The 57,305-nt window shown below is 62.2% G+C and carries 56 protein-coding genes (1 of these 56 running past the window's edge); 18 read left to right on the top strand and 38 right to left on the bottom strand.

Annotation, left to right across the window (positions count from 1 at the left end; translation table 11 throughout):
* From U5798_RS34215 to U5798_RS34180, 8 genes are all read left to right on the top strand, one after another.
* Positions 1–160: the 3' portion of a DUF4286 family protein gene (locus U5798_RS34215; protein ID WP_322084604.1), read on the top strand. It extends 575 nt beyond the left edge of the window; 160 of the gene's 735 nt are visible here — the last part of the coding sequence; the start codon falls outside the window, past its left edge; its stop codon occupies positions 158–160.
* Between the two features lie 71 nt (positions 161–231).
* Positions 232–1,491, top strand: coding sequence for an MFS transporter (locus tag U5798_RS34210; protein WP_415859529.1), 1,260 nt, complete (start codon positions 232–234; stop codon positions 1,489–1,491).
* Between the two features lie 66 nt (positions 1,492–1,557).
* A complete protein-coding gene (pxpB, locus tag U5798_RS34205; RefSeq protein WP_322084603.1) occupies positions 1,558–2,265 on the top strand; it encodes a 5-oxoprolinase subunit PxpB in 708 nt (235 codons plus the stop codon).
* Positions 2,262–3,242, top strand: a complete 981-nt coding sequence (locus U5798_RS34200; protein WP_322084602.1) for a biotin-dependent carboxyltransferase family protein — start codon at positions 2,262–2,264, stop codon at positions 3,240–3,242. Before pxpB ends, U5798_RS34200 begins: the two co-directional genes overlap by 4 nt.
* Before the next feature lie 42 nt (positions 3,243–3,284).
* Positions 3,285–4,058 (top strand): 5-oxoprolinase subunit PxpA, encoded by a 774-nt coding sequence (locus U5798_RS34195; RefSeq protein WP_322084601.1) that lies wholly within the window; start codon positions 3,285–3,287, stop codon positions 4,056–4,058.
* Between the two features lie 7 nt (positions 4,059–4,065).
* Positions 4,066–4,518 (top strand): acetyl-CoA carboxylase biotin carboxyl carrier protein, encoded by a 453-nt coding sequence (locus U5798_RS34190; protein WP_322084600.1) that lies wholly within the window; start codon positions 4,066–4,068, stop codon positions 4,516–4,518.
* A gap of 7 nt (positions 4,519–4,525) precedes the next feature.
* On the top strand, positions 4,526–5,887 hold the full coding sequence (gene accC / locus U5798_RS34185) for an acetyl-CoA carboxylase biotin carboxylase subunit (RefSeq protein WP_322084599.1): 1,362 nt from the start codon (positions 4,526–4,528) through the stop codon (positions 5,885–5,887).
* The gene (locus tag U5798_RS34180) at positions 5,887–6,318 is read left to right on the top strand and encodes a hypothetical protein (protein WP_322084598.1); all 432 of its coding nucleotides are present in this window, start codon (positions 5,887–5,889) and stop codon (positions 6,316–6,318) included. Before accC ends, U5798_RS34180 begins: the two co-directional genes overlap by 1 nt.
* Before the next feature lie 715 nt (positions 6,319–7,033).
* Here the strand turns inward: U5798_RS34180 and U5798_RS34175 are convergent.
* From U5798_RS34175 to U5798_RS34100, 16 genes are all read right to left on the bottom strand, one after another.
* Complete coding sequence (locus tag U5798_RS34175) at positions 7,034–7,975, bottom strand: electron transfer flavoprotein subunit alpha/FixB family protein (RefSeq protein ID WP_322084597.1); 942 nt, start codon at positions 7,973–7,975, stop codon at positions 7,034–7,036.
* Between the two features lie 14 nt (positions 7,976–7,989).
* Positions 7,990–8,739, bottom strand: a complete 750-nt coding sequence (locus tag U5798_RS34170; RefSeq protein WP_322084596.1) for an electron transfer flavoprotein subunit beta/FixA family protein — start codon at positions 8,737–8,739, stop codon at positions 7,990–7,992.
* A 175-nt stretch (positions 8,740–8,914) separates the two neighbouring features.
* Positions 8,915–9,865, bottom strand: coding sequence for a GlxA family transcriptional regulator (locus tag U5798_RS34165; protein ID WP_322084595.1), 951 nt, complete (start codon positions 9,863–9,865; stop codon positions 8,915–8,917).
* Positions 9,866–9,940: 75 nt separating this feature from the next.
* Positions 9,941–10,885, bottom strand: a complete 945-nt coding sequence (gene choX / locus U5798_RS34160) for a choline ABC transporter substrate-binding protein (protein WP_322084594.1) — start codon at positions 10,883–10,885, stop codon at positions 9,941–9,943.
* A gap of 92 nt (positions 10,886–10,977) precedes the next feature.
* Positions 10,978–12,051: a CaiB/BaiF CoA-transferase family protein gene (locus tag U5798_RS34155; RefSeq protein WP_322084593.1), complete on the bottom strand. Its 1,074-nt coding sequence runs from the start codon at positions 12,049–12,051 to the stop codon at positions 10,978–10,980.
* Positions 12,048–13,166, bottom strand: a complete 1,119-nt coding sequence (locus U5798_RS34150) for a mandelate racemase/muconate lactonizing enzyme family protein (protein WP_322084592.1) — start codon at positions 13,164–13,166, stop codon at positions 12,048–12,050. The genes U5798_RS34155 and U5798_RS34150 overlap by 4 nt, the downstream gene beginning before the upstream one ends.
* Positions 13,167–13,168: 2 nt before the next feature.
* Positions 13,169–13,690, bottom strand: coding sequence for an acyl-CoA thioesterase (locus tag U5798_RS34145; protein ID WP_322084591.1), 522 nt, complete (start codon positions 13,688–13,690; stop codon positions 13,169–13,171).
* 1 nt (position 13,691) lies between these two features.
* Positions 13,692–14,477, bottom strand: coding sequence for an enoyl-CoA hydratase-related protein (locus tag U5798_RS34140; protein WP_322084590.1), 786 nt, complete (start codon positions 14,475–14,477; stop codon positions 13,692–13,694).
* Positions 14,478–14,565: 88 nt separating this feature from the next.
* A complete protein-coding gene (locus U5798_RS34135) occupies positions 14,566–15,693 on the bottom strand; it encodes an alcohol dehydrogenase family protein (RefSeq protein ID WP_322084589.1) in 1,128 nt (375 codons plus the stop codon).
* Between the two features lie 3 nt (positions 15,694–15,696).
* Complete coding sequence (locus tag U5798_RS34130) at positions 15,697–16,860, bottom strand: acyl-CoA dehydrogenase (protein WP_322084588.1); 1,164 nt, start codon at positions 16,858–16,860, stop codon at positions 15,697–15,699.
* Positions 16,860–17,702 (bottom strand): enoyl-CoA hydratase/isomerase family protein, encoded by an 843-nt coding sequence (locus U5798_RS34125; protein WP_322084587.1) that lies wholly within the window; start codon positions 17,700–17,702, stop codon positions 16,860–16,862. Before U5798_RS34125 ends, U5798_RS34130 begins: the two co-directional genes overlap by 1 nt.
* A complete protein-coding gene (locus tag U5798_RS34120; protein WP_322084586.1) occupies positions 17,680–19,824 on the bottom strand; it encodes an acetate--CoA ligase family protein in 2,145 nt (714 codons plus the stop codon). Before U5798_RS34120 ends, U5798_RS34125 begins: the two co-directional genes overlap by 23 nt.
* A gap of 471 nt (positions 19,825–20,295) precedes the next feature.
* A complete protein-coding gene (locus U5798_RS34115; protein WP_322084585.1) occupies positions 20,296–21,120 on the bottom strand; it encodes a CoA ester lyase in 825 nt (274 codons plus the stop codon).
* A gap of 23 nt (positions 21,121–21,143) precedes the next feature.
* Positions 21,144–22,475: an MFS transporter gene (locus tag U5798_RS34110; protein ID WP_322084584.1), complete on the bottom strand. Its 1,332-nt coding sequence runs from the start codon at positions 22,473–22,475 to the stop codon at positions 21,144–21,146.
* Between the two features lie 54 nt (positions 22,476–22,529).
* Positions 22,530–23,369 (bottom strand): FAS1-like dehydratase domain-containing protein, encoded by an 840-nt coding sequence (locus tag U5798_RS34105; protein WP_322084583.1) that lies wholly within the window; start codon positions 23,367–23,369, stop codon positions 22,530–22,532.
* Positions 23,366–24,538: a CaiB/BaiF CoA-transferase family protein gene (locus U5798_RS34100; protein WP_322084582.1), complete on the bottom strand. Its 1,173-nt coding sequence runs from the start codon at positions 24,536–24,538 to the stop codon at positions 23,366–23,368. The genes U5798_RS34105 and U5798_RS34100 overlap by 4 nt, the downstream gene beginning before the upstream one ends.
* Positions 24,539–24,723: 185 nt before the next feature.
* On the opposite strand from U5798_RS34100, the gene U5798_RS34095 reads away from it, so the two are divergent.
* Entirely contained in the window at positions 24,724–25,821 is a 1,098-nt protein-coding gene (locus U5798_RS34095; RefSeq protein WP_322084581.1) for a LysR family transcriptional regulator, read from the top strand.
* On the opposite strand, the gene ansP is transcribed toward U5798_RS34095, so the two are convergent.
* The 6 genes from ansP to U5798_RS34065 all read right to left on the bottom strand — a co-directional run bounded on the left by ansP (position 25,705) and on the right by U5798_RS34065 (position 31,405).
* Positions 25,705–27,204, bottom strand: coding sequence for an L-asparagine permease (gene ansP, locus U5798_RS34090; RefSeq protein WP_322084580.1), 1,500 nt, complete (start codon positions 27,202–27,204; stop codon positions 25,705–25,707). The two genes, U5798_RS34095 and ansP, sit on opposite strands and share 117 nt — an antisense overlap.
* 70 nt (positions 27,205–27,274) lie before the next feature.
* Entirely contained in the window at positions 27,275–28,081 is an 807-nt protein-coding gene (locus tag U5798_RS34085) for an alpha/beta hydrolase (protein ID WP_322084579.1), read from the bottom strand.
* 94 nt (positions 28,082–28,175) lie between these two features.
* Entirely contained in the window at positions 28,176–29,393 is a 1,218-nt protein-coding gene (locus U5798_RS34080) for a pyridoxal phosphate-dependent aminotransferase (protein WP_322084578.1), read from the bottom strand.
* Positions 29,390–30,034, bottom strand: coding sequence for a dimethylmenaquinone methyltransferase (locus U5798_RS34075; RefSeq protein ID WP_322084577.1), 645 nt, complete (start codon positions 30,032–30,034; stop codon positions 29,390–29,392). Before U5798_RS34075 ends, U5798_RS34080 begins: the two co-directional genes overlap by 4 nt.
* 3 nt (positions 30,035–30,037) lie before the next feature.
* Entirely contained in the window at positions 30,038–30,718 is a 681-nt protein-coding gene (locus U5798_RS34070; protein WP_322084576.1) for an RraA family protein, read from the bottom strand.
* 27 nt (positions 30,719–30,745) lie between these two features.
* Positions 30,746–31,405 carry an RraA family protein gene (locus U5798_RS34065; RefSeq protein WP_322084575.1) on the bottom strand — a complete coding sequence of 220 codons (660 nt, stop codon included), beginning with the start codon at positions 31,403–31,405 and terminating at the stop codon, positions 30,746–30,748.
* Positions 31,406–31,520: 115 nt separating this feature from the next.
* On the opposite strand from U5798_RS34065, the gene U5798_RS34060 reads away from it, so the two are divergent.
* Positions 31,521–32,435 carry a LysR substrate-binding domain-containing protein gene (locus tag U5798_RS34060; RefSeq protein ID WP_322084574.1) on the top strand — a complete coding sequence of 305 codons (915 nt, stop codon included), beginning with the start codon at positions 31,521–31,523 and terminating at the stop codon, positions 32,433–32,435.
* 9 nt (positions 32,436–32,444) lie between these two features.
* Here U5798_RS34060 and U5798_RS34055 read toward each other — a convergent pair whose 3' ends face one another.
* The 9 genes from U5798_RS34055 to U5798_RS34015 form a co-directional block, all read right to left on the bottom strand.
* Positions 32,445–34,406 (bottom strand): relaxase/mobilization nuclease and DUF3363 domain-containing protein, encoded by a 1,962-nt coding sequence (locus U5798_RS34055; RefSeq protein WP_322084573.1) that lies wholly within the window; start codon positions 34,404–34,406, stop codon positions 32,445–32,447.
* Positions 34,407–34,842: 436 nt separating this feature from the next.
* Complete coding sequence (locus U5798_RS34050) at positions 34,843–35,430, bottom strand: S26 family signal peptidase (RefSeq protein ID WP_322084572.1); 588 nt, start codon at positions 35,428–35,430, stop codon at positions 34,843–34,845.
* Positions 35,427–35,954 (bottom strand): DUF2840 domain-containing protein, encoded by a 528-nt coding sequence (locus U5798_RS34045; RefSeq protein ID WP_322084571.1) that lies wholly within the window; start codon positions 35,952–35,954, stop codon positions 35,427–35,429. Before U5798_RS34045 ends, U5798_RS34050 begins: the two co-directional genes overlap by 4 nt.
* The gene (locus U5798_RS34040) at positions 35,951–36,202 is read right to left on the bottom strand and encodes a chromosome partitioning protein ParB (RefSeq protein ID WP_322084570.1); all 252 of its coding nucleotides are present in this window, start codon (positions 36,200–36,202) and stop codon (positions 35,951–35,953) included. The genes U5798_RS34045 and U5798_RS34040 overlap by 4 nt, the downstream gene beginning before the upstream one ends.
* Positions 36,199–36,837: a ParA family partition ATPase gene (gene parA, locus U5798_RS34035; protein WP_322084569.1), complete on the bottom strand. Its 639-nt coding sequence runs from the start codon at positions 36,835–36,837 to the stop codon at positions 36,199–36,201. Before parA ends, U5798_RS34040 begins: the two co-directional genes overlap by 4 nt.
* Before the next feature lie 253 nt (positions 36,838–37,090).
* A complete protein-coding gene (locus tag U5798_RS34030; protein ID WP_322084568.1) occupies positions 37,091–37,927 on the bottom strand; it encodes a replication initiator protein A in 837 nt (278 codons plus the stop codon).
* A gap of 26 nt (positions 37,928–37,953) precedes the next feature.
* On the bottom strand, positions 37,954–38,235 hold the full coding sequence (locus U5798_RS34025) for a helix-turn-helix domain-containing protein (protein ID WP_322084567.1): 282 nt from the start codon (positions 38,233–38,235) through the stop codon (positions 37,954–37,956).
* 125 nt (positions 38,236–38,360) lie between these two features.
* Entirely contained in the window at positions 38,361–39,116 is a 756-nt protein-coding gene (locus U5798_RS34020; RefSeq protein ID WP_322084566.1) for a DUF2285 domain-containing protein, read from the bottom strand.
* A 325-nt stretch (positions 39,117–39,441) separates the two neighbouring features.
* Positions 39,442–39,792, bottom strand: a complete 351-nt coding sequence (locus tag U5798_RS34015; RefSeq protein ID WP_322084565.1) for a DUF2958 domain-containing protein — start codon at positions 39,790–39,792, stop codon at positions 39,442–39,444.
* Between the two features lie 318 nt (positions 39,793–40,110).
* On the opposite strand from U5798_RS34015, the gene U5798_RS34010 reads away from it, so the two are divergent.
* Entirely contained in the window at positions 40,111–40,404 is a 294-nt protein-coding gene (locus U5798_RS34010) for a helix-turn-helix transcriptional regulator (RefSeq protein ID WP_322084564.1), read from the top strand.
* Between the two features lie 70 nt (positions 40,405–40,474).
* Here U5798_RS34010 and U5798_RS34005 read toward each other — a convergent pair whose 3' ends face one another.
* From U5798_RS34005 to U5798_RS33995, 3 genes are all read right to left on the bottom strand, one after another.
* Positions 40,475–40,792 (bottom strand): DUF736 domain-containing protein, encoded by a 318-nt coding sequence (locus U5798_RS34005; RefSeq protein ID WP_322084563.1) that lies wholly within the window; start codon positions 40,790–40,792, stop codon positions 40,475–40,477.
* A 757-nt stretch (positions 40,793–41,549) separates the two neighbouring features.
* Positions 41,550–43,601 (bottom strand): ParB/RepB/Spo0J family partition protein, encoded by a 2,052-nt coding sequence (locus U5798_RS34000; RefSeq protein ID WP_322084562.1) that lies wholly within the window; start codon positions 43,599–43,601, stop codon positions 41,550–41,552.
* Positions 43,602–43,679: 78 nt separating this feature from the next.
* Positions 43,680–44,504 carry a DUF932 domain-containing protein gene (locus U5798_RS33995; RefSeq protein ID WP_322084561.1) on the bottom strand — a complete coding sequence of 275 codons (825 nt, stop codon included), beginning with the start codon at positions 44,502–44,504 and terminating at the stop codon, positions 43,680–43,682.
* Between the two features lie 665 nt (positions 44,505–45,169).
* Between U5798_RS33995 and U5798_RS33990 the strand changes: the two genes are divergently transcribed.
* The 5 genes from U5798_RS33990 (at position 45,170) to U5798_RS33970 (ending at position 51,324) form a co-directional block, all read left to right on the top strand.
* Entirely contained in the window at positions 45,170–46,432 is a 1,263-nt protein-coding gene (locus U5798_RS33990) for a hypothetical protein (RefSeq protein WP_322084560.1), read from the top strand.
* A 32-nt stretch (positions 46,433–46,464) separates the two neighbouring features.
* Positions 46,465–47,487 carry a hypothetical protein gene (locus tag U5798_RS33985; RefSeq protein ID WP_322084559.1) on the top strand — a complete coding sequence of 341 codons (1,023 nt, stop codon included), beginning with the start codon at positions 46,465–46,467 and terminating at the stop codon, positions 47,485–47,487.
* A gap of 182 nt (positions 47,488–47,669) precedes the next feature.
* The gene (locus U5798_RS33980; RefSeq protein ID WP_322084558.1) at positions 47,670–48,899 is read left to right on the top strand and encodes an ABC-three component system protein; all 1,230 of its coding nucleotides are present in this window, start codon (positions 47,670–47,672) and stop codon (positions 48,897–48,899) included.
* Positions 48,896–49,378: a three component ABC system middle component gene (locus U5798_RS33975; RefSeq protein WP_322084557.1), complete on the top strand. Its 483-nt coding sequence runs from the start codon at positions 48,896–48,898 to the stop codon at positions 49,376–49,378. Before U5798_RS33980 ends, U5798_RS33975 begins: the two co-directional genes overlap by 4 nt.
* Entirely contained in the window at positions 49,375–51,324 is a 1,950-nt protein-coding gene (locus U5798_RS33970) for a DUF3732 domain-containing protein (RefSeq protein ID WP_322084556.1), read from the top strand. Before U5798_RS33975 ends, U5798_RS33970 begins: the two co-directional genes overlap by 4 nt.
* 137 nt (positions 51,325–51,461) lie before the next feature.
* Here the strand turns inward: U5798_RS33970 and U5798_RS33965 are convergent, their stop codons facing one another.
* From U5798_RS33965 to U5798_RS33950, 4 genes are all read right to left on the bottom strand, one after another.
* On the bottom strand, positions 51,462–52,025 hold the full coding sequence (locus U5798_RS33965) for a hypothetical protein (protein ID WP_322084555.1): 564 nt from the start codon (positions 52,023–52,025) through the stop codon (positions 51,462–51,464).
* 16 nt (positions 52,026–52,041) lie between these two features.
* Positions 52,042–52,269 carry a TIGR02391 family protein gene (locus U5798_RS33960; RefSeq protein WP_322084606.1) on the bottom strand — a complete coding sequence of 76 codons (228 nt, stop codon included), beginning with the start codon at positions 52,267–52,269 and terminating at the stop codon, positions 52,042–52,044.
* Between the two features lie 117 nt (positions 52,270–52,386).
* Complete coding sequence (locus U5798_RS33955; RefSeq protein ID WP_322084554.1) at positions 52,387–53,160, bottom strand: LytTR family DNA-binding domain-containing protein; 774 nt, start codon at positions 53,158–53,160, stop codon at positions 52,387–52,389.
* Positions 53,157–55,028, bottom strand: coding sequence for a histidine kinase (locus U5798_RS33950; protein WP_322084553.1), 1,872 nt, complete (start codon positions 55,026–55,028; stop codon positions 53,157–53,159). The genes U5798_RS33955 and U5798_RS33950 overlap by 4 nt, the downstream gene beginning before the upstream one ends.
* Positions 55,029–55,336: 308 nt before the next feature.
* Here U5798_RS33950 and U5798_RS33945 point away from each other — a divergent pair, with 308 nt between their 5' ends.
* Positions 55,337–56,848 carry a carotenoid oxygenase family protein gene (locus tag U5798_RS33945; RefSeq protein WP_322084552.1) on the top strand — a complete coding sequence of 504 codons (1,512 nt, stop codon included), beginning with the start codon at positions 55,337–55,339 and terminating at the stop codon, positions 56,846–56,848.
* Positions 56,849–57,001: 153 nt separating this feature from the next.
* On the top strand, positions 57,002–57,305 hold a 304-nt coding region (locus U5798_RS33940), incomplete at its 3' end, for a hypothetical protein (protein ID WP_322084551.1).

Genomic DNA, 57,305 nt, shown 5'->3' with positions numbered 1-57,305 from the left:
GTCGACCCGAAAAATGCAGCCCATCTTCTTGATCGAAAGCAGTCATGCGGCAGCAAGCGACGAGGCCCTTCAGCGATCGGCCACCGAGCTGGCGGGTTCGCACAAGGCCGCAGCACGGTACACGCTCACATGGAGTCTTGATGCCCGGGAGTGCGCATGATGGAAAACACGACCACCCTCTCCCCGGACGCCGACAGTTCGTCCGGCAATATGTCGCAAAAATCGCCTCGCATGGGTCGGCTCGCAGCGGCAAGTTCGATCGGAACCACGCTCGAGTGGTTCGATTTCACGATCTACAACTTGATGGCCGCGATGGTGTTCAACACGATTTTCTTCCCATCGTTCGATCCGATGATGGGGACCATTCTTGCATTCTCGACGTATGCAGTCGGCTACCTGTCTCGGCCATTCGGCGGAGTCATCTTCGGCCACCTCGGCGACAAGTTCGGACGCCGGTTCGTCCTTGTCGCGACGCTCGTACTTATGGGCATCGCGACCGGGTTGATGGGAATGCTCCCGACGTATCAGGCGTGGGGCATCTGGAGCCCGGTATTGCTGGTCGCATTGCGGTTCGTGCAGGGCGCGGCCATCGGCGGCGAATGGGCTGGCGCCGTCTTGCTGTCGATGGAGCATGGCGACCAGCACCGACGCGGCCTGAATGCGTCGTTCGCACAGGTCGGTCCCGCATGTGGCACGCTGCTCGGCGCGGGCTTTCTCGCGGTGTGCGCAGTGGCATTCCCCGCCGATGCGTTCCAGACGTGGGGTTGGCGGATTCCGTTCCTGTCGAGCGCCGTGCTGGTTGCGTTCGGTCTTTGGCTTCGGCGCGGCGTCGACGAGACGCCGATGTTCAAACAGCTCGAGCGCCACCATCACAAGGCCCAACTGCCCATCCGGGAAGTCGTCGTCGGCCACTGGCGGCGCCTGCTGATCGCCGGGAGCGTCCGCATCGGCTCGGACATCGTATACGGGCTGCTGATCGTCTTCACGCTCACCTACGTCACGACGGTGCTGCACCTACCGCGTTCACTCGCACTGACGGCGACGATGCTCGGCTCCGTGCTGCACGCGGTGTCCGTGCCGTTATTCGGTGGATTGTCCGACCGCCTGGGTCGACGCGTCGTGTATGGCGTCGGGGCCGCCCTGTCCATATTCTGGGGCATCGCCTATTTCCACCTGATGGACAGCCGCGAACCAGTCGCGATCTGCGCGGCCGTCGTGATCGGCATGTTCTTCCAGGCCATGATGTACGGTCCGCAGGCGTCCTTCGTCACCGAACAGTTTCCAACACGCGTGCGCTATGCCGGCGCATCGCTCGCCGCAACGCTTGGAGGCATCATCGGCGGCGCATTCGGCCCGCTCGTGTTCGCTGCACTCTACCGCGCTTATCAATCGACCGGCGCAATCTCGCTGTACGTCGGCGGCGGCCTCGTCGTCACGCTCGTCGCGTTGTTCGCGGCAAAGGAAACCGCGCGCAAGCCGCTGCAGGAATGACGCAACGACGCGATACATCGCGCGTCCATGTGCACGAACTCGCTGGAAATCGATGAGATGATCCGAATGAATTCTTCCACGGAACGGCTGGCAGCAAGCTGTCAGCCTCAACTTGCGCCCCGCGTCCATGCGGCCGGGGCTTGCGCGATCCTGTTCGATCCGTCCAACGGCGTGTTCGACCCGGCTCTGCAGCGCCGCCTGATCGCGCTCGCGCGGCGCCTTCGCCAGCAAGCCGGTCGGGATCGCACACGTGAACTGGTGCCCGGCGTCAACAACCTGCTGTTCGTGTTCGACCCGCTGACACTGGCGCCCGGCCACGCGACGGAATTGCTGCTCAGGCTGTGGGAAACCACGGAACCGATCGCGGGAACGGCCCGCGACATCGAGATCCCGGTCGTGTATGGCGGAGCCGCCGGCGAAGACCTGCGCGAACTGGCGGCCGCCGCGTCGTTGGACGTCCGGGCGTACGTCCAACGTCATGCCGATGCGGTCTACACCGTTGCCTGTATCGGCTCGATGCCCGGCTTTGCCTACCTGACCGGGTTGCCGCCGGAACTGACCGCGCCGAGACGCAAGGTGCCACGAATGAAAGTCCTTGCCGGCACGGTAATCGTCGGCGGCACTCAGGCGGGAATCATGCCATGCACCGCGCCGTCCGGATGGCATCTGCTCGGAACAACGGACATCGAGATGTTCAACGTGAACCGTGAACCCGCCTGCCTAATCTCGCCCGGCGATCGCGTCCGGTTCAGCGTCAGGAGGATCGAATCATGATCGAAATTTTGTCTAGTGGCGCCGCGAACCTGATCCAAGATCTCGGCCGACGCGGCTATCTCGACAATGGCATCAGTCGTGGTGGTGCGATGGACGGCATGGCGCTGGCGCTCGCGAACGCGATGGTAGGAAATGAAGCGGATCAGTCCGGAATTGAGATCAGCATGTTCCCGTTCCGGATCCGCTTTCAGGAAGACACCGAGTTCGCGACGACCGGGGCCGACTGCACGGTCCTCGTCGACGATCACGCAACCGCCCCCTGGTGGCGGAGATCCGTCAAGGCGGGGCAAACCGTCGTGGTCGAACATCCGCGGCGCGGCGCACGTGCGTATCTGGCGATCGGCGGCGGCATCGACGTCGAGTCCGTACTCGGTTCCCGCTCCACAGACCTCAAAGGCGGCTTCGGCGGGCTACAGGGTCGCGGTCTGAAACGGGGCGACGTGCTGACGGCGCGGCCGCACGAACGGCGTGCCAACGTCTCGCCGGCCGGCATCGGCATCGTGCCGAAACAGTTGCCATCGTTCATGCGGGCGTTGTCCGCCGGCCTTGTGACAGTCCGCGCGTTGCCGGCCGCTGAGTATCAGTGCTTCACCAAATCGGCTCGTACCGCTTTCGAGCAAATGGATTATGAAGTGACCGCCGAGGCAAATCGGGTCGGGTATCGACTCAACGGACCGACGCTCGCGCTCACGTCGCCCGTAGAACTGCTGTCGCACGGCATCGTACCGGGCACCGTACAGGTTCCGCCGTCGGGCCTGCCCATCGTGCAGATGGCAGAGGCCAACACCTGCGGCGGCTATCCCAAGATCGCGACCGTCATCGAGGCTGACCTGTGGAAGCTCGCGCAGACGCCGGTGGGATGCCGCATCCGCTTTGCGCTGACCGATCTCGATACGGCCGTTGCGGCGTTGCGGGAGCAGGCCGACGAATATGAGCGGATACGCGGGAATCTCGCGCTGATGGCTCATCGCGGCTGAAGACACTCACGAAAAATTTCCATTCCGACGAGGAACTTGCGTATGAACACGACACAGCATCTTGAAGTCGATCTCAACTCCGACATGGGCGAAGGCTTCGGCCGCTACCGGATGGGCGACGACGAAGCCATCCTCGACATCGTGACGTCGGCCAACATCGCGTGCGGACTGCATGCGGGTGACCCCGAAATCATGGCGCGCACGTTCGCGATGGCGAAAGATCGCGGCGTCGCGGTCGGTGCCCACCCCGGCTTCCCCGACGTCTGGGGGTTCGGCCGCAGGCTCATGCCGTTCACCGCCGGGGAAATCGAGCGCTTGATCGCGTATCAGATCGGCGCTGCCGACGCCCTCGCCCGCTATGCGGGCCATCGCATCACCTATGTGAAGGCGCATGGCGCACTCGGAAATCTCACACAGACGGACGAAGAAGTCGCGACGGCCATCGCCCGCGCAATCAAGGCCGTGAATCCTGAGCTGATCTGCATGACGTTTTCCGGCGCCGTGATGGAGCGGGTGTGTCGAGACATGGGGCTGCGCGTGCGCAGCGAGGTGTTCGCCGATCGCGCCTACAACGAGGAAGGCCACTTACTGCCGCGGAATACGCCCGGTGCGGTCCTGCATGATGCCGGCCAGGCGGCCGCGCGGATGCTGCGGATGATTCAGGCCGGCGCGATCGAAACGATATCGGGGCGCATGCTGGAGGTGCCGATCGATACAATCTGCGTGCATAGCGACACACCCGGCGCGATTGACATGGCCGCTCGCGTTCGCGGTACGCTCGAACAGGCCGGTATTGCCGTCAAGGCATTCAGTTGAGACCCGCATGGACCACGACTTCATAAGCGGCCTCGTAGCCCTGCTAGAACGCTCGTCCGTCATGGTACTCGACTATACGAACGGTGACCAAAAAATCCGACTCGTGCGTAACCATCGCGAAGCCGGATCGGCCGCGAACACTCCCACAGAGGCCGCGGCTCTCCGTCCCGAGCATGCCGCTGCAGACGCAAAAGACACGAACCACACGAGCGATCCGCAACGGCATACGATCGACGCGGGCATGGTCGGAACCTTCTACCGCGCGCCGGGCCCGAATCAACCGCCGTTCGCGTCGCCGGGCGATCGAGTCCAAGCAGGCATGACGTTGGGACTCGTCGAAGCAATGAAGCTGCTGAACCCGATCGAAGCCGACTGCGACGGACGGCTTGCCGAAATTCTCGTCCCGGACGGCGCGTCCGTTTCCCGCGACACGTCGCTCTTCGTCATTGAATCCACATAGAGGCCCGATGTTCAATACCGTATTGATTGCCAATCGCGGAGAAATCGCGTTACGCGTATTGCGGGCGTGCCGCACCCTCGGTCTGAAGACCGTCGCTGTCTACGCCGAAGCCGACGCGGATCTCCGTCACGTGCAATTGGCCGACGATGCCTTGTGCATCGGGCCGTCACCTTCATCCCGAAGCTATCTGCGGGCGAGCGAAATCCTGATCGCGGCGCGCCTGACGAACGCCGACGCGATCCATCCCGGTTATGGCTTTCTGTCCGAAAATGCCGACTTTTCCGCAGCTGTCGAACAGACCGGACTTACGTTCATCGGTCCAAGTGCCGCTGCGATCCGAATGATGGGCGACAAAGTCAGCGCGAAGCGCGCGATGCAGGCTGCCGGCGTACCGTGCGTCCCCGGCTCCGACGGCGCATTGCCGATGGACGACACACTCATCGTCGACATCGCGCACACCGTCGGCTATCCGCTGATCGTCAAGGCATCCGGCGGTGGAGGCGGTAGAGGCATGCGAGTCGTCCGCGAACCGGCCGATCTGCTATCGGCCGTCTCGACGACTCGCGAGGAAGCCGCAGCGGCGTTCGGCAATCCGGTCGTCTATCTCGAGCGGTTTCTCGAACGTCCGCGCCATATCGAGATTCAGGTGATGGCCGATATCCACGGCCACGCGGTTTGGCTCGGCGAACGCGATTGTTCGATGCAACGGCGCCACCAGAAAGTGATCGAGGAATCGCCCGCACCGGGCATCGCCCGCGACGACATTGCGCGCATCGGCGCCCTTTGTGCCGAAGCCTGTGTTCGCATCGGCTATCACGGCGCGGGTACGTTCGAGTTTCTCTACGAAGACGATGCGTTCTACTTCATCGAGATGAATACGCGGGTGCAAGTTGAGCATCCGGTCACCGAGATGGTGACGGGAGTCGACATCGTGACCGAGCAGATCCACATCGCGATGGGCGAGCCGCTGTCTTTCTCACAAGCGGACATCGAAACTCGCGGCCATGCGATCGAATGTCGACTGACGGCCGAGCATCCGTGGAAGTTCGCACCGTCTCCCGGCCGAGTCGACTCATGGATCGCGCCAGGCGGCCCCGGCATCCGCGTGGAGTCGCATCTATACCCTGGCTACACGATCCCGCCGCACTACGATTCGCTGATCGCGAAGCTGCTTGCCCACGGCCGTACACGAGATGAAGCCATCGCGCGGATGCGAGTCGCGCTCGACGAGATCGTAATCGGGGGCGTCGACACGTCGGTGCCGCTCCATCGTCTGTTGATGAATGAGCAATCGTTCGTCGAGGGCGGCTTCGATATCCATCATCTTGAGCGCCTCATCGCAAGTGGCGCATTGCATGGAGCGAAATAATGAAGACTCTCCAAGATCTCGAAGGACTGGTCGCAACACTTGAACACACCGCCATCGTGGAATGCGTATACACGGCCGGCGATCAAACTATCCGGTTGGAGTTCGATCGCCCGGCGCGTACCGATAGGATAAAAAATCCCGAGCCTCCCGGCGCCGGCCCATCAGCCGACCTCTCACGCTCGCGCTGTTTCCTTCGCGCGCCATGCAGTGGACACTTCGCTCGCACACATCCATTGCTTGATCGGAATATGGCAGTTGAAGATACCGAGGTCGCTGAGGGACAACATGTGGCCTATATCGAGGTCGACTCCGTGTTCTTTCCGGTCGTCGCACCATTTCGCTGCGAGCTCGGAAAGATGTCGGTCGTCGACGGTGAGAGAATTGGCTACGGAACGGCGTTGGTCGAGATCACACACTGCTCTGTCGCATAAACGGAAGAAAACACGTCGGGGTTTCAAGACCAAGCAGTGCGGCTTTTCGTCTCGCGCGACGCCCCAAGCGCGCGCCGACCTGCGAACTCGATTCCCTCAGAATCCTGTTGAATTGTCGCAACCGCCAGCGCGCCATCGTAGATAAGCCCTCGATTCGCAGCCAGTACGCGACGCCGAGTTCGCTTGATGGTTAAATCCACTTCGCTACACCCGGCGACAACGTCACCACACATTCGCGCCGACACGATGCTCGAAGCGCACGCCTATCGCCAATCGGAACAGACGGCCAGCCAGTGCTGGTCAGATTCTGGAATCTCGATAACACACTTTCTGTGCTGGCTGATGACTGCGTTGCTGCCGGCTTAAATCACCTACAGCAAGACTCGGTATGCCTAGCACCAAGGTCGTCACGCGACTCACGCCTTTCTATTGCACGCATTTCCCTGCACCTTACGAATTGCTCTGCGTTTTCCCTTGCCATCCGAATGGCACTGTCGAATCCCCGATGGGTCGCGACGTGTCGGTTGTCGACGCTGACGAGCCATTTCTCTCCAGCAAGGCACCAGCGAATGCGATGTTCCTCAAGCAAGCCCGAGAACCATCGCCACATCGCCGCGTCTTCAACGTTGGCGGCTTGGGCCGCCTCCGCCCTTACCCTCTGTAAGTTGTCGAGAAAGCTCATGCCCCCCCCAAAGTCGACGTTAGCGTACCGAACTCAGCCCGCAAGCAAGGCAGAATCCAGTTGCGGCACAAGCGCGAACAGATCGCCAACGAGGCCATAGTCGGCCACGCTGAAGATCGGTGCTTCCGGATCCTTGTTGATCGTGACGATCACCTTCGAATCCTTCATGCCGGCCAGGTGCTGGATCGCGCCCGAGATGCCGACCGCGATGTACAGCTGCGGTGCGACGATCTTGCCGGTCTGGCCGACCTGATAGTCGTTCGGCACGTAGCCGGCATCCACTGCTGCGCGCGAGGCGCCCAGTGCTGCGCCCAGCTTGTCCGCCAGCGGCTCGAGAACCTTCGTGTAGTTCTCGCCGCTGCCCAGGCCGCGGCCGCCCGACACGATGATCTTCGCGCTGGTGAGTTCCGGACGGTCCAGCTTCGTCACTTCACGGCTCACGAACTGCGACTTGCCTGCATCCGCCGCCGCTTCGATCTTCTCGACCGCTGCGCTACCGCCTTCCGCCGCGACCGGATCGAAGCCCGTCGCACGCACCGTGATGACCTTGATCGGATCGCTCGACTGCACCGTCGCGATTGCATTGCCCGCGTAGATCGGGCGCTCGAACGTGTCGGCCGAATCGACCGCCGTGATGTCCGAGATCTGCGCGACGTCCAGCTTCGCGGCGATGCGCGGCGCGATGTTCTTGCCGTAGGCCGTCGCCGGCGCGAGGATGTGCGAGTAGTCCTTCGCGATGTTCAGCGCGGTCGCTTCGACGTTTTCCGCGAGGCCGTCCGCCAGTTGCAGTGCATCGGCCAGCAGCACCTTGCTGACACCCGCGATCTTCGCCGCCGCATCCGCCGCTGCTTGCGCGTTGTGGCCCGCCACCAGCACGTGAATGTCGCCGCCGATCTTTACCGCCGCCGCCACCGTGTTCAGCGTCGCGGCCTTGATCGACGCGTTGTCGTGTTCCGCAAATACCAGAATCGTCATTTCTTTCCGCTCCCTCACAGCACCTTGGCTTCGGTCTTCAGCTTCTCGACCAGCGTCTTCACGTCCGGCACCATCACGCCCGCTGCGCGCTTCGGCGGCTCGGCCACCTTCAGCGTCTTCAGACGCGGCGCGACGTCCACGCCCAGGTCTTCCGGCTTCACCGTTTCCAGCGGCCTCTTCTTCGCCTTCATGATGTTCGGCAGCGTCACGTAGCGCGGCTCGTTCAGGCGCAGATCCGTGGTCACGACCGCGGGCAGTTGAAGTGACAGCATTTCCGCGCCGCCATCGACTTCACGCGCGACCGTCGCTTTACCGTCAGCGATCACAACCTTCGACGCGAACGTCGCCTGCGGCAGGTTCGCCAATGCAGCCAGCATCTGGCCCGTCTGGTTCGAATCGTCGTCGATCGCCTGCTTGCCGAGGATCACAAGTTGCGGCTGTTCCTTGTCGACCAGCGCCCTCAGGATCTTCGCGACGGCCAGCGGCTCGACGCTGTCGTTCGATTCGACGAGGATCGCGCGATCCGCGCCGATCGCCAGCGCCGTGCGCAGCGTTTCCTGCGCTTGCGCAACGCCCACCGATACCGCGATCACTTCCGTTGCAACGCCCGCTTCCTTCAGGCGCACCGCTTCTTCCACCGCGATTTCGTCGAACGGGTTCATCGACATCTTCACGTTCGCGATGTCGACGCCCGTGTTGTCGGACTTCACGCGAACCTTCACGTTGTAGTCAGAAACACGCTTAACTGCCACAATTACCTTCATTCAAACTTTCCTCAGTAATACTAATATAAATATGGAAAATACGGCCTCACGTCACGCAAGTTCCCCACCGGCGACAGCATCACTATTCTAATTTCTGATCGCTACGAATCCCGAGTCCGTTCCGACCAACGCCCGAACCTCTCGTCACAAAACTCCGCTTCAGAGCCCCGACCTGTCACCGAACCGAGATATGGGGAAACGCTCGGTCATTGCTGGGCGTGACGTTAAATCGCTTCTTGTACGCGCGCGTCAGGCTCTCGCTGGCCGGGAAACCGCACATCAGAGCGATATTTCCTACGCTTTCGTGCGAGTTCCGCAGCAGATTCCTTGCCAGGTCAAGACGCAGCTCAAGGTAATATGCTTGCGGCGATTTCCCGAGATAACGAATGAACAATCTGCGCAGCCTCCACTCTTGCCATTCGAGCCGACTCGCTATGTCCCGAATGCTCAGCGGGGTCTCTACATTCATCTGCATCAACTCGACCGCTTTGCCGAGCGTGTGGTTGACTCGCGGAAGCGACCAATCGGCGCCGAACCCGCCATCAGCTCGCTCAGTTTCGAGTGGTCGATAATTCAGTACTTCAGCCACACGACGCGCCAGTCGCTCGCTCTCAAAGTGTGCGATTAACGCAAGCGTCATATCAATCGTCACTACCCCGCCGGCGCTCGAGCAGCGGTTGCCGCCAAGGTCAAAAAGCCGGTCCATAAAGAAGTCTTCTTTCCGCCGCTCAACGAAGCCGGCGAGGGCTTCGTGGTGGACTACGGCAGGATGCTTTCTCAGCAAGCCCGCCTCAGACAGAATCAGTGCACCGGTGTCGACACAGCCCATCATGCACCCCGAGAGGGCGTGCCGCCTGAGCCAGCCGAGGACATCCGGCGAGATCATACGCTCGGGTGCGTAGGATGCGACAACGATGATTGCATCGGCTGGTTCGTTGTCTAATCCACCGTTGATTGCAATTGAAATGCCCGAGGATGAGCGCGGCGGCTCGCCGTCAATGCTCACGATCCTCCATCGGAACGCCGGCTCCAAGCATTCGCGATTGGCTACGCGCAGCGGCTCAGTTATCAGCGACAGAGACATCAGAGGAAACCCATCTCCGATAAGCAGCGTGATAGATTTCATGGTGGAGCTTTTCATCAAAATGGGCTGGAGCCTTCACTCGACCTTGCGGTGCGTCGCGCCCCTAATAAGCGAGCATCATCGGATGCCGTAATACAGCCTGGCTGCAGATGTTGCATCCTTTCCGTCAAACGTCGTTACCCCTTGCAGCCACGAGTCGAGATATTTGGGGTTCTTCTGAATCCAACCTTTCGCGAGCTCGACAGGATCCTTTTTGTCGGCGATACCAACCATCAACTCGCTTTCCATATCTGGAGCGAACTTCAGATTGCTCACCAGCCGCGCTGCGTTGGGGCATCGAACACTGTAGTCCTTGGACGTGAGCGTGTAAACCTTGGCCGCCCCGTAGTCCGGACCGAATACCTCATCGCCGCCGGAGAGATAGGTCATCTTGAAATTTAGGTTCATCGGGTGAGGCGCCCAACCGAGAAACACGATCGGCTTTTTCTTGGCGATAGCGCGCGTCACCTCCACGAGCATCCCAGCTTCGCTCGACTCCACCAGCGTGAAATCGCCGAGGCCGTAGAGGTTCTTCTTGATCATGTTTTTGATGGATTGATTCCCTGATGCGGAAGATTCAATCCCGTAGATTTTCCCGTCCAATTGTTCCTTGAAGCGGGAGATATCCTGGAAGCTGCGAAGCCCCTGTTCCGCCGCGTAGGTCGGTACGGCCAGTGTGTATTTGGCCCCGGTCAGATTGGGCGTAGGCACCTGATAGAGCTTACCTTGCGCGAGCAGAGGGTTCACCGAAGCATCCAGCGTGGGAGACCAGTCGCCGAGAAACACGTCCAGGTGGTCACTCTGCATGGAAGAAAAAGCAATCGGAGACGAGACAAGCGATTTGACAGGGGCGTACCCGACAGCTTGCAACACCGACATGGCGATGCCAGTCGTCGCAGCGTTGTCTGCCCAACTGGTCTCGCCAAGGCGTACTGCCTTGCATTCCGCCGCGTCCTGCGCAGCAAAGCAACTGGCTGTCATGCCAGTCAGGATAAAAACGACGACAGCTAGAATCTTCCGCATGTGACTCTCCATTTTTTTGACACGGACCGACAGAAAGAAACCATTTTTCGTTGTTTCATTTGGTCTAAAGCTTCGCTCCGCGCATGACCAGATCAGAAATCTGCGCGTGAACCGAAGACCTCTGCCAATCGCGCGACTGCAGTCGACCTCATTTCGTCCAGCGACAGAACCGGCACAACACAAGCATCACTGCCATCGAAGATTCGATCCCACTCCTCACGACTCCTGGATGCGAATCTCATTCGAAGCCCTTCACGAGCTTCATCCCAACCATCCTTGCGTTCCATCTTGGCCGACAGCTCGGGCCAATCCAGCCTCGCGGCCAGTTCCGCAATGAACTTCGGCTCCAGCGCCCCTACGGCCATCCAGCTTCCATCAGCGGTCTGGTATGTGTCGTAGGTGGGCATGCCGCCGTTCAATGTGGCACGCCAACTGGATTCGGGGCTGCCCGCCAACAGGGTCGCCGCAGAAATATCGGACATCAGGTACCGGATACCATCGGTCATAGAGAGGTTGATGTGCTTCCCGCTTCCCGTCCGCTCCCTCTCGAACAGCGCAGCCAGGATGGCCGACACGGCCATCGCGCCACCGGCCGAGTAATCGCCGATGAGGTTCTGCGGAACGATGGGCTTCCCTGAAGCGTCGCGGATAAGCGAAAGCGCTCCCGAGAGTGCGAGATAGTTGATGTCGTGGCCCGCTTTCGTGGCATGGCCAACGGCACGACCGTACCCAGTGATTTCACAGAGAATGAGGCGGGGATTGACTGTGCGTAGCGCATCCCATCCGAGCCCCAGACTTTCCAGCTTTCCTGGCCTCATCTCGCTAATAAACACGTCGGCGCCGGCGACCATCTCGACGAGGGCAGCCCTGCCCTCGTCGGATTTGAGGTTGAGCGCGCGTCGAGCCTTTCCTCGAGCAAGGGCGTCATTTGGACCGCCACGCCCTGCCAACATGGGGTCATCAGCGGCACCTGCATAAACGGGGGCGCCATGCACCGGGTTTTCGATGCTGACCACGCTCGCGCCCATGTCTGCGAGCATCATTGAGGCGAACGGTCCCGGTGCGTTGACCGAGATATCGATAACCTGCACATTGGAAAGCGCCCCTGTCAACGAGCAGTCGTCGACAGTACCAGCCGGCACTACGTCCTGGGCAGCCTGGTTCACGAGGCCTCCAACACGGCCGTCGCATCGCCGAGGAGCGCTTCGTTGATCTCCACCCCTAGGCCAGGTGCACCGTTTTCCGGCAGACGGATTTCGCCGCCGACAACCACGAGCGGATTCTTCACGAGGGGGAGGTCGTCGCTGACGTAGTCATAGAGACCGAAGACCAGGTTGCGCGGCAAGGTATGCGCCATGTGGGCGACGCATGCCAGCAGGATGCCCGTGCCGTAATAGTCCTCGATTCGAACCGGGACGCCGAAGACCTTCGCGAGCCCCATAGCTTGACGAGTCGCCTCGATGCCGCCGATACAGGACGTCTTCAACGAAGCGACGTCCAAGACATTGTCCTGCACAGCCTCGACAAATCGGCGCGGGCTATCGATGACTTCGTCCAGCATGATGGGAACCCCGGTGCGCTGCACGACCGCGCGGCATTCCTCGTACGTCTCGCACGGGTTCTCAATCATCGGCGACAGGTCGCGTACGGCGGAAATGACTCGTACCGCATCGTCGACCAGCCACGCGCGGTTCGGGTCGTACCAAAGCCGCTCGTGCGGCTTGCCCATACCTTGAACGGTACGGATGGTAGCGATGTCTTCGTGCGGCTCGCCTGCACCTACCTTAATTTGAAAGCGGGAGTAGCCCTTGGCCCGCTCAGCTTCGAACGCAGCGAGGCTCTGCTCTCGGGTGCCGATGCGGATGACGGAGAGCACCGGCACGCTCTCCGCGACCTTTCCGCCCCAAAGGTCGACGAGCGGCAGGCCGTGGGCCTTGGCTGCCAAATCCCAGAGGGCCATTTCCAACGCTGTCTTCGAATTTCCGTGGCCTCGAAGCGCCCCCGAAATGTCCGCCAGGATACGGGCGGTGTGACGTGGGTCCCGGCCCAGGACAACCGGGGCGACATAGCAAATCCCCTCTCGGCCGCCGGCAGACAGCTCCGGCAGATAGTAAGGGGGGGCTGACGCCACCTCTCCCCAGCCGACCAGGCCGTTGTCGGTCTCCAGCTTGACGACGAGCACGTCGAGAGCGGGATTGATAGATTGGCTGGTGACGTATCGCGTCAACTCCATACCGACATCGATTGGGACCGAATACAGGGTGATTCGTTGGATGCGCATCTTCACTTCCTCTTCAAAGTGATGCCGACGCCAGCTTCCTTCGGGATTTCGAGGTGCGCCTGGGCCGCGTGGATTTGGCTGAGACGTTCCGCGACGACAGGGCGCCACCGCTCGGCTCTTCGCTCCGCGAGATTGAAGGCGAGGCACTTTACCTCGTTCGTGGCAGCGAGGACATTACCGTCCGACTTCCAGATACGATGGAAGAGGATGTAGCGCTTCTCGTCCACGTCGAGCAGTTGCGTGGTGACGTGGATGGGTGTATCCAGTGCAATCTCGTCCAGATAGTTGACGCTGTTCTGGACGATCACATATTCGTGTCCATCCCGAGCTTCAATCGTGCCGGCGGGCCCGTTCAGCCAGTTCCAGAACGCCCAGTTTGCATGGTCGCCGATGGTCAGATAGTGCGCCGTGTTGACGTGCCCGAACGCGTCAATCCACTGTTCACGAACCTGTGTGCGGAACAGCGTCAATTCCTCTTTAACGACTCCGCTCCACGGAATGGGAGCATCATAAATTTCTGCCATTTCAACGTCCTCTCCAAACAGGCGCTCGCTTTTCCGACAGCGCGCGGATACCCTCGGCTGCGTCCTCGCTTGCGTACACTCGACGATAGATAGGAAGCTCGCTCTCACGCATGAGCCGGTACGCATCGCACTCGCTCGCGCCCTGCGTGGCCCGGTCGATTTCCTTGATTGCCTGCAAGGAAAGCGGCGCACACGCGGCCACCCGCGATGCGAATTCGAGCGCTGTTGTGCGCAGTGACGCCGCCGGAACGACCTGATTTACCAATCCCCACCGCTCGAGCTCGCTTGCGGCGACGTGGCGACCGGTCATCATCATCTCCATCGCGATAGCGCGGGGAAGGCGCCTGGGAAGGCGAATTACGCCTCCAGCATCGGCAATGAGCCCGATGGCAGCCTCGGTCAGGGCGAACGTTGCATGATCGGCTGCGACAATCATGTCGGCCGCTAGTGCCAGCTCGAAGCCGCCCCCGAGCGCCATGCCGTTGACCACGGCGATGACGGGCTTCTTGAGCGACCAGTATTCCGTCAGCCCAGCAAACCCGCCAATGCCCTGGTCAGCATCCGGCGCCTCGCCATCCGCAGCAGCTTTCAGGTCCCAGCCGGCGGAAAAGAACTTCTCGCCCGCGCCGGTGATGATGCCGACCGACAAGCTATCGTCGTCATTGAGGAGCTCGAACGCCTTAGCCAGCAGCTTCGACGTGGCTGCGTTGATGGCGTTTGCTTTCGGGCGCTCGAGGGTAATTTCCAGGATGCGGCCGATTCTCTCGGTTCGTACAGCGTCACTCATCGCGCACACTCCAATCCCGCGCCGGCATTCCCCCTGGGAAGCGTGCCGACGAGAGTTGCTCTGACTTCGAAAGACATCTCGACGAAGCTCACACTTCCTCCGTTACCGGCGGCGGAAGAAGCACAAGGCTGCCCACGTGCTTCTTCTCGAAGAACTCGGTCTGGGCTGCGTGAATTTCAGTCAGCGGCCAGGTCTTTGCGCTAAACGGGGTGACCCGACCCGTCACGACGAACTCGATGAGTTTCGGGAACGTCTCGCGCAGATACACCGTCGACCCGAACAGGGAAAGGTTCTTGAGGTAGAGCGTGCGCAGGTCGAGGTCCACCTTCGGGCCGCCGATCGCACCCGCCGTGACATACCGGCCCCCGCGACGCAGCAGCTTCAGTAGCTTCGGAAACTCGCTACCGCCGACAACGTCTGCAACCAGGCTCAGCTTTCGGCCGCCGCTTGCCTTCAGCACCTGCTCGACGAGGTTGCCGCCGTCGCGGTCGATCACGTGGTCCGGCTTCAGCTCAGCGACGGCCTGCATCTTCGACTTGCTGGACACGGCGATGACTTCGGCGCCGAGCGCCTTCAGAATCTGAATCAGGAATGTACCGACGCCGCCGGATGCGCCGGTAACGAGTGCGATGTCGCCTTTCTTCGCGCCTGCCATCACCAGCATGTTCATGGCCGTGCCGCCCGAACACGGAAGCGTTGCCAGCGCAGCATCCGAAACCGCGAGGTCCTTGGGGATGCTCACCGCGTTTTGCGACGGCACCACCGTGTACTGAGCGAAGCCGCCGTCGTACTCCGAGCCGAGGAAGCCCGCGCTTTCGAGCCCCTCGACATCGTCGGGATTGCGGATATACGGGTCGCAGACGACGCGCTCGCCAACACGCGACGAATCGACGCCGGCGCCGACGGCAACGATGCGACCCACGGCATCAGCACCTTGAATGCGCGGGAACGTGAGGCCGCCCTCCCAGTCGCCCATGCCTTTCTCGACGATGCCGAAACCTTCCTTGCCACCCTCCTTCGTGGTGCCGGAAACGACCGAATGGTTGTACCAGCCGGTTCGCGTATTGATGTCGGTGTTGTTCATGCCCGATGCTGTCACCTGAACCAGCACCTGACCCGGGCCCGGCTGCGGTACCGGAATGTCATCTCGGACAATCAGTTTCTCGAGCCCGCCGTGGCCAACCAGATGCACGGCGGTCATAACGTTTGCAGCCATGGTTTACGCTCCTCGTTGCCGCATGAGTTGGCGGCTGATGATGTGTCGTTGAATTTCGGACGTGCCTTCCCAAAGGCGCTCAACGCGAGCGTCCCGGTAGATACGCTCCAGGGGAAGGTCGGCCATGACGCCCATACCACCGCAGGTTTGGATTGCCTGGTCAGCGACGCGACCGAGCATCTCCGAGCACCAGAGCTTCGCCATCGCGCAATCTTCTGCCTGGCTCGAGTAGTTCTGGTCGACTCGCCAGGCGGTGTTCATCAGGAGCAGGTCACCCAGACGAATATCGACCGCCATATCTGCGAGCGGGAAGCTGACGCCTTGGAACTTGCCGATAGCCTGGCCGAATTGCTTACGCTGCGCGGCGTAGTCGACGGCAATCTCGAAAGCTCGCTCTGCGCGTGCCTGGCAAACTGCAGCGACCGTCAGGCGCCCCGGTCCAAGCCAGTCGTTCACAACCTTGAAGCCCTCGCCTTCGCCGCCGACCATCTGCCAGTCGCCAACGCGCACGTTGTCGAAATGCAGGATGTCGTTGTAGTAGCCGCGATGTCCCATGTGCTCGTAGCCTTGCGTCACTTCCAGGCCCGGCGTGTCGAGGTCGACCAGGAAGCATGAAATCCGCTTGCGAATGCCAGACGCGGTCTGCTCTTCGCCAGTGGCAGCGAAGAGAATGACGAAGTCGGCGATCCGGGCGTTGGAAATGAAGTGCTTGGTGCCAGTGATGAGCCAGTCCGAGCCGTCCTTCACTGCACGGGTTTTCATGCCCTTGAGGTCGGAGCCGGCGTCGGGTTCAGTCATCGCAATGCACTCGCGCTTTTCTCCCCGCATGATGGGTTCGAGGAAATGACCAATCTGGTCTCCGACGCATGCCGCCAAGATGTTGTTGGGACGACGCACGCATTCGGCGAGGGCTAGCGACGCGCGCGACAGCCCTTTCTCGACCAACGTGAACGACACGCAATCGAGCCCAGCGCCTCCCACGCTCTCGGGCATGTTGCAGGCGTGGAGACCAATTTCGATGGCCTTGCGCCGAATCTCGAGCTCCAGTTCGCGGGGCAGCTCATTGGTCTTTTCCAAGAGCTGCTCGTTGGGGATGAGTTCTTTCTCGCAGAAAGCTTGAACCGTTTCGGAGAGCATCCGTTGCTCTTGCGTAAGCTGGAAGTCCATCAGTCGAGCCCCTTATAGCGTGCGTTGGCGTGGGCCAGAGCGGCGCGAAGCCCCTTCTCGGCGGTCATCTGGCTGAATTCCGCGTATTCCGGTACCGGCTGAGCGCCCATGATGGCGACTTGTTCCAGGTAGTAGTCCGTTGCGGTCTTCAGCCCCTGCATTTCGTAGACGCGGTTGAGATACATCTTGTGCATCCGTTGCATCTGGCGAGGCAGGCGTGCAATCAGCGTCGCCTTCTTGCGGGTTGCCTCGGCGAGCTGGTCCGGCTCGACGACCTCGGTCACCAAACCAAGCTCTTTTGCCTCTTGCGCCGAGAGCTCGCGCCCCGTCAGCAGGAGGTCCTTCGCGGTCTTCATGTTCACGAGCCACGGCAGGAACATACAGTGACCGGAGACGCCGTAGCGGACTTCGTTGTAGCCCATACGCGTGTCCGAACTGACAATCGAGATATCGCAGAAGAGGGACAGCTCGAAGCCCTTGCCAATCGCGTAGGTGTGAATCGAAGCGATGACCGGCTTGCTAACGACCCACGGCGTCGTGAAATCCTCGAACTGCCGGATGTAGTGCATCCGGTATTCGTAGATAGAACTACGGTCGTCAGCTGCGTCTTCGTCCAGGTCGTGTCCAGCGCAGAAGCCACGACCATTTCCTCGGATAACAATCACGTTCACCGATTCGTCGTTGTCCGCTCGCTGCAGTCCGGCCCGGAGCTCGGCGATAAGCTTCAGGTTCATCGCATTGAGCTTCTCGGGCCGATTCAGGGTCAACCAGCACACGTGCTCCGAGTCGACCTCATAGATGAGGTGCTCATACGCGGCATCATTGAATGGGGTATTCGACATTTTCTTCTCGCTTGTTAACAGGCAGTACGTTCTCGTTCTGCTTCGGCGGGCCGCCCATCTTGAGAACAGCGTCGACGGCGAATGCCCCTTTCTTCCCGACCAGAATGGGGTTTATCTCGACGTCTTCGACTTTGTTGACGATCGCGAAGCGCGCCAAGGCCTCGATAGCATCCAGCAGTGCTTCGATATCTCCGGCGGGCCGACCACGCCATCCCTTAATGAGCTCGGCCGCCTTGAGGCGATTGATGCCTCGCGATATCTCTTCCCTGCTGAACGGGGCGGCCAGCAGGATGCTGTCATTCCACAACTCGGCCTCGACGCCGCCGCCGGCGACCATCAAGAGCGGTCCGACAGACGGGTCATAGGTGACGGAAGCCATCATCTCTGCGACTACATCACTTGCCATAGCTTCGACAATCACTTTGTTCAGCGGAATGTCGGGGACGGACTTCTGCATGGCGTCTCGCATGACCTCGACCGCTGCGCGAACAGCCTCTGCCGACGAGAGTCCAATTTTTACGGCGCCCACTTCGGTCTTGTGGAGCAGTCGAGCGTCAAGAGCCTTCAACGCGACGGGAAAACCGACCTCTGCAGCAGCCTCGGCGGCTTTCTCTGGGGTCGTCGTTCGCAATGCCGGAACGGCGATGCCTGCATCCGCCAACAGTGCCTTTGCAGATGCCTCGTCGTAGCGGACCCCTACGTCGGGTGTCCAATCGCCACATGAAGTAAGGCGCTCGAGGCCTGCTTCGAGAAGTTGGTCACGGCGCTCACGCCACCAGGTGGCGTGACTGAGGGCGCGGACGCCCTCATCGAGCCCCTGCATTGCAGCCAGGCCCAAGCTTTGAGTATGGTTTCGCTCGTCGGCCGGAAAGCAGTCAACCATGGGTGCCAACTGCATCGCGGCCACACCGCGCCCACGGCATGCTTCACCCAATGCTTCCACCTGCGCGGAATACTCGCTGATGTCCCACATCCGGTCTCGGGGGTAGTTCTGCACCATCAGCGCGACGTCATAACCTTCGTCGAGCAAGGCTGAATAGATTGCGGTCTGGCGGTCCTTGTCGTTCCAAGCGCCCATCGTCACGTCCTGGGGATTGCAGGGCGTCGCCATGATAGGAAGCAGCTCCCGAAGGCGTTCAACCCGTTCGCCGGTCGGCTGCGGCAGGTCGAACCCCGCCGCGCTCAGATGGTCCGCGAGCATGACACCCATCACGCCAGAGACGGAGGCGACGAGCACTCGACGCCCCTTTGGCAACTGCCCGGAATGAACCAACTTGAGCGTCTCGAAGAAGTCCGATTCCGTCGAAACGGAAATGATGCCGAGCCGGTCGAACAATGCCTCCCACGCGGCGCCCGCGCCGGCCATGGAGGCGGTATGTGAGGCCGCGGCGTGTGCACCGGCCGCGGTCTTCCCAAACTTGATGGCGACAATCGGCTTGCCGAGCTTGAGAGATTTCGCCGCAGCGCGACGCAGAATCGAGACATCCGGCAAGCTTTCAAACGAGAGTCCGACCGCGGTGACACGAGGGTCATCAAGTAGGTAGTCAACGCACGACTCCATGCCGATGACCGCTTGATTGCCTCCACCGACCAGATGCGTAATTGCCAGACCTCGATCGGAGAACACCGCGTCGCACAGCAGCCCTCCGCCTTGACTCACGATGGCAACACCGGTCTCGACACTATGAACACCGAAATGATCCATCATCGCCGCCATCGGGCGAACGAAGTTGACCAGGCCTACCGAGTTCGGCCCGATCATGACCATGTCACCTGCGGCCTCAATCAACCGCTTTTGCAGATCGCCGCCGCTTTCGCCCGTTTCCGCAAAGCCCGCAGCGTTGCAGACGATCGCTCTGCAACCCCTCAATCGAAGCGCTTCGACCACCTCGATCGCGGCCTCGCGTCGGATAGCAACGAACGCCAGGTCGGGAGCTTCGGGCAAATCGTCGACGGTAGCAAAACAGGGGAAACCACCAAGCGATTCGTACTTCGGATTGACCACCCAAGTAGCCCCAACGAACTCCAACTCGGCGTGATACTTCAGCGCTGAATTCAGATTGCTCCCACCGATAAATACGACGGATTGAGGGTTAAAAAGAGGTTCGAGCTTGTGCGTCATGATGTAATTGACACCGGTTCGGATTGGGACGAAATCGATTGATGTGAACCGAGTTTAATTTTCTGATTCCGCCCGCGCCTGACTCAAACAAACACTTTTATGGCTCGAACGCACTACTTTTTTATGTTTTTGTGTCAAGTAGTCGGAACCCTAGGATCGCCACAGGTGCATCGCATGAGACGTGACGCAACTCGAAGCGGAGTCACGGCACCCGGCAGCGATCGACACCGAGACAATGCAGTGCTCTGGGAGCGTCTCCGGCACTTCGAGACGAGATCGGCAACGATGATCGTCACGCAACTGGTCTGCGTCAATGCGCGAACTGCATGCCCGTCCGCTGGGAACGCGTTTCGTGCCTTCCTCAGTCGAGCATGCACGTATTGTTCCAATTTGTTGCAACCAAGTGCGCGCGTCTGGTTCAGAGAAGCTACTGAACGATGAAAGTACGCGTATCGCTCGATTCAAGGTCCACTACTGCCGGTACGACCCAAACGCCAACAGCTTCTGCGCGCGCAGCACGACAGGACGGTCGACCATCTTCCCGTCGATGGTGACGACCCCGTCGTTTGCTCGCGACATGGCATCCATGACCCGCGCGGCCCAGTCGAGTTCGCTTGATTCGGGACGGTAACAGGCGTGTACGGCCGCGATCTGTTTCGGATGAATGCAAAGCTTCGCGCCGAAGCCGTGCTGCCTAGCGTTTCGCGTATCAGCGCTCAGCCGGTCGGTATCGTGGATATCCGCCGTCACCCCGTCGACCGGCGATTCGATTTCAGCCACGCGCGACACTAAAGCCAGTTGCGTGCGGTACGGATTCAATGCTGCGCCGAGGTCATCGGTACCCATGTCGGCGATGAAATCCAGCGTACCGAACATCAATCGCTCCACGCACGGCGCCTTCGCGATTTCCATCGCCGACCACATGCCGCGCGCGGTTTCAATTAATGGGAAGATCGGGATCCGGCGTCGCGCCCTTCTGACGACCTCGACGATGTCGCCTGGCCCCTCGGCCTTCGGCACAACGATCCCGGCGATACCGTCAAGCGCGCCGATCGTCGCGTCCTGCTCGAACCATGGCGTTCCTCGCGCGTTGATGCGGACGAGGACCGGGCGGCTGCGGGACGCCCACGCGGCGACGTTCTCGCGCGCGACATCCTTCGCAGCGGGCTCGACGGCGTCCTCGAGATCGACGATGACCGCATCGGCGCCGCTCGACCGCGCGTTCAAAAATCGCTCCGGCCGGTTGCCAGGGACGAACAAATATGATTTAGGAGTACAGATTACAGACACTGACATTTCCGATTCCCGTGTACGGTAACTTACTTCGATAACGGCACGCCGACGCTGCCTTCTGCGTTGCTCCGCCCGAGATGAAGCGCAGCCACGGCGCTCACGAGCGACATGAATGCCAGATAACCAGCGACCGCGTAGACCGTGTGGAACGTCTCGTAGAGCCAGAGCGAGATCATCGGCGCGGGGCCGCCCGCGATGATCGAAGCGCCCTGATAGCCGAGCGACGCGCCGCTATAGCGGATATGCGCAGGGAACGACTCCGCGATGAACGATGCCTGCGATCCGTACATCGACGCGTGGATCACCATGATGACGATCGTGCCCGCAACCACCGCCACGGGAAGCCGCGTATTGAGCAATGCAAAGTACGGGAACGCAAAGAGCATCATGCCGATCGCGCCGGCCGTATAGGTTCTGGCGCGGCCGATGCGATCGGCGACGTACCCGAAGAACGGCAGCGCGAAGCACGCGACGACCGCTGCGATCAGCACCGCATTGAGAATGAATTCCTTCCCGAGCGCCAGGTTCTTCGAACCGTACAACACCGCGAACGTCGTCAGCATGTAGAAGGCGGTCTGCTCGCTGGGTCGAATCAGCGCCGACAACAGGATCGCGCGCCACTCCGTGCGGATCGCCTCCCCGAGCGGCCCCTTCGATTGATCCGCGTGCTTGTTCGCCTCGATGAAATCCGGCGTTTCCGGCACACCGAACCGGATCAGCAGGCCGACGATCAGCAGCACGCCGCTCGCGAGGAACGGCACCCGCCAGCCATAGTCGAGCAGCGCATCGCCAGACCAGTGACTGCAGGCGCTCCACACGATCACCGAGACCACCAGGCCGAGCGGCACGCCGATATTGGGCAGCGACGCCATGAAGCCGCGCCGCTTGCCGGTATGCGATTCCATCGACAGCAGCACCGCGCCGCCCCACTCACCGCCAACGCCGATGCCCTGCAGAAAGCGCAGCACCACGAGCAGCCAGCCCGCGAGCGGACCGAGCGTCGCCGAGGTCGGCAGCAGGCCCACCGCGAGTGTCGCGATGCCCATCAGGCTCAGCGTCGCGACGAGCGTGGACTTTCGCCCGACCCGATCGCCCATGTGCCCGAACAACGCGCCACCCAGCGGACGCGAAACGAAGCCGACGAAGATCGTCGCGAACGATGTCATCAGGCCGTCCGCGCTGCCGTGCGCGAAGAACAGCTTCGGGAACACAAGCGCCGCGGCGGTGCCGTAGATAAAGAAGTCGTACCATTCGATCGTCGTGCCGATAACGCTCGCGAGCGCTGCCCTACGCTCGACGCGGCGAGCTGCTGCAACGTCGCCGGACGGCGCGGTATACGGGATGGCATTCTGTTGCATCGTCTGTCTCCTGATATTTTTCTCGATTCGAATCGCGTCACGCGTCGACGCGATTCAGAACGTGGCGTCGGCGCGCATCGACATGCTGCCGTGCGGTAACGCGACCCACAGCACGAGCCGATCGCCATCGTGCGCGGCGTTGAGGGTCAGCGCGTTGCCGACCATCGCGGGCTTGAGGCCGCGATAGCTGAATGTTTTGACCGGCCTGCCGCTCACCTCCTGCGCGAACGCAGCGAGCAAGGTCGCATTCAGCGGGCCGTGAATCACGAGGTTCGGATATCCCTCGACTTCGCGGCAATAGTCGGCGTCGTAATGAATCCGGTGTCCATTGAACGTCAGCGCCGAATAGCGGAACAGCATCGTGGCGTCCGGCTCGATCCGGCGGCTGTGCTGCGCGGCCGGGATCCCGACGTTGGCCGCCGCGGAACCGGTGGCCGTGGCGCCCTTGTAGACGATGTCATGATGTTCGGTGAGCACCCGGTTGCCCGCGTGCAGCAGCTCGTGCCGCACCTTCACGAACACAAGCTCGCCGCTGCGCCCTTGCTTGTGGTCGACCGACACCACCGTGGAGTGCTTCTCGACGCGGGCATCGAGCGGCACGGGCGCATGGAATTCTAGTTGCCCGCCCGCCCACATGCGGTTGGGCAACGTCACCGGCGGCAGGAAGCCGCCGCGCGCCGGATGGCCGTCGCGCCCCAGCGCGGCCGGCGGCTCGCCGCTCAGGAAATACAGCCAGTGCCACAGCGGGGGCAATGCCGCGCCTTCGACGAGACCGGACTGCGCCAGCCCCAGCGTCGCCGCCATCAGGCGCGCGTGGCGAGACGACAGGATGTCGTGGTCGGTTCGGGTTTGGCCCACCCACTCGCGCAGATGGGCAATATCGACCGTGCTCATGCAACCACCTCCATGCGCGACGCGGAAAATTCGGCGCGCAGCGGCGCGCTGTGTTCGCCGAGCGCGGGCGCGGGCGCGAACTGCCCGGCGTCCCACGGCGCCTGCACCGCCGGCGCGATCATCTGCAATGTGTTGCCACCGACCGCCATCGGCCAGGTCCGCAGCGCCGGATGCCGCGCCATCTGCGCAACCGAGCGCACCTGGCCATAGGCCGTGTTCGAATCCGCCAGGCGCGCCAGCGCCTCGTCGACGTCGAGCGCCGCAAACGTGTCCGCGATGATCCGGTCGAGTGCGTCGCGATGGCGGACGCGCTCCGTGTTCGACGCAAAGCGCGGATCGGTGCCGAGTGCCGGCTGCCGCATGAAACGCGCGCAAAATTGCTGCCACTCGCGCTCGTTCTGGATGCTGATCACGATATCGTTCGCATCGCGCGTAGTGAATGCGCCGTACGGCGCGATCGACGGGTGCTTGAGGCCCAGGCGCTTCGGCGCGCCTTTTCCGTAGACCTCGTGCAGATACGGAATCGACATCCAGTCCGCGGCGCCGTCGAATAGCGACACCGACACCCCCGATCCGCACCCGGTCCGCTCGCGCAGCACCAGCGCCGACAGGACGGCGATGGTCGCGTTCATACCGGCGCCGATGTCGCAGATCGACACGCCGATGCGCCCGCACGCTTCCGGTGCACCACTTATGCCGGCCAGGCCGCTTTCGCACTGGACGAGCAGGTCGTACGCCTTCAGCGTGCTCGCTTCGTTATCGGTGCCGTAGCCGCTGATATCGCACGTGATCAGGCGCGGGTAGCGTTCGCGCAGCGAATCGCTGCCGAAGCCGGCGCGGGCCAGCGCACCCGGCGCGAGGTTCTGGACGAACACGTCGGCGCCGGCAAGCATACGATGCAGCAGTTCGGCATCCTCCGTATTCTTGAAGTCCAGCACGATGGACTCCTTGCCGCGGTTGGTCCAGACGAAATACGACGCTAGCCCATTGGCCGCGTCGTCGTAGCCGCGTGCGAAATCGCCTTCCGCGCGCTCGATCTTGATCACGCGCGCGCCCATTTCGGCGAGCCGGCCCGTGCACAACGGCGCGGCCAGCGCCTGCTCGATCGCGACGACGACGCGCCCCTCGAGCGGCCGGCTCCCCGATGCATCGCTCCTGATGCCATTCATTCGTGTCTCCTCCTTTCCAGTTTGCAAGGTCGAGTATCGATGAATGACCGGGACGAATACAGCGAGCTTTTACAAACGCTCCGTTCGAATTTGACGAAACCTCTCGCTTGATCCGTGAATGAAACCCAGCCATTTTCGTCGGTGCTATGCTTGCTCCGCGACCATTTTCGAATTCTTCGAACGATATGACCTACGACCTGACCGACCTGAAGGTGTTCCTGGCGATCGCGGAGGAAGAAAACGTGTCGCGCGGCGCGGAGCGATCTCATCTGGCCGCGTCGTCCGCCAGCCTGAGGATGAAGAATCTCGAGGAAACGCTCGGCGTCACGCTGCTGACGCGCCAGGCACGAGGCGTCACGTTGACACCGGCAGGTCGCGTGTTTCGCGAGCATGCGGGACGCTGCCTGGCCCAGCTCGAACAAATGCACGCCGATTTGCGGCCTTTCTCGCTCGGCATGTCGGGACACGTGACGGTGTTCGCGAACAACAACGCGATCAGCACCCATCTGCCCGGCGATCTCGCGCGCTTCTTCGCGGCCTATCCGAACGTCCGGATCACGCTGGAGGAACGCCTGAGTCATGACATCGTGGCAGCCGTCGTTGCCGGCCGTGCGGAAATCGGCGTGGTGGCGCTCGAGACGGAACATCCGGCGCTCGATTTCCTGCCGTACCGGAAAGATCAACTGGTGCTGCTGACGCCGCCCCGGCACCCGCTAGCGGAACGCGCGTCGACCAGTTTCCGCCAGTGCCTCGGCCAACCGTTCATCAGCCTGCAATCCGGCGCGGCGCTGCATACGTTCCTGATGAATCACGCGGCGGCGCTCGGCGGACGCCTCGACGTGCGTGTGCAGGTTTCCGGCTATCGCGCGATCTCGCGGCTGGTCGCATCCGGCGCCGGCATCGGCATCGTGCCGCGCACGGCGATCGAACCAGGCGATTACGGTCAGTTCGCGATCGTCGAGCTCGAAGAACCGTGGTCGCAACGGGACTTGCGGGTCTGCGTGCCGCGCGATCCCGGCAACAAGAATCTACCGCGACAAGCTCGTCGAGATCCTCTGCGACACGCGGCACGAGGCCAACGTCGTGCCGCCCCAATAACAGGCTGCAATCCGTCCAGACGCCGGCGTGCTGTCTACCGCCACACCTCGACGGCCCAGCGCCAGCGCTCAATCTCCTCCTGTTTCGAGCACGTTCTGCGTGAGCGCGACGGACGGAATAGTCGGCTTGAGCATGGTTCGGCGCGTCTGCGCGTTCACCCATTTCCAACCGAGTGCGAGCAATAATGCGACTAGCGGGATCGACGCGACGGTCCAGGTGCCATTCGGATAGTCGAACACCATCAGCACAAGGACGCCGAAGAGGAACAGCAGCGTCAGCCACGACGTGAACGGCGCACCGGGCATCCTGAACGGCACGGCGGCGGCCTCGCCGCGCTTCACCGCGGCTCGGAACTTCATCTGACAGACGACAATGAAGCCCCACGTGCTAATGACGCCGAGCGCCGCTACGTTCAGCACGATCTCGAACACGCTGGACGGCATCAGGTAGTTCAGCAGCACACCGACCACATAGATCGCAACCGTCACGAGGATGCCCGCGTACGGCACTGATTGCGCATTCATCCGCGCGAGCAGTGTCGGCGCTGAACCGCCCATCGACAGCGAACGCAGCACGCGGCCGGTCGAATAAAGTCCGGAGTTGAGGCTCGACAGCGCGGCGGACAGCACGACGATGTTCATCACCGATCCAACACCCGGTACACCGAGCGCGCCAAAGAACGTCACGAACGGACTCTGGCCGGCCTTATACGCGCTCCATGGCAACAGGCACACGAGTAGCACGACCGACGCAACATAGAACAGCGCGATCCGCCAGATCACGCTGTTGATCGCGCGCGGCAGGATCGTGCGGGCGTCCCTGCATTCGCCAGCGGCTGTACCAACCAGTTCGACGCCAGCAAAAGCGAACACGACGCCCTGTACGAGCACCAGCGCCGGCATCAGTCCATGCGGAAAGAAGCCACCGTTGTCGGTAATCAGGTGTATGCCAGTCGCCTGTCCGGCGACGTGGCCGCCGGCGCCGAGCACGGCGGTGCCAATCGCGAGGAACAGCACGATCGCGGCCACCTTGATCAGCGCGAACCAGAACTCCATCTCGGCAAACCACTTCACGCCGATCAGGTTCATCGCGGTCACGATGCAGAGCGCGATCAGCGCGAATACCCATTGCGGAACCGCGGCGAACGCGCCCCAGTAGTGCATGTACAGCGCGACGGCCGTAATGTCGACGATGCCCGTCATCGCCCAGTTCAAGAAATACATCCAGCCGGCCACGAACGACGCCTTTTCGCCGAGGAATTCGCGTGCATACGACACGAAGCTGCCGCTGCTCGGCCGGTGCATGACCAGTTCGCCGAGCGCACGCAAGATCAGGAAGGAAAACACACCGCATACGACATAGACGATAGCAAGAGACGGCCCGGCCGCCTGGAGGCGAGCGCCCGCGCCGAGAAACAGCCCGGTGCCGATTGCGCCGCCGATCGCGATCATCTGAACCTGTCGATTTCCGAGCGTCTTGTGATAGCCGGCTTCGTGAGACTCGAGCCACTCGCGCCGACTAAGCTGATCGCCGCCCTTCTCGGCAGGCGTACCTTCGTTGAAATTCATGTCCTCTCCACCATCGTTCTCAAAATCGTTGTTCGGTTGATCCTTCTCGCCGTCTCACTCCGTAGGCATGTCAGCCCGCATGCGCATGAAACGCCGCGATCGCCTTCCACATCAAGACCGGATTCGAGTACATCGGGAAGTGCCCGCAATCCGGGATTTCGGACAGCACGACGCCGTGCGCCTCGATCGCGCCCAGGTACGACAGCGATGCGTTCTGCTCGCCGTACATGAACATCCTCGGGAACGGCAGGCCGAGGAATTTGCGCATCAGATCGCCGTGGTCGGACAGGTCGACCATCGAGCGGAAGATCCCGCCGACGGCATCGGCCCGCACCTTGTGACGCAGGCTCGCCGAATACAACGCGCTCGCATAGGCCGGCGCGCAGCGGGTGCGGTCGATGAAATCGTCGAAGAACCGCCCGGCGCTGTCGCGCGGATGGTCGACGATCTGCCGGCTCAGGAAACAATCCTCCGGCGCGATGTTCCCTTCGATGTCGACGAAGCTCAGCACGCGCTCCGGATACCGGTGTGCGAGCATCAGCGCGGTCAATCCCCCCATCGAATGTCCGACGAGGTGGAATCGATCAAAGCCCATGCGGTCGATCACGTTCAGCGCCGTTTCGACGAGAAACGGGATCGAGATCTTCGACAGGTCCGCGCAGCGCGTGTCGCCGCAGCCCGGCGCGTCGTACGCAACGAAAGGCCGGCCGTCGAATTCCCGATGGCGCACGATGTCCGCGTAATCCTCCTTGGTCGAGCCGAAGCCGTGCAGGAACACGACGGGCGCGCGGTCGCCGCCGCGATGAATGGCCGACACATCCAGTTCGGTGCCGTCGACGGCGAACGACAGCCGCGACTGGGAAAACTCATCACTCATCTGATCGAATCCCGGGTAAAGAGGGAGTAGCGCCCGCCCCGACGCGACAGGGGCGACCGAAGCGGGCCTGCGGATGCCGGACGGACAGCGGCCGTCAGGCCGTCAGCGTCCGGCAGAAATCCTGGATCGCGGTGCATGCGCGCAGCAAGGACTTGTCGTCGAGCGCGTAGGCGATCCGGATATACGGACCCAGCCCGAAAGCGCTCCCGTGCACGGTGGCCACGCCGGCTTCGTCGAGCAACGCGTTCACCACGTCCTCGTCGCCGTCCAGTCGCACGCCCGCACGGGTCGTCTTGCCGATCAGCCCTTCGCACGACGCGAACGCATAGAACGCGCCCTGCGGGACATCGCATCGCAAGCCCGGCGCCTGGTTGAGTTGCGCGACGACCAGATCGCGCCGCCGCTGGAATGCGACGCGCGAATGCGCGATGAAATCCTGCGGCCCCGTCAACGCGGCGAGCGCCGCGTGCTGCGAGATCGTCGACGCGCCGGACGTTTGTTGCCCCTGCAACTTTTCCATCGCATCGATCAGCCAGCGCGGCCCCGTGCCGAAGCCGATGCGCCAGCCCGTCATCGCGTAGGCCTTCGACACACCGTTCATCGTCAGCACGCGTTCGCGCAGCCGCGGCTCGACCTGTGCGATCGTGAAGAATTCGATGCCGTCGAAAATCAGGTGCTCGTAGATATCGTCTGACAGCACGAGCACGTGCGGATGCGCGAGCAGCACCTCGGCGAGCGCCTTCAGCTCCGCTCGGCTGTACACCGCGCCGGTCGGGTTCGACGGCGAGTTCAGGATCAGCCATCGCGTGCGCGGCGTGATCGCCGCCTGCAGCGCGTCCGGTGTGAGCTTGAAGCCGCTTTCCGCGCCGCAGGCGACGGTGATGGAGCGGCCTCCGCACAATTGCACGATTTCCGGATAGCTGACCCAGTACGGCGCAGGGACGATGACTTCGTCGCCTTCGTTCAGCGTCGCGGCCAGCGCATTGAAGATCACCTGCTTGCCGCCGCTGCACACGAGCGTGTCGCGCCAGTCAACGTCGAGGCCGTTCTCGCGCCGGAACTTGTCGGCGATCGCGTCGCGCAGCGCGCGCAGCCCGGCCACTTGCGTGTAGCGTGTGTGGCCCGCGCGAATCGCGGCGATGCCGGCTTCCCGCACGTGCTCCGGCGTATCGAAATCCGGCTCGCCGGCGCTCAGCGAAATCACCGCGGCGCCGCTCGCGCGGCGGGCGGCCACGCGATCCATCACCTTGTAGGTCGCCGACGGCCGTGCGGCGGCGAGGAAGCGGTTCAGCGTATCGATCGGTGCGCTCATTGAGCGTTCCTCCAGTTCGTCAGGCCCATCAGCTCGAGCGTGCTGCGCCCTGCGCGCAATGCGTCCATCATGTGCGCTTCCTTGTCGGCACGCGCCTGCCCTTGCGCCAGCGTGGCTTCGACATGCGCGACCGGAATTACCAGCACGCCGTCGTCGTCGGCCACGACCAGATCGCCAGCTGCCACCGGCGTGCCCGCGAAGCTGATCGGCTGCCCGACCGACGGCGCGCTCGCCTTGATCGTGCCGCGCATGGAAATGCCTCGCGTGAACACCGGAAAGCGCCGTGCGGTGAGCGCCGCGATATCGCGCACGCCACCGTCGATGATCAGTCCGGCCACGCCGGCCGCCTCGGCGGCGACGGTCAGCACCTCGCCCCAGTAACCGGCGACGAAGCCGCCCGTCGAAATGACCAGGACGCTGCCGCGCGGCACCTGCTCCATCGCGATATGAATCGACAGGTTGTCGCCCGGCGAGCATTCGAGCGGAAAGGCGGGGCCGGCGACCGACGCACCGGGCCACACCGTGCGGATGGCCGGATCGACGGCGCTGGTGGACAGGCCCGAGGCCTCGAACAGCGTGGAGGTGCCGAGTTTGCGCGCCTGTTCCAGCAGCGCCGGCTCATAAGTCTGGGTCGGGTTCATCGATCAGGCCTTGCTTTGCAGTGTGTGATAGCCCAGCGCCGCACGCGCCTCTCCGAGCGTCTTGCCCTGTGCGATCTGTTCGCGGATGTGCGATTCGACTTCTTCGATCCGGCGAGCAACCTGTGCCACTTCGCGCGCCCGACCGCGCGGCACGATCACGACGCCGTTCGCATCCGCGACGACGATGTCGCGCGCCGCCACGCGCACGGTGCCGATCCCGACCGTCGCGTTCACCGATTCGACCTGCACGCGGTCCTTGCCGGTCCGCATGAAGCGCCCTGCGGTGAACAGCGGATAGTTGTCGCCCAGTGCCTTGTTCACGTCGCGGCACACGCCGTCGATCACGGTGCCCGCGATACCGCGCAGTCCCGCGTACTGGGTCATGATGTCGCCCCATACGGTGCAGTCGGTGCGGCCGTCGTTGTCGATCACGACCACGTCGCCCGGTGCGACGTCGTCGATGAAGTCGCCGACGGTGCCGGGCGGCACGCTCGCCGGCACGTACTTGACCGTGAATGCGGGGCCGACGACGACCTTCGTGTAGTCGGCGAGCGGCATGATGCCGAACGCCTGCCCGTGCAGCCCGAGCTTGTCCATCGCATCGGACACGCCCGGCGTGTCGAGCCCTTCGAATAGCGCGACCAGCTCCCGGTCTTCCGCCGCAGCCTTGCTGGGATTCGTCATGTCAAAACTCCGATAGAGGGATTGGGGTCAGCGCACCGCGATGGCTTCGAATTCCTTGTCGTGCATCACGTCCGCGACCGGGCGACCCGCACGCACGGCGGCGACCATCCCGTCCTGCCGCTTCGCGATACGCTCGCCGAGATCGAGCACGTCCTCGATGCACTTGGCCGGCACGAACACCGTGCCGCAGCGATCGGCGATCACGTAGTCATCCTGATGGACGGTCACGCCCGCCATCTGCACCGGCGTGCCTGAGTCGACCTGGATCACGCGGTTACGCGCGCTGATCATCGTGACGCCGCGCCCGTACACCGGATAACCGATCGATTCGCTGCCTTCGATGTCGCGGCTCGACCCGTCGATCACCGAGCCGCGAATCCGCTTCGCGGTCGCCGCGTTGGCGAGGATGTCGCCCCAGCAGGAAATGCCGTCCGCGCCGCCGGCGATGACCAGCACGCGGTCGTCCGTGGTGACGGCGTCGATAACTGGCGAAATCAAATGCACGGTCGGCTTTGCATCCACCTTGGGGCCAAGCTGGATGGTGCTGGCACGCCCGACGATCTTGGGGCAATCCCACAACGGACTCAGGCCATAGGTAGCACCGGAAAGGCCAAGGAAATCGAGAGCGTCGGACACCGTATTGGTGTCGAGCGCCGCGAGGCGATCAAGCAAAGAGGATGGTGTCATCGCAGTGAACTCCAGTGAACATGGAGCAATATTCGCGCGATCACTTTGATACGTAAAATTCTATTTACATATCTACCTGATACCATTTTCGGAACAAGAAACAGGAGCTTCCAATATGAGCACCATCGACTTCCGGTTAATCCGGCAACTCTGGATGTTTCTCGCTGTCGCCGAGGAACAGCATTTCGGCCGTGCCGCGGCACGGCTGGGCATGTCACAGCCACCGCTGACAGAGCAGATCAAGGTACTGGAGCAATCGCTCAAGCTGCGTTTGTTTGAGCGTTCCCGTCAGGGGACGAGCCTTAGCCCGGCGGGCGCTGCGATCTTGCCGGCCGTTCGCCAGTTTGCCAGCCAGGTCGAGCAACTTGAGCGGATCGTTCGGGAAGTCGCCGCCGGCCAATCCGGTGTGTTGCACGTCGGCGCCATCACTTCCGCCATGCTGGACACCATCCCACCCGTTCTCAACTACTTGCGGGAACTGCACCCTCACCTCACAGTCTTTGTACGAGAGATCGACAGCGTAGAAGCCGTCCCCGGACTTGAGGCTGGAGAACTGGATCTCGCGTTCGTGCGCCTTGACGGCGAAATCGGTAGTGGAATTGCGACACTCCCGCTGACAGAGGATAGGCTTGCGGTTGCACTGCCGACGAGCCATCCACTGGCCGCGCTGCCTCGTATCCGCCTGAAATCGCTGGCAACCGAGCAACTGGTCATGTCGGCACGGCAGGTCAGCCCGGTCTACTTCGATATGTTGACAGCCGTTTGCCGTTCTCACGGATTCGCGCCCCGCATCCTGCACGAAGTCAGGTCGGTGACGTCGCAGATCGCCTACGTCAGTTGTGGCCAAGGTGTTGCATTAGTTCCGTCGTCGATGCGCAAACTGGCGCCCGAGAACGTCGTCATCCGGCCGCTCAAAGAGAAGGTGATGGTCGTGACAGCAGCACTGGCCTGGAACGCAAACCGTCACCATCCAATGGTTGAAACGGTGGTTTCGTGGCTGAAGTCTCAGCACCATCGTCGATCGGCATAGGTCGCGCAGTTACGGGAAAGAGTGTCCCCGTTGTCGTCCAATCTCCCAGGATACGGCCCCTCCGCGCACCGTTGCAACTAGCTGCTGCCCCAATCGGGCTTCGATCACTGGTTTCCACGGCACCAGCGAGAACCCCATGCCGTCATCGAGCATCGCATAGCGCCCACTGGCGAGCATGACGCTGCGCCGGTAGATGCCAGCCACAAGCTGCCCGTCTGCCACGGGTCGATGCTCCAGGCCAGTTTCGGCGGCTATGTCTTGCGCGGCCTTCGCCAGCTCGCGTCCGCGTAGCGTCGCCAGCAGGTTGCGCGCGAGCACAACGCGCTGCCCGCGGTGCTCGGCCAGTCCCTGTGCGGTCAGGAAGTCGGCGCGCTGGTTTAGCGCATCCTTGACCTCGGCGCCAAAGCCCAAGTCGCCCAACCCCTTGCCGCCACTAATCAACTGCTGATCCAACCAGGTCGCGCCGATCACACGGGCTTGCCGCTCAATGGACAAGTGCGATTTCAGTTCCACCGCTACGCCGCCGCCAAGCCGCTTCGCGTCATACTGTCGGCCTCGTTCGGCCAGATTGTCGGGAACACGCCAAACGCCTTCGGCCATGCGCTCCACGATGCCGGCGCGGCGCAGGGCTTCGAGCCGACGCACGTGCGCGGCCACGACCTCGCGCGGATTGCGGTCGGGCGTGGCCTGAGCTTGGGGGACTGCAAGATGATGATCGGTGCGGTACACGCCATCGACGGCCAGCGCGGCGATGTTTCGGTCAGCGGCGCGCACGTCGGCCGCGCCTTTCACTTCCACCACGGCGCCGGTCGGGTACTGCTCCAGTTCCGAGCGCGGCGGCAGCGCGACGTAGTGCGCCTTGCCGTCCGTGCCATCGACGATCAAATAGCCCTTGTCGTATAGCTCGTCGGCGAGCCCCTTGCCGGCGACACGGCCGACGATGGCGCGGCCATCCTCGCCGGACTGGAACACGGCCAGCTCGCGCTGCTGGCCGCTCATGGCGCGCTGCATGGTGCGGATGATGTCCCCGCGCTCGCCCATCGCACGCAGCGTCGGCTCCGCCTCGGCATGGACGATCCACATGCCGGGCTGCTGCTCGGTCGCCAGCCCCATGCGCTGCAAGCGTTGTAGGCGTCCGATCAGCGCCTGCCGCTGCCGTTGCAATCGGGGTTCTGCGAAGCGTTCGGTTCGCACCAGGCCGTCATCGCCAGCCTCGCGCTGCAAGGTGCGATCCAAGCCCGTCCATCGCTCCTGATCGACTTCGCGCTGCAGGGCGTGCTGCATCTCCAACTCGGTGCGTGGCCCCAACCATTCGGTCGCCAGTTCCGACGCCCGCCGACGCATCCCCTCGGCGATGTAGTCGCGGGAGATGATGAGGTCCTTTCCCATGTCGTCCTTGCCGCGCAGGACGACGTGCGTATGCGGGTTGTCGGTGTTCCAGTGATCGACGGCAATCCATTCCAGCCGCGAGCCCAGGTCGGCCTCCATACGCGCCATCAAGTGCTGGGTGTAGGTGCGCAGGTCGTCGAGCTGTTCGGCGTCTTCCGGCGAGACGATAAACCGGAACTGGTGCCGGTCATCTGCGCCTCGCTCCTTGAACGCTTCGAGGTCTGCGGCATCGGTCGCCGGCCCGTAGGCACGCCCTGCCCCGCCTTGCCGATCGACGCCTTCGCGCTCGATGTAGCGCAGGTGTGCGGCGGTCGAACGCGGCCCAGCCTGCGCCAGATTGACCAGCCTCATCTTGATAGTGACGCGCCGGGCATTTGCGCCCAGCCCGCGACCGGCGAAGCGCGCCGCGACGTGGCCACGCCCCAACCGAGAACCGGGTCGCTGGCCGACCTTGCCGACCGCCTTACCGAGCTTGACGCCTGCTTTGTTGGCCGGCCGCAGCACCTTGTTGATGAAGGCATCGCCGCGCTGTTTCGGCGCACCAGGCCGGACGCGGAAACGGTCGTCGTCGCGGCTGCTCATACGGCGGCTCCATCCAAGACCATCGCAGTCCAGCGAATGAAGCACGCGGCTTCACCAATGCCGATGCAGCGTTGCGCACCTTCGCGGCACGCTGCCACCCCCTGGCGCGTGCCGCGCCACCCCCATGTGCAGGTAGGGTTTTCAAGCGGCCATGTGCCGCAACCTTTTATCTTGCCTTCCGCCTTTGCCCCTCGCTGCCGCTCCGGGCGTCGGCGGCCCGGCGGTGCTGCGATGCATGCAGCCAGCGCGCCGGCGAACGCGGCCACGGCCGCAGGCCAGCCGCGTTCGAGGCAAGACGCCTGCACGTTGGACGGCTGCGCCGGAGGCAGCGCGAAGTGCGGTGCGAATGCACACGCACTGCATGCGCGACGACACCGCGACGGCCAGCAAAGCGACATGCCGGTTGGCACGATGAAGCGCAGCGAAGCGGCGGCCATCATCGGCGTGACTCCAGCCAGACCGGATGCGCGACGCCGAGCACGTCGGATGCACGTACCGGGCCGAAGTAGCGGCTGTCGAACGACGCCGGATTGGACACGCTCATCAGGAACAGCTCGCCCGGTTCGAGGCGCCGGCACTGCTGCCAGAATGCCAGCGGCCGGCCCATACGATCGGCGGGTAGCGCGGCGGCCACCGGTACGCCGTCGATGCGGACGATGCCCTTGGAGATGCACACCTCTTGCGGCGTGACTGCGCCCACGCGCTTGAGCAGCGGCACGCGCACGGGCAGGTAGCCGCGTTGCGCAGCCAGCGAGGCGGCCTGGGCCGGCAACGGAACGAGCACGATGCTGTCCACGGACAACGGACGTTGCAGCGAGCTGGTCTGGCGGTCGAGCGGATCGACTCGATACCAGCCGACCGCCACGCTGTCGGACGGGTTGTAGGTCAGGCGCGGCAGCGGCGACACGAAGGATGCCCCGGCCAGCGCAGCGAAGCCGCAGGCGGACAGGCCCGCCAGCACGAGGCGAGCGCGCAGGCGCGAGCAAGGATGCGCTGCCGTGCCGGAGGTGGAAACGATCGTCATGACAATGTCCTCACGACCAGCCAGGCAGCGTGACGCTCAGCGGTGTATTCAGGCAGCGGCAGGCGCGCGGCGAGCCGGTTGCCCAGCGTGCGCCAATACGCGGGCGACACGTCGGCGAGCCCGATGCCAAGCGTTTCGATGGCGTCGAACTGCGCGAGCACGGCGCGCACGGTAGGTTCACCCTCGGCGTGCAGCAGCAGACGCGCGCCCGGCAGCACGCCGGGGATGCGCTGCGCCGCGTCGAGCGGCGTGCACGCCTGCATCACCATGAGCTGCCAGCGGATAGTGCCGTAGTCGTTGGCGTGCCAGCGGATGCGGCAGAACAACGCGCCCGGCAGGAACATCGCGACGCGACGGCAGCGGTCAAGCCGCACGATGCGCGCCGGTTCGCCGAAGCGCAGATAGAGGTCGATGCGCTGCTCGATGTAGGCCAGCGATACGCGCGTCAGCGGCGTAGCGGCAGCTTGGACGACAAGCACTGCGAGCGATGGCGCAGCCGTGTCTGCCAGAGTGGATGCGTTCATGGGGTCTTCTCCGGGAACTCGCGCTCCAGCAGTCCACGCAGCAATTCAGCGACGGTCGCGCCTTGCGTGAACGCCGACACCTTGATGCGCGCCCGCATGGCAGGCGTGATGTCGAGGGTGAGGCGCGCGGTATAGAGGTCGCCTTTCTGGAGACCATCGGCATCGCCTTGGCGAACCCATGCCTCGGCATGGGGGTTTGCCGGCGGACGTGCACCGATGACAATGCGTTTGCCGTTGCGCTGGCTCATGTCGGCCACCGCAGCAGTTCATCGGTGAGCGCCGCGATCTCGCGCGCGGCGGCGCTGTCGGGCGCCGTCTCGCGTGCGAGCCGGCCAGCGGTCACGCTGTCGGCGAACACGATGCGCTGACGCACCTCCGAGCGCAGTGCCGGCAGCGGCTGCTCGGCGAGCGTGCTGCGCGCCTCGCGTCCGATCACCGTCGTGCTGACGCGCCGGTTGATGACGAAGGCCGCGCGCAGCGCTGGCCGAAACACCTGCGCTTCGTGGATCAGCGCCACCATCTCCGCGCTGGCCCACAAGTCGTAGGGACTGGGCTGAACCGGGATCAGCACGCGCTCTGCGGCCAGCAGCGCGGAGCGCGCCAGCGCTGCGATGCGCGGCGGCCCGTCGATCACAACGTGATCGGCGCGACGGGCCAGCTCCGGTGCTTCCTGATGCAGCGTCTCGCGGGCGAGGCCGACGGCGCTGAACAAACGCGGCAAGCCTTGCTGAGCGCGCCGCTGCGTCCAGTCCAGTGCCGAGCCTTGTGGGTCTGCATCGAGCAGGACGACGTGCAGGCCGCGCATCGCCAGTTCGCCGGCGATGTGCGTGGCAAGCGTGGTCTTGCCGACACCGCCTTTCTGGTTCAGGAGTGCAACAATCATGGCGCAGCCCTCCGTGTAGGAGAGCCAGGCTTCTGTGGCTGCGCGACGTGCCGTTTCGCGGTTGTCCACCGAAATGGCGCGCTCTTACTAAAAGTTAGAGTTTTTAAGTTAGGTAAGTTAGAGCGACCGGAAACCCGCGCCGCTACTGGCTTTCCAGCAATTTCGCACGCCTGATAGCACGATAGAGCCACGCCCGATAGCACGATACCTGGCACGCCTGATAGCACGAGCCCATTCACAGGCTGTCCCGGAGTTATCCCCGTGCCGTGAACGGCACTGGCCGAAAGGTCAGCAACTCGCTCCCATCGTCCGGCATACGCTCGATGCCGAGGATGTAGCCCGGCAGCGATTGCCGCGCGACCAGGGCGCGCAGGTCGCAGGCGAAGTCGTAGGGCTTTGCCGTGCTGCCGGACTTGCGATGCAGGTGCCGAAAGTCGAATTGCCAGCCGCGGGGCTGTTTGCCGCCGTGCTTGCGCACCAGGCGGTACAGCCACCGCTCGATGCCACCAGTGAGCTTGAAGTAAGCCGGGTCGATGGTCAGCACCAGCGCGGCATCGAGCACGCCGGCATAAAACCAGTCCGGCAGGATCAGCTCGATGCCCAGAGTTGTGCCGCGGGCGTCGGCCAGCTCCTTCCACTCGTTGATCCATGAGAAGCGATGCAGGCGCCGCCCGGTCGTCTCGCGGATGGACGTCGCCACGGTGGTCGATTGCAGCCGGTCGAGCGCGGCCTTGAGGCGCTGGTAGTCGCGCAGCGACACACCACGCCCGATGAAGCGCAGGATCTCGTAGGGAGTCGCACGCATCAGGCGTGACGGCCGCAGGCCCGCGTCGCGCGCTTCCACGATCTGGCTGGCCGCCCAGATCAGGATGTCCGCATCCCAGATCGTGGCGATTCCATGTTCCTGCGTGCCCTCCACGCACACAGTGACGCCGCCGGCGCGGAAATCGATCGGCGCGGTGCGCCTCGACTTGGCCAGCGAGAAGAATGGAAAGGCCATCAAGTCCTGGCTGTCGCGTGGCGCCATACCATCGCCCGGCAACGCACGGAACAGGTCGAGCTGTTCCCGCTCCCGCGAGGGGCTGGACATGGCGATAGCCACCGACGAGTTGCCGATCAGCGCACACGGCTGTCGGCCGAGTGATGCTCGGCATACTCAGGGTCGGACGTGGTTTCGTAGCGGCGCTGGTCGGCCCACGTATCGAGGTCGGCCACAGCGTACATAACGCGGCGGCCGAACTTGCGAAAGTTCGGACCATTGCCGATCACGCGCTGCTTTTCGAGCGTACGGGGCGACAGCCGCAGGTATTCGGCGGCTTCGTCGTTGGTGAGGTAGCGTTGGGGTTGCGGTGTCGTGGCGACGGGTGCGGCAGCAGGCCGCAAGGGAGCGGGACGCATCGGATGAACCTCCATCGGTCAGAAGCGCCGGCGGCACCAGCGCAGCCGGATGGAGGTAGTCTCAAAAAAGCGATGCGTTACGCAGAGGGTCGCTTTGCAGTGAAGGCAAGGCGACCCTGTGCAGGTCAGTCGATCTGTGCAAGGCGGCGGTAGCCGCCGCGCATCAGCGATTGGCCGCGCCGCACCAGACGGCGCATGCGCGAGCGCAGGCCACCGTCCGCGTACCAGCCGGCGGCCACGGCTTCGGTGCCGAACAGCCCTTCGGCTGTCTCGCGCAAGGACGCACCCGCGAGGGCCGCGTCGAGCGTCTGCAAGGTGTGCAGTTCCAGCAGTGCGGCGGGCGTGGGCCGCGAGCGGGCCGCTGCCGCTGGCACGGCCGCGACCACCGTCTCCAGCTTGTCCAGCTCGGCCGTGATCGTGCGGTAACTCGCGCAAGGCGCGGCGCACGCTCGAACGGCGTATAGGTACGCCATGCCATCGGCCAGACCCGGCGCGAGTGCGAACCGGACGCAGCAGCCAGGCCAGTGCGCGGTCAGCACGAGGCGCTTGCCGTCGTGGATCAGGTGCTTGTGGCCGGGGATGCGCCAGAACGCGAAGGCATCGGCTACCGGCGGCGGATCTGCATCCGGGTAAAGCTGAAGCATGCGAGCAGGATCAGGAAACCAGTCTGGATGCGCGTCGCGCGCATCCAGTGCCGGGTCTTCCAGCAGGCGCAAGCCCCAGGCGTGTGCCGCTTCCGGCTCGCGACGACGACGCAGCCAGTCGCGCCAGTAGTCAGGATGGCGGCGCAGGTACTCCCACGCGAGCGCGGGGCCATCCAGATGCAGCACGTACAGATACGCAGCGGTGGGATACCACGCATCAGCGCTTCGATCACCCATGACGCGACCTCCTGTTCAACAGGAACGTCGCTACGGGTCTTGAACACGGGCGTCACGGCATCGGCAACATCAAAGCGCCATCAGAAAGGCGCAAACTCAAGCCATAACGACTGGTGTCAAGACCGATTAGCTCCGAGGCCTTACAGGGCTCGTCCGAGCGCGACGGCTGCGCAACCCGGAAATGGCGCGCAGCACTGGACACCCTGCCGCAAGTCGCGCCGCGCACCATGCCTCTTTCCGTCAGGCTCGCACCTGCTTGGCGCTAGAGTGCTGATTCAGACTGTAGCTGTCTGGCACTAGACCGAGAAAGACACAATACGCCCGGTCAGTCGGGGATGGAGCCATCGCGCTGTCCCAGTGCGACGTACTCCGATAGCGGCCGCAACGCACGGAAATACAGGTCGCGCAGGACGGGCTGCTGTTGCGGCCCGACGATGCCGGCCAAGTCGGACAGCTTGACCGTGCCGAGCACCGGCATCCCGATGCCGAGGTCAATCAGCCCCCACGCCGTATCGCCATCAGCCGGATCGAGCGCAGCCAGCAGCCAGGTCGCATGCGCGTCCGGCGTGAACAGGCGTACCGCCGGCAGCGGGTCTATGCCTTGACCGGCTGAGCGTGCAGCACCGACGGCGAGCAATTGCGCGCGTTGTTCAGCGGTGACGAGCGGCAGATTCATGGGCGGCAATTCCACGAAACCGACGATGCACGAAGTCGCTTTGCCGCCAAGACGCGGAAGCGTCGAAGCGGATGCGTGCTTTCGTCCGAAAGCACGAAGGCGCAAGCCCTCGAATCCATACAAGCACGGAAGCGCAAAAGCGGAATTGTGGATGTCGGGAAAGGCACGAATACGGTTCCCTGATTCTGTCGAAATCCGCCGATGCGGATTTCAGTAAAGACACGAATGCGGAAATCAACATCACAAAATGAACACTATAGATTGTAGCCCTATAGAGCGCAATCGGCTGTCATCTTGGTTTTCTAAGGGAAACCATCGGTGGCGGCGAAGCACTCATTGGCAACGGCGATACGGACAATCAGGAAGGCGCGCGGCTTGAGCCAGGAAGCGTTCTCCGACGTGTCCAGCCGTACCTATTTGAGTTCGCTGGAGCGCGATCAGAAAAGCCCGACCATGCACAAGCTGACTGAGCTGTGCGAGGTCATGGAAGTGCATCCACTCACGCTGCTGACGCTGGCCTACGCCGGCGACAGCACGCGCAAGGCCGATCAGCTCTTGGCGCAGGTGCGCCAGGAGCTTGAGGCGGTGTTGAAGGAACGCGACGCGCCGTAGGCGCGTGCGTGACGTGCTGCGTCAGCAGCACGGCGCCCCGCCGCAATGAGCGGGGCGCGGTGGGCGGCGGTTAGTCCGCCTGCTGTGGCTTGCTGCGCGACCAGATCAGGTCGTGCGTGCCGTCCTCGTTCTCGATCAGGCGGGCATAAACCGTTGCCGGGAACGAAGGATCGTCCAGGGTCACGGACACGTAGGGCCGTTCGGCCTTGCTGACTTTCTTCCACGCCGCGCCGATGTCGTGGCCCGCCGCCTGCACGCGGAAGTCGGGGGCGTTCTCGCTGTCGCCCTTGTCGTTGGGAACCAGCTTGACCTTGACGTTGAGCATCAGGGTGCGGAACGTGCCGGTGAAGCCGTCTTTCTCTGCGGTGAAGTTGCCGATGTTAGCCATGATGTTTTCTCCTTTCGGTGAACCAAGGTCGCGCCAGTGCGTCCTTGTTGTGATCCGGCCGGCGGGGGATGGGCGGGTCGCACCGCGCAGCGGTCGCAACAACGTGGAGAACCTGGAAGCGAAAAGAATTTGTCCCGCGAGGAATGCGCGCAGCGCAGGGGAAATTGTTTTCGCTGGAAGGTTGCGGCCATGAAGCCCAAGGCGTTGCCGCACCCCCGCCAGGATTCACGACAAGCCAAGGACGCACGGGCCGCCTACCCCGAAAGGAGACATGGCCGACTCGGCATCTCCGCTTGACGGCTTCGCCGGTTTGCACCCTGACGCGGGCAAGGCCAACACCCCAACGACAGGCGAGAACGCCCCTTGCCGCAGCTTGCGGCAAGGAGCGTGAGGCGTGGCGTGGAAGCTTCATAGCGAGGCCGGGCGGCGTGTCGGTGAACCATCCATCGTGACGAACAGGCGGTGAATCGTCAGCGTCGAGGACGGCACGCTTTCGCACAACCTGCCACAGCAAGGCGGGGCGTAGCCCCGCACGCCTAGCCCTCGTCGCGGGGCGTCGTTGAAACCTTGCCCGCGCCAGCGGGCACCGATTGCCGTGTAGCGCGCAAAAGCCGTTGCGCGCTCGCCCCGTCGCCGCCTGGCCAAAGGCGGCGACGGGGCGATTTTGTTGTGGACGTGGAAACCGGGCGTAGCAGACCTGCAGCGCCCGGTTCGAGGAAAGCCCCGGCGCAAACCGCGCCAAGGCCATACTGCACCGTCACGCGGCCAGCGCGTGCACTTGGACCTCGTCGGCCGCTTCCTCCAGCGCGTCCGTATCACTGGCCGCACCCGGTACGCCTTCCGGCTCCGTGTGGTGCTCGGTCTGGAACACGGCGGGCATCCAGCCGGTGCCCTCGGCCAACCGCTCGGCTTCGCTGACAATGTCGCCCTTCTTGAGCTTCGACAGGCGGGTAACGTGCTCCGGGGCGTACTGGCTGACGGCTTCCAGAATCGCCGCCTTGGATACGTGTTGGAAATAGCCCTCGGCGGTCGGCTTCCACCATGCGGCCATGTCCAACCCCACGGCCTGCGCCAGTTCCGCACCGGGCTGGCGCTGCGAGGCGCGCGGCGTCACGACGTCCACCGTGGACGCAACGCACACGGCCAGCAGCCGCACCAGCTCGTCTTGCGCCTTCGCCAGCAACACGGCGAACAGTTCGGCGCTGTCCTGCGGCAACGCTTCGCCCGCGACTTCCCGCAACGTGTGCAAGGCCACGGCAGCAGGCGAATCCGGCCAGTCCGGGGCCATGTTTTCCAGCCGGTCTTGCACGTTCACGCGCACGCCGAGCGGCAGGCCGTCACCGCCATAGTTGCGGGGCTGCAACACGTACTGCACCATGCCATGCACCAGCGCGGCCAGTGCGACGTGCGGATGCTGTGCGACTTCGATTTGCAGCGCCGCTGTGCGGTGGGCGCTCAACCGCTGCGCCAGCCGGTCGGAGACATTCGCGGTCTTGGGTGCTTCGGCGTCGGCGCCGCCTTCGTCCTCGTTCGGGCTTCCGCCCTCCGCGAAACCCTGCCGCAGCCGGTGCAACGTGCGCAGCGCCTTGGCCTCGGCCTCGCGCAACAGGCCGCGATGAGTGATGGCCTCGCCTTCGCGGTCGAGCGTGACGATGGCACCGGCGACCGCGCGCACGTCCGGGACGTAGTCCTGCAAGGCGTCCTCGATGGCTTGCAGTTCGCCAGCCACCTGCTCGCGCCGTTCTTCCAGTGTGGCTACCTTGCCCTCGTCCTCGGCGTCGTAGGCTTCTTCCAGCGTCGTGTCGATCTTATCGAGACGGCCTTGCAGCGAAGCGATGCGGCGCGCTTCGCGGACGGTCGGCTCGCGGCGCTGGCGCGGTGCATTCTGGAACGTCTGCCGGTCGGCATGACTCATGTGCGGTACGGCTTCCACCCACGCCCAACCCTCTCCGCGCACGTCCTCGGCCAGCGCGTCCAGCTTGCCGCGCACCAGCGTTTCCAGCAGCGCTGCATCGGTCAGGTAGGTGCCGCTATCGTCGTCCGCGAACAGATCGCGGCGAAGGCCACCGCCCGCCTTCGTGTAGGTGTCCAGCCTGACGAAGCGCACCAGCGGATGCGTCGCATCGATTTCGCGCTCGGTCAGGCGCTCGCGCAGTGCCGATGCACCGCGCTGCCATTCCGGCGCACTGTAGTAGGCGGCTTCCTGCGCGGCGTGATCATCGGTGATGGTGAGGGCCATCAACTGTTCCAACGTCACGGCCCCGGCACGGTAGTCGGCCATCAGGCGCGGCGACACGTTGGCGAGTTTCAAGCGACGCTGAACCGTCAACGGAGACACGCCGAAGTCGGCGGCAATATCTTCGACGGGTCGGCCTTCCTTGACCAACGCGGCGAATGCCTCGAACTGGTCGGCGGGGTGCATCTGCTCGCGCAGCAGGTTTTCGGCAAGGCTGACGGTACGGGCTGACGCATCGGGCACCAGCAGGCACGGCACCTCATGGTCAGCGGCGATGCGCTTTTTCTTCGCCAGCAGCTTCAAGGCAGTCAGGCGACGGTCGCCCGCGACGACTTCGTATTGCTCGCCATCGGCGGCAAGAATGACGATCAGGTTTTGCAGCAGGCCGACGCGGGAAATGCTCGCGGCCAGTTCGGGGATGGACAGGCGCGGGGTCGTGCGCGCGTTGCGCTTGGAGCGGCGCGGCAACAACTGCGAGAGCGGAACCAAAATGAGGTTCTTGGTCGGGTCGGCCACTTCCAGCGCGGTGGCGGTTTCGAGGGCGATGGCTTCGGCTTGGGTAACGGCGTTCATGGTGATAACTCCTAGCGGTTGGGATGCAGCAGCGAGAGAAGCGGCAAGGGCTGCTGCCTGCCCCTGCCACGTGGGGATTCAGGCTTTCAACTGGCGCAGGCCATCGGCCAGCAGCCACAAGGCGCGATTCAGGCGGATGCCGTTGTCGATGCCCTGCACCGGGCGCGTGGTCTGGCGGCGACCGTTCGCGGCGCGAGCGGACAGACCGCCTTTGATAAGGTTTTCCTGCGTGCGGTTGAACACGCTCCACAAGTCGCGGCGGCTATCGTCGTAACGACGCGGCATCAGGATTTGCGATTCCGTGACGGGCGCGGGCTTGTCCTCGTCGTACTTCAACGCGAGCGCCGCGCGGGCGAACACTTCCGATTCCCCGGCGTCCAACGTGATCGCCTGCATCGCATCGCGGGATTCCTGCGCCCGCTCGAAGCCGTGCAAGACTTCGTAAGCGCCTTCGATGACCTGCGCGGCCACGTCGCCCTTGTGGGGTACGCGCACGTCCGCCACGGTGTCCCCGCAAACGAGGCCGTTCTGGCACACGAAGCGGAACATGCCGGCGAGCATCTGATAGCTGCTCGTGCCGTCGTGCGAATTCAGCAGGATGATTTCGTTGGCCTCGCGGCCGTTGATCTGGCTGGCATGGCGTAGCCGGATCATGTGCTTGGTGTAGTCGCGGCGGTCGTCGGCCCGCACGCGGGTCTGGCACACCATGAAAGGCTCGAAGCCTTCGCCGCGCAGTTCCTGCAGCACGGTTGCCGTAGGAATGTAGCTGTACCGTTGCGAGCGGCTTTCGTGCGGGGCGTCCGCGAAGATGGACGGGGCCACGGTGCGGATTTGGTCATCCGACAAGGGATATTCCGAACGCAGCACCGGGGAGCGCGAAGCGAAACGGGAAGCGAGTTGCATGATCTTTCTCCTGACACGGGTTGGCTGTTGAAAACCCCACCGGATTCCTAGATTCGGAGCCCGCCTTGGACTTCCGGTGGGGGCGGCGCAGAGACCTGGGCCGGCCTCGTTGCCACCGTCTTTCCTGAGTTCATCGCCCGCGACGGTCAGGAGCACGCGGACGGGTGCCGTCAAGGAGGAAAGCGCCGGGTTGGTGCGGCCCGCAGGCGCAGCCGAGGACACGGCCCGGTGCGCCTTGACGGCGCATGGCCGCGGGCTACAGTCGCGGACAAGGGGATGAAGTCAGGGAAGACGGCTGGACAGGTAACCGGCCGCAGTGGGCGCAGACCCCACGCAAGCGAAGCGCGCAGGTCCGGATTGAAGAGCCGGGCCGGAGGCGTCAGCGATGGAAGCCCGGAGGGGGCGAGACTCGCACAGCGAGGCTCGATGCGAAGCACGATAGCGCGGCCCGGCGCAGCCGGGAGACGCCAAGTCGAGCCGCAAAGATCCGGACATTTCGTGGCACAATTTACGTAAGGGGAATCTGGCGATTTCTGTAGCTTTTAGCTGTTTGCCAGATGAACATTCCCCACACGCACGACGCCTAGTGGATGCACACGACCTCGGTGGCAGATTGGGAATCGAGGGTTACTCGAAACAAAACGCTGATGGATGGAACGGGGAAAATGGACAAGAAGACCAAAGGATCGTGGTTGATCCACCATACCAACAAGCTTCAAGGAGTTACCAATCAGGTCGGCTACGAGAAGACCTATCTGGCAGGAAAAGCCGGGATACTGCTGTCAGCGATCTCCGCTAATAAGCAGATCACAGTCAACAACGACAGACTGACCGTATTGGCCCAAGCTGCCAACATCAACACGACGTTTGAACTGCCGAAGCTCGTTGAGGTATTGCAGCAACAGAAACTTGTTGACAAATCCTCCAGCGGTGTTGCTGTGCTGGGCATTACAACCGCCACCGCATTGGAGCGCACCTCTGATATTTTCGATGCACTCTCGCCTGGTGCGAACGAATTCGCTTCGATCGAACTCGCGGAGCGGGCCTCCGTTGCCCCCGTGCTCGCCAAGGAAGTGGCTCAGGATCTGGCGGACGCCTACAAGCTCGCATCGGGCAACCTTAGCCAATTGCTGTCAGATGCAGAACAGATCGGCTTTGTCGATACCGAGAAACTTAGCGACAGCGATACGTTGCTATTCAACGGCAATCTGTTCCGACGCGACACCACCCAGAAGATCAGAGCCGTTCTCGATTCGCTCAAGCCAGCGGAACAGACAAAGCTCAGTGAACTTACCGAAATGCTGCGTAAGCGAGCATGCGTCAGCGTAGATTATGCAAAACAGTTCCTTGGCGATGCGCTCTTTCAGAAAGTAACCGCCATCGGCCTGTTTGACATCAGTGTGGTTAGCAACTCTACTGAAGATGTCGGTTTCCTCACGTTGCCGTCTGCGTTCTCCAAATACAGCAACTCGATGGTCGATGATGCCTTCGACCTCGCCAAAGCCTTCGTCAGTTCCGTGACCTACGGGATGACCAAGAGCAGTTACGCGCGCGGACAAATTCAAATGGTAGACGCTCTGTTGAGTGCACTCGTGCGCGGTGAGAGCGTGGGGCCCGTGCGCGCAATTGCGGAAGACTATAAAGTGCTTGAACTAAAGGGCGTGGTCGAAGTGAAGCGCGGAACCAAGAGTGGGCGCACCGGCCCCATGCTTCGCCTGTTGAAAACGGAGGTTGGCGAGCTCGCCCTTCAAGCGATTCGCCAAGGCGATATTAGCGAGCACTCCCTCAACGCACTACCGACCGCCGCCGTCACCACCTTCAATGGCCCCGAGCACAACCGTGAGAAGGTTCGGAGGACACAAACCAAGATGAGCCCTAAGGCGACGAACGACATGTTGTCCATCCTCCGAACCGGGGGTGGACTGTGAGCAAGAGCCAAAACAGTTTGTCCAAGGGGCCCATGATGGAGGAGCTGCTGCGCAGCTACTTCCTGAGGGCCGGCTACTACGTTGTCCGCGGTGTACCGTTTGTGTACGAAAGCTTTGACGTGACCGATATTGACCTATGGCTGTACAGCCGCACATCGTCAGTATCACGTGAAGTCACTTTGGTGGACGCAAAAAACAAGAAGACGCCGCAGGCCATAGAACGAATCTTTTGGGTACAGGGCCTTCGCATCGCTACCAAGGCCACAAATGCGATTGTCGCCACAACGGAGAAGCGGCAGGAAGTCAAAGACTTCGGGCGTGAACTCGGCATACTCGTTCTGGATGGGGCCTTTCTAGCCAAACTTGCGAAGTCGGATGATCCCAACGGAACGCGGCTCTCGGACGAGGAGTTCTTCGCTAAGATCAACGAATATTCGTTGAGCAAGCTGGACGGCGACTGGCGCGGACGGATAGCTCTTTCAAAGAGCCTGCTTGCAAAATCACTCTCCTTTGATAGCTGCAACGAATGGCTTGGACAAGGTAAGTTCTTCGCCGAGCAGTCCATCGTCAAAGGCAACCAGCGCGAGACGGCACTGCGTTGTCTGTACTTGGTGTGCTCATTTATTGCTATCGCGATCGATTACTGCATGAAGGAACTCTCCTTCCACGAACAGTCCGAGCGCAGCGTACTCATCAAAGATGGCTTCACTTATGGCGCCAGAGGCAGCACAGGTCTAAAGAAGGTCTTAAATGTCGCCATGGGGCTGGTCGAAGAACATGCAAGTGACGGCCCTGCGATCTCCCGACAAGTAAGGCTAAGCGTCGAAAAGCAGTTGGCTCAGTTGAACACTGCTATCTTGGGCGAGTTTTTCTCAAAGAACGAGGTAGCTAGAACTCTGTTTGCCGTTGCCAAAGAGTTCGAGCAGATGGCTATGTTGAGGGAGTTTACCTTTCATGGCGAGGCAAGCATTGAGCTTCGTAGCATGCTCTTCTGTTTGCTCGACTACTGGGGTATCGACCGAGTGCTGTTTTCAGAGGCACTAGAGGCGAAGTAGTCGATCGAGGTAGCTACGCCATCTGGATTTGCTACCATCTGTACGGAAAGGCTGGCACGAGTTGGATTAACTGGCATAGCTGCGGGGGAAGAATCACAAATCAACAGGGCGTGTCGGCAGTCGCGCCTTCTCCGCGCTAGGCCACTCGGGAGCCCTGCCTCATTACAACATTGCAAAAGGACTTGGGTATCGCCGTGGCAACCACAGACAAGTTCTCAGCGGGCGAACAGGGACTGGGGTACATCTACCAAGCACGCCTTGCTCTGCTCCAGTTATTGCAGCTACCAGAAGATACGGCCGTCTTTCTAGAGAAGGACGACGACCTGGATTTCGTGGACAGCGACGGCAGCAAATCCCTCGCATCGTTAAAGCACAAGGCCGCCGGCGACCGTCTGACGGACCTGTCGACCGACTTCTGGAAATCCGTCCGCATCTGGTTGGCGCGATATAAGCGTGACGGCCGAAGCGCGTCGAACCTACGCTTTTTTCTATTTACAACTGGCACGGTTTCGGACTCTTCGTTCCTAAAGAGATTCTTGCCCGCCCAGCTCAGCACAGACGACGAAGCGACGACGTTGACCGAACAGGCAGAAGACGCGCTCGGCAGATCGAAGTCGGATCTCATTGGGGAGATTGCGACGGCGTTCAATGAACTTACCCCCAGCGAGAAAGAGGACTTCCTGGCCCGCATTCTGATTCTCGACGGCAGCCCACGCATCGAGGACATTCCGGAGACCATCAAAGACATGCACATGCGGAGCATCCGACGTGAGCACCGGAATGCTGTGTTTGAGCGGCTGGAAGGATGGTGGAACGACGCCGTTATTAAGCAGTTGACTGGCGGCAGCGACGAAGGAATTTTCGGCTACGAGGTATCGGACAAGCTCTCCGCGCTATCCGAGGAATACAAGCTGGACAACCTGCCCATCACATTCCGCGGGAAGACGCCGGCCGGCGAGATTGACACCGATAGCGACCCTCGGACCTTCGTGGTGCAGCTCCGGGAGATCGGGATTTCCTCCAACCGTATCCGCAATGCGATCCTCGATTACTACAGGGCATTTGAACAGCGATCGGAGTGGGCGCGCGAAAACCTCCTGGTTTCCGGAGAAATCGAGGACTATGAAGACCGCCTCGTCGACGAGTGGAGCCGTTACAAGGACGTTGTGTTTGAGGAACTTGACGAGAACAGCGCCGAAGACGTGCTGCTGCGGGCAGGCAGAGAGCTTTACACGTGGGCGGACCAACAGACCGGAAACTATGAATCGTTGCGTATCCGGGCACGCGTGACCGAACCCTATGTCACCCGTGGCTCCTTCCACATCCTTGCCGATGCTGCCCCTGAACCCCGGGTCTACTGGCATCCCCGATTCCTCGACCGCATTGGTCAGTTGCTGGAGGTCGCCAAGTGAAACGCTGGGACCAGCGCCCTTTCGAGGTACGGAACTTGTTCAATCCAGCGTTCTGCGGCCTCATCCTGTTCCGTGCCATGCAGGGTTATGAGGAAGAAGACGCCCGAGGTTTGCCCTTCTCGCTCTCCTTACTCGTCCTGCCACTGTGCCTGCACAAGGATTCGCGCGAAGCAATCAATCCTCGAAGCTACCTCTTGAAGAGCATCGAAAAGAATCCCCAGGTGCAGGTAGGCTTCGCCGACAGGGTCACCGCCATGCTGCCCTATGCGTTCGAGGGCTTCGGCTTGTTGATGGAGAGAGGCTGCATCTCCATCGCGCCTGACGGACGGCTCCAGACTGTCCCCGACAAGGTTCGGAAAACAGTAACGGGAACCAACGAAACGAAATCCTGCCAGCGCGTGGCCCGCATCGTCGGGAAGGAGTTCGCACGCATCGCCGACCGAGTGACCGTATATACGACTTTCGGAATTCGCCCATGAAGATCAAGTCCATCCACATCTACAGCCACGACGGGCAACGCCGAGATCTGCAATTCCGGGTGGACGGCCTCAACGTCATCACCGGGCGTTCGTCCACTGGCAAGTCTGCGCTGTCTGAGATCGTCGAATACTGTATGGGGCGGTCCTCGTTCAATGTCCCAGAGGGCATTATTCGCGACAAGGTGTCGTGGTTCGCCGTCATCTACCAGTTCGAGCGCGAGCAGGTACTAATTGCCAAACCCACGCCCCCCGAAGGTGGAGCGAGTTGCAGCACCGCGATGTTGCGTCGGGGTTCCGAGTTGCAGGCCCCCTCGTTCGGAGAGCTGGCGGTCAACTCAGACGACGATGCCGTCGTTACTTTGCTCTCACGCTTGCTCGGAATTCCCGAGAACCGCACCGATGTAGCTCTGGAACACAGCAGAGACAGTTACGACGCCAACGTCAAGCACACATTTTATTACCTGTTCCAGAAGCAAGGGCTGGTTGCAAACAAGGACCAGCTCCTCTATCGCCAGAACGAGCAGTTTCAGCCGCAGGCGATCCGTGACACGCTACCGATTCTGCTTGGGGTCTCCTCCCATGATCGGTACGAACTCGAATCCAAGCTGCGCATCGCACAGCGGGATCTCCGGCTCAACGCAAAATTATTGGAACAGGCACGGGATGCCATCGACACGTCTCATGAGAAGGCGATTGGTCTCTACTCCGAAGCCAAAGCCGTTGGTGTAATCGGCGGTACGAACCCCGACACCACCGCGAACGAGATCATCGAAGTCCTGCGATCCGCACTCGGCTGGAAACCCGAAAAGATTCCCGAAGACGACGGGAGCAGGATTTCTCGTCTCGAAGAAGAACTGGGCGCCTTGCGAAAGGATCGTCGGGAAGCACAAGCCAGAATCGACGCCGCTCGCCAATTCTCGAAACGTGCCGGCGGCTACGAAAGCGAGGCCACTGAACAGTTGGATCGGCTTGCTTCAATCAAGGCGCTACCAAAGAACCCCGATACCGGCGAGTGGCAGTGGCCATTCAGCGAGCCAAACCTGGCGTTGGAATCCCCTGTCGCCACAGTCCTGCTCAACGAACTGCAATCGCTTGACGCCGAGCTGCGCATCGCCACAGGTCAGCGCCCCAAACTGGATGCCTACCTGTCCGGTCTAAATGACAAAGCTCAAGAGGTCGCTGGCGCCATCAAAGATAAGGAAGCCGAGCTTTCCGCAGCAATAGCAGCCAATGAAGTGATTGCCCAGATGGGTACTCGCAACAACGCGGCTGCACGTGTCGTCGGTCGCATCAGCTTGTTCCTAGAGAACCTCGCTCCGAATGAAGAACTTGCCAGGCTTGAAGCGGAGCATCGCCGCCTCAAGTTGAAGGTCGAAGATCTGGAAAAGCGCGTTGGTGCTGACGACAGCAACGACCGGCTCAATTCGATCCTGAACATCATTTCGACGCAAGTATCGCAGTATATTCAGAAGTTCGAGGCCGAGTTCAGGGCCTATCCGGCGCGATTCGACCTGGCCAATATCACGATCGTCTTCGATCGCCCCGAACGTCCGGTTCCCATGAGCCGAACTGGTGGTGGCGAAAACCATCTGGCCTACCATCTCTCGGCATTGCTCGCCCTGCACTTGTTTGCGGTCAAGAACAACCGCCCGGTTCCACGATTTCTATTGATCGATCAGCCGACCCAAGTCTATTTCCCTTCGGAGCAGGTCTACAAGGAAGCCGATGGCTCAGTCCAGAAGACAGAAGAAGCCGATGCGGATCTCAAGGCGGTTCGGCGGTTGTTCGAGTTGCTGCTCAAGTTCACACAGGAAGACGCGCCAGGATTCCAATTGATTGTCACCGAGCACGCGAACCTTCGCGAGCAGTGGTTCCAGGACGCTTTGGTGGAGCAGCCGTGGACCAAGCCACCGGCGCTTGTACCGGAAGACTGGCCCGAGCAATGATCCAATTCGACAAAGCAACTTGTGATTGCATCGCGTTCGACAAGCTTACGCCAAAACAAGGTGGTCCCGACAGAGTCGGGACGACGCCTACCACCGTACCGCGCCGGGGCGTTCATCAGCGAGTTGTTGGCCAGTCACTACCAACGGCATTCCGCGATGAAGCTGCGATACGCGAAAGAGATCAAATCGCGCACCAATTCCAGGAGGCCGCCGACAGGGAGACCGTCGAACGGATCACCATGAGCCATCGCATTTCGTCGTTGCGCCAAGGTCGGTTTCGTCGTGCCGATTAATTGACCGATAGCGCTACCACCACAGCGAGCAACAATCGGTATTTGCGCGTCAGTCAGACCGTCAACTTCCACCAGATGCTTGAGCACTGCGGCAAATGTTCGCTCGCGCGCTTTGAATTTGACCCCATAGCGGTCCATTAGCGCGAGTTCCAAGGTGGTCAGGGCGACCAGCTCACCGGCCTTTATTAAGTCGGCGTCTATCCAACCAAGCAAATAGAGCTTCTGCGCACGGGCGTATTTCAACCGCACAACATCTGGTATGCGGGCGTCCATGTCGAGGCCGGTAATGAAGGTGCGCCATTGCTCAGGGTGGTCGAATTGAATGAGGCCGCCCGGATTTCCTTGCACTGGCCAAGGCAATAAGAGCGGCTCTCGCCGTGGAGGCAATTCAATGTAGGGAAGGTTCACGGATAGGGTTTCCTCATTACGATGACGGAATGGCTGTTTTCCGTGCTCGATCCAACTTGCGATGAATCAATGACACAAGCGTCAGAATATCGAGTGCATCCTGCTCAGACATAGGCCAGTTCGTCTTGGGCGCATGGGCCAACGGGTTGCGCACAGCACCGAAAAGGCCGATCCATAGATTTGCAAAGCCCTTCTGCTTCCCTTTCTCGGCCTCCGTGGTAAGCGGCCCTAGCGCATATCTAATCGGATTTCGAGGTCGCGCAGGCGTTCGACTTCGTTTATCGCGGACACTGCGAACATCGTCTGATTTCGGCGAGGCGCGTGATGATGGAGCATGAGCGTCGTGCCCGATTCGAAGGAATCAAAGTCCATGAATCCGCGACCTGAGGGCACGCGCCTGTCGCTCACTGACATCGATTCTGCTTTGCTGGTCGTCCTTCATGACGAGTTGGAAGGCGCTGCGCGCAGTGGCGTGAATTTCCGAAACCTTGTGCAGATTCACGAGCGTGCTGCGATGCGTCCGGAAAAAACCGCTTTCGGACAAGGAGCGCTCGAGGTCACCGATCGCGTAGTTGACCCAGTACTGTTCGGCTTGTGTCTTGACCCGCAGGATACCCGCATCCATCCAGAAGAAGCAGATGTCTGTCGGCTCCAGAAGAAGCAACCGCTCTGCCTTGCGCGCAACGATGTGCCGGACCACTGCCGGTACTTCGTTCAACATGCCCCGCACCTTTTCGTCGTGCTCGGCAAGCTGCTCCTGATAGCTGTGAATGCCGTATGCACGCTCGACCATCGCATTGAGAACCTCCTCCTCGACCGGCTTGAGCAGATACGCCAGCGCCCGTGCCTGGAAAGCACTCAGCGCGTATTCATCGTAGCCGGTGACGAAGATCACCAGCGGAAGAGGCACGGTCGGCGCGATGGCACGTAGCACGTCGAATCCGTCCAGCCCGGGCATCTGCACGTCGAGGAATATCAGGTCGGGGCGCAGGCGCTCAATGAGTTCGGTCGCCTCGAGCCCGTCGCGCGCCTCGCCGATGATCTCGACATCAGGACGGCGTGCCAGCAGCCGACGCAAACGGAGCCGCGATGCCTGTTCGTCGTCGATCAGCAGGGTGCGCAACTCGACGCTCATGCCTCCTCCGTTTGCAGCGGAATCGTGACGGTTGCACGGCTGCCTCGCCGTGGCTCGCTATCGAAAGAAAAACGTGCGCGATCTCCGTAGGCTGCTTTCAGCCGGTCGCGCACGTTGCGCATCCCTATCCCTTTGTTCGACGCATCGTCTGCGTCAGCGACACGCGTACCGATTCCGTTGTCTTCGACACTCAGTATGAGGTCGTCGCCTACGCGCGCCGCGCTGACCACCAGTTGGCACTCGCCGGGCTTCGGCGCAAAGCCGTGCCTGATCGCATTTTCGACGAGGGGCTGCAGGATCAGCGAAGGAATCGGCCAGTCGGCTATCGGGTCGGCGATGCGGAAGTCAACGCGCAGCCGCTGCCCGAAGCGGATCTGTTCGATCTCCAGATAGGCCCTCAGGAACGCGGCCTCCTCGCGCAGCGGGACGAATGATCGCGTGCTCTGGTGCAGCACGTGACGAAAAATCCTGGCGAGACGTAGTGTCATCTTTTCTGCAATGTCTGGCTCCTGATGGACCATTGCGGCGATCGTATTGAGTGAATTGAACAGGAAATGCGGATTGATCTGCGCGCGCAGCGTTCTCAGTTCGGCCTCGACCACCTGGTGCAACAGGTTCGCCTCGCGCTGCGCGCTCTCAAGGCGCTCCCGTTCCCGGTCGAGCGCTTCGAGCCGTCTCCCGGCCATCGTTGCGGCTTGCCGAAGGATGTCCAGTTCCCCGCTCAGCAGCGTGCGACCACGCATGCTATCGGGTAGCAAGAGTTCCAGGGGTTCGACATCGCCTATGGGCACCGTGACAGGATCATGTGACGACACCGCTTCGGCCGTGCGGCACGCCACGCGCACTTCGATGTTCAGGACGTCGAGCAGAAAGCGCTCGGCACAGTGAAAAACAGTTGCCCGTGTCTCCTGCAAGGCGAGGCGCTCTTGCAATTCAGCGAGTGCCGCCTGGGGATCGTCGCGGCCGAAGATGTGCCGATCGACAATCTGCTCGCCCGCGTTTGCGATCCGGCCTGATAGCAGCAGCACGGCAGCAGCCACCGCGCAGAAGAGCGCGGCGCCCGCAGCATCGGACGCGCTGCGCAGCGCGGACCCTTCGCTCAATAACCACACGGCGAGCCCTGCGAGCGTCAGGCTCAGCGTGCAAGCGAACAGGACGCGCAGGCCGAGTTTGGCAAAACGGTCGGCAGCCCGGAATTGACCGAGATACAGCAGCCCGCCGAGCATCGTCAGGACGATGCTCTGCTTTGCCAATACATCGAGCAGTGGATCCCAACGCGCAGGCAATAAGGCGTACGTTCTCACCCAGTGCGCGGCCATACTCAGCGACGGACCCAGCAGGATCAGCGTAAGCCCGATCCGCTGCGCACCCCGCACAATACGCGGACGAAGCAGGACGAGCGCGCTGAACAGAATCGCGAGCGCACTATATCCCGTCATCCAATGCAGCGCATCGAGCCATTGGGGACGCACGCGAGGGGCAACCGCGAGGCCGATCATCTGGAGTACGGCCAGCGCGAGCGCGCCACGCAGGAGCCAGTCTCCAGCCTGCTTGCGCCATGGAGTCGCAGGGTCGATGTTCCAGAACAGCAACAGACAGATCGGCCAGGCAGCCAGGGCAAAAAAGGACAGGCTGTCGATCCACGTCACAGCGATCGCCTGCGAAGAAACACCGGCCGCGAGCAGGCTGAATCGCGTCAGGCCGCCCATGCTCCATACGGCTCCGCAGGCGGCATTGAGCACCCGCGCGCGTCGGCCTTCGCCGGGAGACCACCACGCGAGCGCTGCCAGGAGAACCGCCAGCACTGAGCTGACGCCGTAGCCAATGAGCTGTCCGAATAGCGTTGCGGGATTGAGCTGTGCGTCCATGAGTGTCCGGATCCGAAGCGGCCTCGTGCGTTGCCGGACAAGTTTGCTCCAAACCTCGACGGTTTGCATGCCTGTCAGGTCCAGCGCCGGATTTCGGCTTCAAACACGGAAGGGCAGCGTGCCAACGAAACAGGCTTCGGCCGTTGCCCTCCCCGCCGATTTCCGCCGCGCGTTCGCCGCCGCAATGGCAGCGTTTGTGCGCCGAATCCCGCGCTCGCGCCAGCCAGTCTGGGATCTGTTGCGCTGGGCTCCTATGGTGTCTGCGAAAGGTTTCGCTTCGCGCGGTCATCACTTACGGGAGGTACGACATGAAAAGAAGGGATCTCTTGAAGCTGGGCGCATGGGGCACGCTCGGCGCGTTCACCGGCGCGCGTGGCCTCGCTCAGACCGCCGGATCGGCGTCACTGCTCCCCTGGTTTGCTCTGGCAACCTCGATGAATCAGGAGTTGAACTACGCCGCACGCGTCGAGGGGCAGATGCCACGGAACCTGATAGGCACGCTGTTTCGCAACGGACCGGGTCTGTTCGAGCGAGCAGGTTGGCGCAAGCAACACATCCTGGACGGCGACGGAATGATTCGCTGCTACCGGATCGCTTCGGGAGGCGTGACGTTTCAGAATCGTTTTGTCCGCACCAGCAAATATCTCGACGAATCGAACGCCGGACACTATCTCTACTCCACCTGGGCCTCCCAACTTCCGGGCGGACCGGCTCGTAACGCACATCCCGACTTTCACGGCGGCCAGGCCGGCATCTCGGTGCGGTGGCGTAACGGCCAGCTCTTTGCGTTCGACGAATCATTGCAGCCCTATCAACTCGAGCCACAATCGCTGTCAACGCGCGGGGTATCGCTGTTGGGGCTGCCGAGCGGACTGACCGTGTATTCCGCGCATCCCAAGGAGGATCCTGTCAGTGGCGCATGGATCCATTTTGGAACGCAGTATGGGCCGACCTTGCAGATTCATCTGACTGAATTCGACCGGACAGGCAAATTGAGCTGGCACCGGGTGCTGCAAGCGCCACGCTACGTGTATGTACACGACTTCTTCGTGACTGAGCATTACATCGTCTTGTATCTGCAGCCGGCTTTCATGGACGTGGCAAGCTGGCAAGCAGGCGGGACCAGCTTGCTGGGATGCATTCAGTGGCGACTCGACGCTGGTGGGCTGCTGCTCGTCGTAAGCCGGGGCAGCAGCGCGGACCCCATACAAGTCGAGACCGAACCGGTATGGATGTGGCATGGCGTCAATGCTTACGAGCGGGGAAGCGAAATCGTGGCCGACTGCGTCGCATATGACAATCCCAACACCTTTTTGGGTCCACAGGCGAGCTGGCGCGCAGTCATGACCGATCAGCAGGGGCTGGTAGGCGCGCCGGGCGCGATTCGGCGCTTCGTCATTGCGCCGCAGCAGCAGCGAGCGCGTATGGAAACGCTTGATACGGGCAACCATGAATTTCCCACCATCAATCCGGCGCATGCATTGCGGAAGAACCGGTACGGCTATTTCGGCCTGGGCACTGACGGTACTGGCTTCTGGAATGCAATCGTGCGCATGGATATGTTGAGTGGCAGGCGCCGGCAGTTTTCGTTTGAAGCCGGACAGTACTGCGCGGAACCCATTTTTGCCGCCAGGCAGGACAGGGCCGACTCGCTGGAGGATGAGGGTTGGCTTCTCGTCGAGGTTCTTGACAGCCGGGTTCAGCAGAATTGCCTCGCGGTGTTTCGGTCAGACCGTATCGACGATGGCCCCGTTGCAAAGGTTTGGCTCACGCACACGCTGCCACTGAGCTTTCACGGCTGCTGGGCACAGGGAGTATGAGGGTACTGTCACGTTGACGAGGGCGATCTCCTCTTACCTTGCGCGACCCTTCGCCGCACGCGTTCACCGACCTTGACGGCGATAGGGCTGGAATGTGTGATCAACGCTCACCTGTCGTCGCTCACATATCCATGAATTGCTGGAGGGCTTCCTATGTTTGTTGATCAGCGAAACCTGGATCGCCTTCCGGAGGCGCAGCAAAGCTCACGCACGTCAATGCAGTCACGCTTGCCAATCATGCGTTGCATGTCGTCGGTCGTGCTGTTGTCCGCACTGGCAGCATGCGGCACGACCGCGCATTTCGTCGACCAGCCATCGTTGATCATCGACGGCGGCCTGGTCGACACGCGCCAGGCGGCAGCCCAACTCTTCGGCACGGAAATGCCCTATGACATCAGGCTTTGTGAAGCGGACCCTGCAACGAAGGAATGCAAGGAGGAGAACGAAGGTATCTCCG

Origin of the sequence: Burkholderia sp. BCC1972 (assembly GCF_905339605.1) — a bacterium.
Lineage (GTDB): Bacteria > Pseudomonadota > Gammaproteobacteria > Burkholderiales > Burkholderiaceae > Burkholderia.
This window is presented reverse-complemented; position numbering and strand designations above follow the sequence as displayed.

Excerpts from the sequence above, each read along its gene's own strand:
- U5798_RS34125 (WP_322084587.1), bottom strand. The coding sequence starts at position 17,702 with ATGTCGAATACCCCATTCAATGATGCCGCGTATGAGCACCTCATCTAT.
- U5798_RS34005 (WP_322084563.1), bottom strand. The coding sequence starts at position 40,792 with ATGGCTAACATCGGCAACTTCACCGCAGAGAAAGACGGCTTCACCGGC.
- U5798_RS33950 (WP_322084553.1), bottom strand. The coding sequence starts at position 55,028 with ATGGACGCACAGCTCAATCCCGCAACGCTATTCGGACAGCTCATTGGC.
- U5798_RS34200 (WP_322084602.1), top strand. The coding sequence starts at position 2,262 with ATGATCGAAATTTTGTCTAGTGGCGCCGCGAACCTGATCCAAGATCTC.
- U5798_RS34055 (WP_322084573.1), bottom strand. The coding sequence starts at position 34,406 with ATGAGCAGCCGCGACGACGACCGTTTCCGCGTCCGGCCTGGTGCGCCG.
- U5798_RS34015 (WP_322084565.1), bottom strand. The coding sequence starts at position 39,792 with ATGAATCTGCCGCTCGTCACCGCTGAACAACGCGCGCAATTGCTCGCC.
- U5798_RS33995 (WP_322084561.1), bottom strand. The coding sequence starts at position 44,504 with ATGCAACTCGCTTCCCGTTTCGCTTCGCGCTCCCCGGTGCTGCGTTCG.
- U5798_RS34180 (WP_322084598.1), top strand. The coding sequence starts at position 5,887 with ATGAAGACTCTCCAAGATCTCGAAGGACTGGTCGCAACACTTGAACAC.
- U5798_RS34130 (WP_322084588.1), bottom strand. The coding sequence starts at position 16,860 with ATGGACTTCCAGCTTACGCAAGAGCAACGGATGCTCTCCGAAACGGTT.
- U5798_RS33970 (WP_322084556.1), top strand. The coding sequence starts at position 49,375 with ATGAAGATCAAGTCCATCCACATCTACAGCCACGACGGGCAACGCCGA.
- U5798_RS34140 (WP_322084590.1), bottom strand. The coding sequence starts at position 14,477 with ATGAGTGACGCTGTACGAACCGAGAGAATCGGCCGCATCCTGGAAATT.
- U5798_RS34060 (WP_322084574.1), top strand. The coding sequence starts at position 31,521 with ATGAGCACCATCGACTTCCGGTTAATCCGGCAACTCTGGATGTTTCTC.
- U5798_RS34050 (WP_322084572.1), bottom strand. The coding sequence starts at position 35,430 with ATGACGATCGTTTCCACCTCCGGCACGGCAGCGCATCCTTGCTCGCGC.
- parA (WP_322084569.1), bottom strand. The coding sequence starts at position 36,837 with ATGATTGTTGCACTCCTGAACCAGAAAGGCGGTGTCGGCAAGACCACG.
- ansP (WP_322084580.1), bottom strand. The coding sequence starts at position 27,204 with ATGAATTTCAACGAAGGTACGCCTGCCGAGAAGGGCGGCGATCAGCTT.
- U5798_RS34025 (WP_322084567.1), bottom strand. The coding sequence starts at position 38,235 with ATGCGTCCCGCTCCCTTGCGGCCTGCTGCCGCACCCGTCGCCACGACA.
- accC (WP_322084599.1), top strand. The coding sequence starts at position 4,526 with ATGTTCAATACCGTATTGATTGCCAATCGCGGAGAAATCGCGTTACGC.
- U5798_RS34095 (WP_322084581.1), top strand. The coding sequence starts at position 24,724 with ATGACCTACGACCTGACCGACCTGAAGGTGTTCCTGGCGATCGCGGAG.
- U5798_RS34150 (WP_322084592.1), bottom strand. The coding sequence starts at position 13,166 with ATGCGCATCCAACGAATCACCCTGTATTCGGTCCCAATCGATGTCGGT.
- U5798_RS34065 (WP_322084575.1), bottom strand. The coding sequence starts at position 31,405 with ATGACACCATCCTCTTTGCTTGATCGCCTCGCGGCGCTCGACACCAAT.
- U5798_RS34100 (WP_322084582.1), bottom strand. The coding sequence starts at position 24,538 with ATGAATGGCATCAGGAGCGATGCATCGGGGAGCCGGCCGCTCGAGGGG.
- U5798_RS34165 (WP_322084595.1), bottom strand. The coding sequence starts at position 9,865 with ATGAAATCTATCACGCTGCTTATCGGAGATGGGTTTCCTCTGATGTCT.
- U5798_RS34070 (WP_322084576.1), bottom strand. The coding sequence starts at position 30,718 with ATGACGAATCCCAGCAAGGCTGCGGCGGAAGACCGGGAGCTGGTCGCG.
- U5798_RS34105 (WP_322084583.1), bottom strand. The coding sequence starts at position 23,369 with ATGAGCACGGTCGATATTGCCCATCTGCGCGAGTGGGTGGGCCAAACC.
- U5798_RS33945 (WP_322084552.1), top strand. The coding sequence starts at position 55,337 with ATGAAAAGAAGGGATCTCTTGAAGCTGGGCGCATGGGGCACGCTCGGC.
- U5798_RS34030 (WP_322084568.1), bottom strand. The coding sequence starts at position 37,927 with ATGTCCAGCCCCTCGCGGGAGCGGGAACAGCTCGACCTGTTCCGTGCG.
- U5798_RS34045 (WP_322084571.1), bottom strand. The coding sequence starts at position 35,954 with ATGAACGCATCCACTCTGGCAGACACGGCTGCGCCATCGCTCGCAGTG.
- U5798_RS34020 (WP_322084566.1), bottom strand. The coding sequence starts at position 39,116 with ATGGGTGATCGAAGCGCTGATGCGTGGTATCCCACCGCTGCGTATCTG.
- U5798_RS34110 (WP_322084584.1), bottom strand. The coding sequence starts at position 22,475 with ATGCAACAGAATGCCATCCCGTATACCGCGCCGTCCGGCGACGTTGCA.
- choX (WP_322084594.1), bottom strand. The coding sequence starts at position 10,885 with ATGCGGAAGATTCTAGCTGTCGTCGTTTTTATCCTGACTGGCATGACA.
- U5798_RS33955 (WP_322084554.1), bottom strand. The coding sequence starts at position 53,160 with ATGAGCGTCGAGTTGCGCACCCTGCTGATCGACGACGAACAGGCATCG.
- U5798_RS34170 (WP_322084596.1), bottom strand. The coding sequence starts at position 8,739 with ATGAAGGTAATTGTGGCAGTTAAGCGTGTTTCTGACTACAACGTGAAG.
- U5798_RS34120 (WP_322084586.1), bottom strand. The coding sequence starts at position 19,824 with ATGACGCACAAGCTCGAACCTCTTTTTAACCCTCAATCCGTCGTATTT.
- U5798_RS34210 (WP_415859529.1), top strand. The coding sequence starts at position 232 with ATGGGTCGGCTCGCAGCGGCAAGTTCGATCGGAACCACGCTCGAGTGG.
- U5798_RS34115 (WP_322084585.1), bottom strand. The coding sequence starts at position 21,120 with ATGTCAGTGTCTGTAATCTGTACTCCTAAATCATATTTGTTCGTCCCT.
- U5798_RS34075 (WP_322084577.1), bottom strand. The coding sequence starts at position 30,034 with ATGAACCCGACCCAGACTTATGAGCCGGCGCTGCTGGAACAGGCGCGC.
- U5798_RS34085 (WP_322084579.1), bottom strand. The coding sequence starts at position 28,081 with ATGAGTGATGAGTTTTCCCAGTCGCGGCTGTCGTTCGCCGTCGACGGC.
- pxpB (WP_322084603.1), top strand. The coding sequence starts at position 1,558 with ATGAATTCTTCCACGGAACGGCTGGCAGCAAGCTGTCAGCCTCAACTT.
- U5798_RS34175 (WP_322084597.1), bottom strand. The coding sequence starts at position 7,975 with ATGACGATTCTGGTATTTGCGGAACACGACAACGCGTCGATCAAGGCC.
- U5798_RS34040 (WP_322084570.1), bottom strand. The coding sequence starts at position 36,202 with ATGAGCCAGCGCAACGGCAAACGCATTGTCATCGGTGCACGTCCGCCG.
- U5798_RS34135 (WP_322084589.1), bottom strand. The coding sequence starts at position 15,693 with ATGGCTGCAAACGTTATGACCGCCGTGCATCTGGTTGGCCACGGCGGG.
- U5798_RS34080 (WP_322084578.1), bottom strand. The coding sequence starts at position 29,393 with ATGAGCGCACCGATCGATACGCTGAACCGCTTCCTCGCCGCCGCACGG.
- U5798_RS34145 (WP_322084591.1), bottom strand. The coding sequence starts at position 13,690 with ATGGCAGAAATTTATGATGCTCCCATTCCGTGGAGCGGAGTCGTTAAA.
- U5798_RS33990 (WP_322084560.1), top strand. The coding sequence starts at position 45,170 with ATGGACAAGAAGACCAAAGGATCGTGGTTGATCCACCATACCAACAAG.
- U5798_RS34000 (WP_322084562.1), bottom strand. The coding sequence starts at position 43,601 with ATGAACGCCGTTACCCAAGCCGAAGCCATCGCCCTCGAAACCGCCACC.
- U5798_RS34195 (WP_322084601.1), top strand. The coding sequence starts at position 3,285 with ATGAACACGACACAGCATCTTGAAGTCGATCTCAACTCCGACATGGGC.
- U5798_RS33985 (WP_322084559.1), top strand. The coding sequence starts at position 46,465 with ATGATGGAGGAGCTGCTGCGCAGCTACTTCCTGAGGGCCGGCTACTAC.
- U5798_RS34190 (WP_322084600.1), top strand. The coding sequence starts at position 4,066 with ATGGACCACGACTTCATAAGCGGCCTCGTAGCCCTGCTAGAACGCTCG.